This is a genomic window from Corynebacterium sp. MSK195 (assembly GCF_030228885.1).
Lineage (GTDB): Bacteria > Actinomycetota > Actinomycetes > Mycobacteriales > Mycobacteriaceae > Corynebacterium.
This window is the reverse complement of record NZ_JASPGT010000001.1, coordinates 173,015-230,685: the sequence shown is the minus strand read 5'-3', so window position 1 is coordinate 230,685 and position 57,671 is coordinate 173,015. Positions and strand designations below refer to the sequence as shown.

The 57,671-nt window shown below is 58.8% G+C and carries 53 protein-coding genes and 2 pseudogenes (1 of these 55 cut by a window edge); 12 read left to right on the top strand and 43 right to left on the bottom strand.

Annotated features, from left to right (window positions below):
* Nucleotides 1-78 precede the first annotated feature (78 nt).
* The 3 genes from QP909_RS01075 to rimM all read right to left on the bottom strand — a co-directional run bounded on the left by QP909_RS01075 (nt 79) and on the right by rimM (nt 2,552).
* A complete protein-coding gene (locus tag QP909_RS01075; RefSeq protein ID WP_284765824.1) occupies nt 79-690 on the bottom strand; it encodes a hypothetical protein in 612 nt (203 codons plus the stop codon).
* A 495-nt stretch (nt 691-1,185) separates the two neighbouring features.
* Nucleotides 1,186-2,058: a tRNA (guanosine(37)-N1)-methyltransferase TrmD gene (trmD, locus tag QP909_RS01070; RefSeq protein ID WP_284765823.1), complete on the bottom strand. Its 873-nt coding sequence runs from the start codon at nt 2,056-2,058 to the stop codon at nt 1,186-1,188.
* On the bottom strand, nt 2,055-2,552 hold the full coding sequence (gene rimM / locus QP909_RS01065) for a ribosome maturation factor RimM (RefSeq protein WP_284765822.1): 498 nt from the start codon (nt 2,550-2,552) through the stop codon (nt 2,055-2,057). The genes trmD and rimM overlap by 4 nt, the downstream gene beginning before the upstream one ends.
* 107 nt (nt 2,553-2,659) lie before the next feature.
* Here rimM and QP909_RS01060 point away from each other — a divergent pair, with 107 nt between their 5' ends.
* Together QP909_RS01060 and QP909_RS01055 are read left to right on the top strand one after the other, a co-directional pair.
* Entirely contained in the window at nt 2,660-3,064 is a 405-nt protein-coding gene (locus tag QP909_RS01060; protein WP_284765821.1) for a cupin domain-containing protein, read from the top strand.
* 38 nt (nt 3,065-3,102) lie between these two features.
* Entirely contained in the window at nt 3,103-3,789 is a 687-nt protein-coding gene (locus QP909_RS01055; protein ID WP_284765820.1) for a TetR/AcrR family transcriptional regulator, read from the top strand.
* 221 nt (nt 3,790-4,010) lie between these two features.
* Here the strand turns inward: QP909_RS01055 and rpsP are convergent, their stop codons facing one another.
* A complete protein-coding gene (gene rpsP, locus QP909_RS01050; RefSeq protein WP_005325261.1) occupies nt 4,011-4,526 on the bottom strand; it encodes a 30S ribosomal protein S16 in 516 nt (171 codons plus the stop codon).
* Nucleotides 4,527-4,879: 353 nt separating this feature from the next.
* On the opposite strand from rpsP, the gene QP909_RS01045 reads away from it, so the two are divergent.
* Entirely contained in the window at nt 4,880-7,147 is a 2,268-nt protein-coding gene (locus QP909_RS01045; protein ID WP_284765819.1) for an acyltransferase family protein, read from the top strand.
* A gap of 130 nt (nt 7,148-7,277) precedes the next feature.
* Here the strand turns inward: QP909_RS01045 and ffh are convergent, their stop codons facing one another.
* The 16 genes from ffh to QP909_RS00965 form a co-directional block, all read right to left on the bottom strand.
* Entirely contained in the window at nt 7,278-8,930 is a 1,653-nt protein-coding gene (gene ffh / locus QP909_RS01040; RefSeq protein WP_284765818.1) for a signal recognition particle protein, read from the bottom strand.
* Nucleotides 8,931-8,981: 51 nt separating this feature from the next.
* Nucleotides 8,982-11,105: a [protein-PII] uridylyltransferase gene (locus tag QP909_RS01035; protein WP_284765817.1), complete on the bottom strand. Its 2,124-nt coding sequence runs from the start codon at nt 11,103-11,105 to the stop codon at nt 8,982-8,984.
* A gap of 6 nt (nt 11,106-11,111) precedes the next feature.
* The gene (locus QP909_RS01030) at nt 11,112-11,450 is read right to left on the bottom strand and encodes a P-II family nitrogen regulator (protein WP_005325265.1); all 339 of its coding nucleotides are present in this window, start codon (nt 11,448-11,450) and stop codon (nt 11,112-11,114) included.
* Between the two features lie 228 nt (nt 11,451-11,678).
* Nucleotides 11,679-12,047 carry a Na+/H+ antiporter subunit G gene (locus tag QP909_RS01025; RefSeq protein ID WP_239277421.1) on the bottom strand — a complete coding sequence of 123 codons (369 nt, stop codon included), beginning with the start codon at nt 12,045-12,047 and terminating at the stop codon, nt 11,679-11,681.
* A 3-nt stretch (nt 12,048-12,050) separates the two neighbouring features.
* Entirely contained in the window at nt 12,051-12,341 is a 291-nt protein-coding gene (locus QP909_RS01020) for a cation:proton antiporter (RefSeq protein ID WP_239277420.1), read from the bottom strand.
* Nucleotides 12,338-12,871: a monovalent cation/H+ antiporter subunit E gene (locus QP909_RS01015; RefSeq protein WP_239277418.1), complete on the bottom strand. Its 534-nt coding sequence runs from the start codon at nt 12,869-12,871 to the stop codon at nt 12,338-12,340. The genes QP909_RS01020 and QP909_RS01015 overlap by 4 nt, the downstream gene beginning before the upstream one ends.
* Nucleotides 12,872-14,413 carry a monovalent cation/H+ antiporter subunit D family protein gene (locus tag QP909_RS01010; protein ID WP_284765816.1) on the bottom strand — a complete coding sequence of 514 codons (1,542 nt, stop codon included), beginning with the start codon at nt 14,411-14,413 and terminating at the stop codon, nt 12,872-12,874.
* Nucleotides 14,413-14,889, bottom strand: coding sequence for a sodium:proton antiporter (locus tag QP909_RS01005; RefSeq protein ID WP_005325274.1), 477 nt, complete (start codon nt 14,887-14,889; stop codon nt 14,413-14,415). The genes QP909_RS01010 and QP909_RS01005 overlap by 1 nt, the downstream gene beginning before the upstream one ends.
* Nucleotides 14,889-17,867, bottom strand: a complete 2,979-nt coding sequence (locus tag QP909_RS01000; RefSeq protein ID WP_284765815.1) for a DUF4040 family protein — start codon at nt 17,865-17,867, stop codon at nt 14,889-14,891. Before QP909_RS01000 ends, QP909_RS01005 begins: the two co-directional genes overlap by 1 nt.
* Before the next feature lie 371 nt (nt 17,868-18,238).
* Nucleotides 18,239-20,182, bottom strand: coding sequence for a signal recognition particle-docking protein FtsY (ftsY, locus tag QP909_RS00995; RefSeq protein ID WP_284765814.1), 1,944 nt, complete (start codon nt 20,180-20,182; stop codon nt 18,239-18,241).
* Nucleotides 20,183-20,271: 89 nt separating this feature from the next.
* The gene (smc, locus tag QP909_RS00990) at nt 20,272-23,793 is read right to left on the bottom strand and encodes a chromosome segregation protein SMC (protein WP_284765813.1); all 3,522 of its coding nucleotides are present in this window, start codon (nt 23,791-23,793) and stop codon (nt 20,272-20,274) included.
* A 78-nt stretch (nt 23,794-23,871) separates the two neighbouring features.
* Nucleotides 23,872-24,156 carry an acylphosphatase gene (locus QP909_RS00985; protein ID WP_284597138.1) on the bottom strand — a complete coding sequence of 95 codons (285 nt, stop codon included), beginning with the start codon at nt 24,154-24,156 and terminating at the stop codon, nt 23,872-23,874.
* 16 nt (nt 24,157-24,172) lie between these two features.
* A complete protein-coding gene (locus tag QP909_RS00980; protein ID WP_239234713.1) occupies nt 24,173-25,672 on the bottom strand; it encodes an alanine/glycine:cation symporter family protein in 1,500 nt (499 codons plus the stop codon).
* Between the two features lie 53 nt (nt 25,673-25,725).
* A complete protein-coding gene (gene mutM / locus QP909_RS00975) occupies nt 25,726-26,541 on the bottom strand; it encodes a bifunctional DNA-formamidopyrimidine glycosylase/DNA-(apurinic or apyrimidinic site) lyase (protein WP_284765812.1) in 816 nt (271 codons plus the stop codon).
* Between the two features lie 2 nt (nt 26,542-26,543).
* Nucleotides 26,544-27,314, bottom strand: coding sequence for a ribonuclease III (gene rnc / locus QP909_RS00970; RefSeq protein ID WP_239277409.1), 771 nt, complete (start codon nt 27,312-27,314; stop codon nt 26,544-26,546).
* Nucleotides 27,311-27,856, bottom strand: a complete 546-nt coding sequence (locus tag QP909_RS00965; RefSeq protein WP_284765811.1) for a YceD family protein — start codon at nt 27,854-27,856, stop codon at nt 27,311-27,313. Before QP909_RS00965 ends, rnc begins: the two co-directional genes overlap by 4 nt.
* A 150-nt stretch (nt 27,857-28,006) precedes the next feature.
* On the opposite strand from QP909_RS00965, the gene QP909_RS00960 reads away from it, so the two are divergent.
* Entirely contained in the window at nt 28,007-28,654 is a 648-nt protein-coding gene (locus QP909_RS00960) for a hypothetical protein (protein WP_239277405.1), read from the top strand.
* Between the two features lie 191 nt (nt 28,655-28,845).
* On the opposite strand, the gene QP909_RS00955 is transcribed toward QP909_RS00960, so the two are convergent.
* A complete protein-coding gene (locus QP909_RS00955) occupies nt 28,846-29,604 on the bottom strand; it encodes a DivIVA domain-containing protein (protein ID WP_284765810.1) in 759 nt (252 codons plus the stop codon).
* 201 nt (nt 29,605-29,805) lie between these two features.
* On the bottom strand, nt 29,806-31,152 hold the full coding sequence (gdhA, locus tag QP909_RS00950) for an NADP-specific glutamate dehydrogenase (protein WP_269953117.1): 1,347 nt from the start codon (nt 31,150-31,152) through the stop codon (nt 29,806-29,808).
* A 198-nt stretch (nt 31,153-31,350) separates the two neighbouring features.
* On the opposite strand from gdhA, the gene QP909_RS00945 reads away from it, so the two are divergent.
* Nucleotides 31,351-32,433 carry a glycerate kinase family protein gene (locus tag QP909_RS00945; protein WP_284765809.1) on the top strand — a complete coding sequence of 361 codons (1,083 nt, stop codon included), beginning with the start codon at nt 31,351-31,353 and terminating at the stop codon, nt 32,431-32,433.
* Here QP909_RS00945 and QP909_RS00940 read toward each other — a convergent pair.
* On the bottom strand, nt 32,430-32,828 hold the full coding sequence (locus tag QP909_RS00940) for a hypothetical protein (protein ID WP_284765808.1): 399 nt from the start codon (nt 32,826-32,828) through the stop codon (nt 32,430-32,432). The genes QP909_RS00945 and QP909_RS00940 overlap by 4 nt on opposite strands.
* Before the next feature lie 36 nt (nt 32,829-32,864).
* Here QP909_RS00940 and QP909_RS00935 point away from each other — a divergent pair, with 36 nt between their 5' ends.
* Together QP909_RS00935 and QP909_RS00930 are read left to right on the top strand one after the other, a co-directional pair.
* Nucleotides 32,865-34,070: an amidohydrolase gene (locus QP909_RS00935; protein WP_284765807.1), complete on the top strand. Its 1,206-nt coding sequence runs from the start codon at nt 32,865-32,867 to the stop codon at nt 34,068-34,070.
* A 99-nt stretch (nt 34,071-34,169) separates the two neighbouring features.
* The gene (locus QP909_RS00930) at nt 34,170-36,560 is read left to right on the top strand and encodes a glycogen/starch/alpha-glucan phosphorylase (protein WP_284765806.1); all 2,391 of its coding nucleotides are present in this window, start codon (nt 34,170-34,172) and stop codon (nt 36,558-36,560) included.
* A gap of 72 nt (nt 36,561-36,632) precedes the next feature.
* Here QP909_RS00930 and QP909_RS00925 read toward each other — a convergent pair whose 3' ends face one another.
* From QP909_RS00925 to QP909_RS00915, 3 genes are read right to left on the bottom strand one after another with little or no spacing between them, the layout of a single operon-like run.
* Complete coding sequence (locus QP909_RS00925) at nt 36,633-37,148, bottom strand: hypothetical protein (RefSeq protein WP_284765805.1); 516 nt, start codon at nt 37,146-37,148, stop codon at nt 36,633-36,635.
* 39 nt (nt 37,149-37,187) lie between these two features.
* Complete coding sequence (locus tag QP909_RS00920) at nt 37,188-37,424, bottom strand: alkaline phosphatase (protein WP_239234727.1); 237 nt, start codon at nt 37,422-37,424, stop codon at nt 37,188-37,190.
* A gap of 36 nt (nt 37,425-37,460) precedes the next feature.
* Entirely contained in the window at nt 37,461-37,661 is a 201-nt protein-coding gene (locus tag QP909_RS00915; protein WP_239234729.1) for a hypothetical protein, read from the bottom strand.
* Between the two features lie 132 nt (nt 37,662-37,793).
* Between QP909_RS00915 and QP909_RS00910 the strand changes: the two are divergent.
* Both QP909_RS00910 and QP909_RS00905 read left to right on the top strand, forming a co-directional pair.
* Nucleotides 37,794-39,138 (top strand): annotated as a pseudogene (locus QP909_RS00910) (IS256 family transposase).
* A 36-nt stretch (nt 39,139-39,174) separates the two neighbouring features.
* Nucleotides 39,175-39,902: pseudogene (locus QP909_RS00905) on the top strand (IS1634 family transposase); the annotation flags it as partial.
* 30 nt (nt 39,903-39,932) lie between these two features.
* Here QP909_RS00905 and QP909_RS00900 read toward each other — a convergent pair.
* The 15 genes from QP909_RS00900 to hisD form a co-directional block, all read right to left on the bottom strand.
* Nucleotides 39,933-40,823 carry a cation diffusion facilitator family transporter gene (locus QP909_RS00900; RefSeq protein WP_284765803.1) on the bottom strand — a complete coding sequence of 297 codons (891 nt, stop codon included), beginning with the start codon at nt 40,821-40,823 and terminating at the stop codon, nt 39,933-39,935.
* Between the two features lie 295 nt (nt 40,824-41,118).
* On the bottom strand, nt 41,119-42,534 hold the full coding sequence (gene pyk / locus QP909_RS00895) for a pyruvate kinase (RefSeq protein ID WP_269953210.1): 1,416 nt from the start codon (nt 42,532-42,534) through the stop codon (nt 41,119-41,121).
* Between the two features lie 158 nt (nt 42,535-42,692).
* Nucleotides 42,693-43,646 carry a prolipoprotein diacylglyceryl transferase gene (gene lgt, locus QP909_RS00890; protein WP_284765802.1) on the bottom strand — a complete coding sequence of 318 codons (954 nt, stop codon included), beginning with the start codon at nt 43,644-43,646 and terminating at the stop codon, nt 42,693-42,695.
* Between the two features lie 33 nt (nt 43,647-43,679).
* Nucleotides 43,680-44,522 carry an indole-3-glycerol phosphate synthase TrpC gene (locus QP909_RS00885; protein ID WP_284765801.1) on the bottom strand — a complete coding sequence of 281 codons (843 nt, stop codon included), beginning with the start codon at nt 44,520-44,522 and terminating at the stop codon, nt 43,680-43,682.
* Nucleotides 44,523-44,606: 84 nt separating this feature from the next.
* Complete coding sequence (locus tag QP909_RS00880) at nt 44,607-45,245, bottom strand: TIGR02234 family membrane protein (RefSeq protein ID WP_284765800.1); 639 nt, start codon at nt 45,243-45,245, stop codon at nt 44,607-44,609.
* Nucleotides 45,242-45,604, bottom strand: coding sequence for a phosphoribosyl-AMP cyclohydrolase (hisI, locus tag QP909_RS00875; protein WP_150851219.1), 363 nt, complete (start codon nt 45,602-45,604; stop codon nt 45,242-45,244). The genes QP909_RS00880 and hisI overlap by 4 nt, the downstream gene beginning before the upstream one ends.
* Nucleotides 45,601-46,371, bottom strand: coding sequence for an imidazole glycerol phosphate synthase subunit HisF (gene hisF, locus QP909_RS00870; protein ID WP_284765799.1), 771 nt, complete (start codon nt 46,369-46,371; stop codon nt 45,601-45,603). The genes hisI and hisF overlap by 4 nt, the downstream gene beginning before the upstream one ends.
* A 30-nt stretch (nt 46,372-46,401) precedes the next feature.
* Nucleotides 46,402-47,184, bottom strand: coding sequence for an inositol monophosphatase family protein (locus tag QP909_RS00865; RefSeq protein ID WP_284765798.1), 783 nt, complete (start codon nt 47,182-47,184; stop codon nt 46,402-46,404).
* A gap of 3 nt (nt 47,185-47,187) precedes the next feature.
* Nucleotides 47,188-47,976 carry a bifunctional 1-(5-phosphoribosyl)-5-((5-phosphoribosylamino)methylideneamino)imidazole-4-carboxamide isomerase/phosphoribosylanthranilate isomerase PriA gene (priA, locus tag QP909_RS00860; protein WP_284765797.1) on the bottom strand — a complete coding sequence of 263 codons (789 nt, stop codon included), beginning with the start codon at nt 47,974-47,976 and terminating at the stop codon, nt 47,188-47,190.
* Between the two features lie 14 nt (nt 47,977-47,990).
* Entirely contained in the window at nt 47,991-48,623 is a 633-nt protein-coding gene (gene hisH / locus QP909_RS00855) for an imidazole glycerol phosphate synthase subunit HisH (protein ID WP_284765796.1), read from the bottom strand.
* A 3-nt stretch (nt 48,624-48,626) separates the two neighbouring features.
* Nucleotides 48,627-49,877, bottom strand: coding sequence for an MFS transporter (locus QP909_RS00850; RefSeq protein ID WP_284765795.1), 1,251 nt, complete (start codon nt 49,875-49,877; stop codon nt 48,627-48,629).
* Complete coding sequence (locus QP909_RS00845) at nt 49,874-50,041, bottom strand: CG2302 family histidine operon protein (RefSeq protein ID WP_005324605.1); 168 nt, start codon at nt 50,039-50,041, stop codon at nt 49,874-49,876. The genes QP909_RS00850 and QP909_RS00845 overlap by 4 nt, the downstream gene beginning before the upstream one ends.
* Before the next feature lie 5 nt (nt 50,042-50,046).
* Nucleotides 50,047-50,649, bottom strand: coding sequence for an imidazoleglycerol-phosphate dehydratase HisB (gene hisB / locus QP909_RS00840; protein ID WP_284765794.1), 603 nt, complete (start codon nt 50,647-50,649; stop codon nt 50,047-50,049).
* Nucleotides 50,646-51,776 (bottom strand): histidinol-phosphate transaminase, encoded by a 1,131-nt coding sequence (locus QP909_RS00835; protein ID WP_284765793.1) that lies wholly within the window; start codon nt 51,774-51,776, stop codon nt 50,646-50,648. The genes hisB and QP909_RS00835 overlap by 4 nt, the downstream gene beginning before the upstream one ends.
* Nucleotides 51,777-53,087, bottom strand: a complete 1,311-nt coding sequence (gene hisD, locus QP909_RS00830; protein ID WP_284765792.1) for a histidinol dehydrogenase — start codon at nt 53,085-53,087, stop codon at nt 51,777-51,779.
* A 126-nt stretch (nt 53,088-53,213) separates the two neighbouring features.
* On the opposite strand from hisD, the gene QP909_RS00825 reads away from it, so the two are divergent.
* Nucleotides 53,214-54,110, top strand: a complete 897-nt coding sequence (locus QP909_RS00825; RefSeq protein WP_284765791.1) for a type III secretion system chaperone family protein — start codon at nt 53,214-53,216, stop codon at nt 54,108-54,110.
* A gap of 9 nt (nt 54,111-54,119) precedes the next feature.
* On the opposite strand, the gene QP909_RS00820 is transcribed toward QP909_RS00825, so the two are convergent.
* Together QP909_RS00820 and QP909_RS00815 are read right to left on the bottom strand one after the other, a co-directional pair.
* On the bottom strand, nt 54,120-54,524 hold the full coding sequence (locus QP909_RS00820; RefSeq protein WP_225746752.1) for a hypothetical protein: 405 nt from the start codon (nt 54,522-54,524) through the stop codon (nt 54,120-54,122).
* Between the two features lie 82 nt (nt 54,525-54,606).
* A complete protein-coding gene (locus tag QP909_RS00815) occupies nt 54,607-55,395 on the bottom strand; it encodes a hypothetical protein (RefSeq protein ID WP_284765790.1) in 789 nt (262 codons plus the stop codon).
* A gap of 164 nt (nt 55,396-55,559) precedes the next feature.
* Between QP909_RS00815 and QP909_RS00810 the strand changes: the two genes are divergently transcribed.
* Both QP909_RS00810 and glgX read left to right on the top strand, forming a co-directional pair.
* Nucleotides 55,560-56,099: a TetR family transcriptional regulator gene (locus tag QP909_RS00810; protein WP_284765789.1), complete on the top strand. Its 540-nt coding sequence runs from the start codon at nt 55,560-55,562 to the stop codon at nt 56,097-56,099.
* A gap of 21 nt (nt 56,100-56,120) precedes the next feature.
* Nucleotides 56,121-57,671: the 5' portion of a glycogen debranching protein GlgX gene (gene glgX, locus QP909_RS00805; RefSeq protein ID WP_284765788.1), read on the top strand. Its footprint extends 648 nt past the window's final position; 1,551 of the gene's 2,199 nt are visible here — the first part of the coding sequence; it begins with the start codon at nt 56,121-56,123; the stop codon falls past the right edge of the window.

Here is a 57,671-nt window from a genome sequence, read left to right as displayed (position 1 = left end):
GCCTTCGCTTGCCGACGCCCCCAATACGCACAAAACCTCCTTTCCCCAGTAAGGAAAGGAGGTTGCCGTAGTGCGTTCTTAGTAGATAACCACGCGGGCGTTATCGCCGCCGGAGCAGGAAACGCGCGAAGAGCTACCGGAGCAGTACATGGTGTAGGTACCACCTGTTGCCGGCGAGTAGACACTCAAGGTAGCGCCGGTTCCGCCGCCAGCGACCCAGTTATTCATAAACGCGGTATAGACGTTGTTGGCAAACCCACTGGAGGTTTTGCTGGTAGCCGCATAGTAGCTAGTGAAGTCACTCCAAGAGTGCCCATTGCTGCTGCCAGAAGACGCTGCCTGTGCCGGCGCTGGAGCTGGAGCATCCTTGGTCTTGGTGACCGTGACCGGGCTGGAATCTTCATCCTCATCGTCTGCATCGTTCTTGGAGGAGCCGGAGCCACTATTCGCATCCGCCTGTTGGAATTGACTATCGGCAGCCGCGCTAGTCGATGCATCATCCTTGTTAGTGGTCACGAACATGATGACCATGGCAGCCACCGCGATAACCGCCACAATGGCTGCGATAATCGCGGCGATCGTGGCGCCACCTACGCCACCGCTTCGCTGCGGCTGGGAATAATACTGCTGATTGTACTGGGGCGGTTGTTGGCTATATCCACCGTAGTTATTGCCATTGGGAGCCGTCATGGTTAAGGGACCACCTTGGGAATAGGAATCTGAAGGGAATGTCCCCTTTACTATAACCCTAGAAGGCATATGCGCTGCAGTTTAGGCAGGAAAAAGCGCTAAAGAGTTTTCCAGATTGCGCTTATAACCCAGATTCGGCCCGCCACACCGCTGGGGCGCCAAGCCCCATCTCTGTAAAACCGATTTCCGCACTGCCCACCCACGAGGCTGCCGGCGGCAAGCAGTCTGCCACCAGGGCGGCCACTGTGGCCAGGGGCTGTGTGGTCTCTCCGTTTACGATGAGCCGCCACACCGGAATTCTCTGCGGCCACTGGCCGAATCTGAAGCGATATTCCTGCGCTAGCGGGCTGCTTTCAGTGCACTCCTCCGCTACCTGGAGGGCAAAAATGCTTATTGGCTTAAAACCCCGGACACGTATCGCCTCCGGTAATGCTTCGAGGCTTTTCTCCCACTCCTGGGTTACTAGGAGTACCGAGAGGTCAGCGCTTACCTCCATTAGCTTTCACCCTGGGTGTTGGCTTCTTGTTCCAACTGCGCGATGAAGGCCTTGTCGTCCTTATCGAGCTCAGCCGCCTCCAAAAGTTCGGGACGGCGTTGCCACGTGCGCAGCAATGCCTGTTCCCTCCGCCATTTGTCTACCAAACCGTGGTTTCCCGAGGTGAGGACGTCCGGCACGGCTAGGCCACGCCACTCTCGCGGCTTAGTATAGCTCGGGCCTTCTAAGAGACCATCAGAAAAAGAATCTTCCTCATGAGAGCGCTTATTTCCCAGCACACCGGGGATGAGGCGCACCACAGCCTCAGCAATCACCAACGTTGCCACTTCCCCACCGATCAACACATAATCGCCGATAGAAACCTCGCGCACGCGGTAACGCCGAGCGGCGTCATCCACCACGCGCTGATCGATGCCCTCATAACGCCCGCAGGCAAAAACAATATGCTCCTCATTGGACCACGCCCGCGCATCTGCTTGGCTAAACGGTTTTCCCGTTGGCGTCGGCACGATAAGCAATGGGAGGTCGCTATCCTCATCGGCCGTGGCATCAACCGCATAGGCTTGTGCCTCTACCCCTTCTAATTCATCGTGGCGCGGACGGTTCAAATGTGGCAGCGCAGACTCTAGATTGGGCGCACTTTCCCGCGCAGCAACGCTATCGAGCGCCGGCCCCCAAACTTCTGGCTTCATAACCATGCCGGGACCACCACCGAACGGCGAGTCATCGACAGACTTATGCGCATCCGTAGCCCACTGCCGCAGATCGTGCACACCTACTTCAAGGCGACCTTGTTCAATGGCCTTTCCCAGAAGCGCATGCCGCAACGGGTCCAGGTACTCCGGAAAGATGGTGATGACGTCAAGCCTCATAGGTCAAGCAGTCCTTCCGGCGGATCGATAGTGCACGTTCCGGCCTCTAGGTTCACCTCAGGAACAATGGCATGCACGAAGGGAATGAGCGCCTCCTTGCTGTTATCGAGTTCTACCTCCAACAAATCCTGGCTTCCGCCGTGGATGACCGATGTGACCTTACCGATTTCCTTGCCCGCTAAAAGAACGCGAAGCCCTTCCAGCTCATGGTCATAAAAGCCACCATCATCACTGTCGAGCGGCGCGGCAAAGAACTTGGTACCGCGGAGGCTATCCGCCACTGTTCGGTCTTTGATCTCTTCGAAGGTGACGAGCAGCCTTCCCTTATGGCTCCGGACCGCCTTGATAGTTAGTGTGTGCCCCTTCTTGCCCTGCGTGCCATGAAGAACTTCCCCTACCGCAAAGCGCACCTTCGGCTCATCCGTAGTGGCCTCGACTACGACTTCGCCTTTCACGCCGTGCGATTTAATCACGCGACCAATCATCAATTCCATAGCGGAAATTCTACAACACAGACCTCTTTGCCCTTGTCAGTCATAAACTTCCGCCACTTTAGAAAGCTAACCCAGAATTTGAGTGTCATTGTCGTTAAAGTGGGTCCATGAGCAACCTACCTACCAACTTCCCGGAAACCTTTGGCGCGGCTTCTCATTCCAGTGGCACCTCTGCCATGACCGCGCTCAACCTGCTCGACATCGCACCAGATACCGATCCGCAACGCCCGCGCCCAGGCGTCCAGCGCATCTTAAGCGCCGATGGTGCCAACCTCATTCTCTTTAGCTTTGCACCAGGACAGTCCCTGCCCGATCACAAGGCCGCACATCCGATCACCGTGCAGGCGCTGCGCGGTGAGCTTGACTTCAGCTACGGCAGTGAAACCATCACGCTCACCCCCGGCTCTATCGTGCACCTTCCTGCATATGAGGTACATAAAGTCGAGGCTACAAGCGAGAGCGGCGACCCTTCTACCCCCGCAATTTTGCTGCTCACCATGCTGACTAAATAGTTTATACGTACATAGGTTTTGTTGATAAAATGAGTTTTATGGAAACCCACAATAAGCCCTACCATCATGGAAACCTCCACGATGAGCTGCTCCGTATCGCTGTTCAACTAGGCAAAAGAAGCGGCCCCGACGCAATTACCGTTCGTGCGGTAACTCGCGAAGCAGGAGTGTCCCCTACCTCTGCATACCGCCATTTCAAGGACCAAGAAGAACTGCACGATAAGGTCGCTGAGCTTGCCACCGATGAGTTGGTCCGGCGTTTACACGAGACTACCGAGACTGCAGAGGGCCTAGATTTTCCAGAGCACCTGATGCAGATTGGTTATGCTTACCTCGAGTTTGCCTTGGATGAGACTAATTTCTTCCGCTGCATGCTGGAGTGGAAGGCGCTGCGTTTCATGCTTGGCGTAGATCCCGATACGGAAGATGACCCAAAGATGGATCATCTACAGCAGATTCGCGATTTCTTCGCCCTGTTGTCCCGCCACGCGGAAGCGCTGGACAATACCACTGACGCTACGTATTTCATGCAGAATGCCCTGCTGGCTTGGTCGGCCATTCATGGATTTACCGTACTTGCCATCGACGGCCCTTTGTCCCGGCTTCCACGCGAGCAGATCCTCGAGCTTTTCGCTCCGGTTGTTGCTGGCGCCCTGCGCGGCATGGACTTTAAGGATCCATCCAACGTCCACAGCCGCTACCCCAATTACAAGCCACAGAGCTAAAGGCGAACCGGCACATCCCCGAGAGGGACGCCGAAAGTTTTCTTGCGCGCCAATTTCACTAGCGACCGCGCACGCAGCCCCGCCACGGGCTAGCGTGCACGGTCGTTTTCGTGTGCCGGCATTATAGGCACCAAAAACTACAAAGGCCCCGCCACTACGACCAGTGATCGTAGCGACGGGCCCAAAGCTAGAAGCGCTATGCGCTTAGCAAGGGAGGCAGATTACTCTGCGGACTCCTCGGAAGCTTCCTCAGCCTTCTCCTCGGCCTCAGCGTCAGCTTCGCCGGCGGCAGCAGCGGCAGCCTCTGCAGCAGCAGCTTCCTCAGCAGCCTTCTTCTCAGCCTCTTCCTTTGCCTTCTTCTTCTTTTCGGTGATGGCCTCGATGGTCGGGCCGTTGTTGGCCTCAGCCAGTGCCTCGTTGAAGATCTCCAGCTTGGACTTCTTCTCCTCAGCAACCTTCAGGGTGCCCTCTGCGCCCGGCAGACCCTTGTGCTTCTGCCAGTCACCGGTGACCTTCAGCAGAGCGAGAACCGGCTCGGTTGGCTGTGCGCCAACGGACAGCCAGTGCTGTGCACGCTCGGAGTCGATCTGGATGAGGGAAGGCTCTTCCTTCGGGTGGTAGATACCGATGTTCTCGATGACCTTGCCGTTACGACGGGTGCGGGCATCAGCAATAACAACGCGGTACTCAGCAGCGCGGACCTTGCCCAGGCGCTGCAGCTTGATCTTGACAGCCATGTTGGCTCCTTTACTAGTCACTGGGCAGTACAGACGCGCACTAGGTTGTGCGCCGGTTCAACCCTTGGATTTTATCTGCGCGTGACATACCGGCCGACCGTAGACGGGAACGGTGCTACGCAGAATATTACGTTCTTCAGTTTCTCTAGCTCAGAATATCCGAGTAGATAACCTGGGATATTTTAGCGCGAGTAGCTGCATTTTCAAAAATCACTACGCTACGCACGCAGGTTCGTTATGCCTGCGATACTGAAGCAGAGTACCCTTAGGGGCCGAATATAGACATTTCGTTTCATATGTATGGCGCGCCTTCCGCCTTACCATCCAGGCATAGGCGCACGAAAAGACAGTTTATGACTAAAGAATCACCGCGAAATTTCCGGTACCGCTATGACCTTGATGGTCTGCGCGGTATTGCCATCGGCCTAGTAGTTATCTACCACGTATTCGTCGGACGCGTTTCCGGCGGCGTCGACGTATTCTTGCTGCTATCCGGCTACTTCTTCTTGGGCTCCCAACTGCGCTACGCGAGCAAGCCCAACGCCTCGCTGAACCCATGGTGGCCCATCTGGCGTACCTTGCGGCGCCTGGTACCAAGCTTGGTTTTGGTCATCGGTGTGACCTACATTCTAGTGCGCATTTTCACCCCGCAGCTCATGCGCACCGAGCTCACTCAACAGATCACAGCCACCATGCTGTACTACCAGAACTGGGAGCTAGCGGAACAAAACGCCGACTACACGGCGGCCGCGGCTGATACCTCACCGCTACAGCACATGTGGTCCATGGCCGTGCAGGGCCAGTTCTACATCATGGGCATTGCCTTCGCGCTCATCTTGGCGGCCATCATGAAGTTCCGGCCAAAGCAGCAACCTTTGGGCAAGCGCAGCTTCCCCACGGTCAACCAGATTGCTGGCCCGATCCTCATCGTGGTCACGATTGCTTCCTTTGCCTATGCTTCGCGCCACGGCCTCTACGGAACTCCGGAGAACTACTACTCCACCTGGTCGCGCGCTTGGGAGTTGACCTTGGGCGCGGTCCTGGCCATCTACGGTTCCTCCTGGAAGATTCCAGCCCGCCTCTATGATCTCTTTACTGGTTTGGGCCTTCTGATGCTCATCTTTACTGGTGCCATCATCGCGGATACCACTGCGTACCCTGGCCCGCTTTCCCTCTTGCCACTAGGCGGCGCCGTACTCATTATCTTGGGCGGCGGTGGCAAGATTTCCAAGGCCATGGCCTCCAAGCAGGCGCGCTGGCTGGGCGACGTAGCCTATCCGCTCTACCTGTGGCACTGGCCGTTGCTCATTTTGTCCACCTCCTACCTGGGTCAAGAAACCCCATCGTGGTGGTTGGGCGTCATCATTATCGTCATTTCGCTGGTGTTGGCGGACCTCACGCACCGCTTTTTGGAAAAGCCCCTACGCCAGCATCGCAAGCGCCCCACGTCGGAGGATCTACCGGTGCGCAAGGGCCTGTCGACCTTGCAGAAACCCGCCGGTGCCGCCCGCGGTATGGGTGGCGTTGTTGTCGCCGCGGCTGTTATCGGCCTCTTGGCGGTCCAACCGCTATGGATGCGCACACTGAATGATGCTGATGCAGAGCTTTTGGATCCTGCCCTTTACCCCGGCGCAACGACGTTCATCAACGACATCACCCCGCCGGATAATGTGGAAATTAAACCTGATCCGATCCTGGCCGGCGGCATCCAGCCACCGGTAGCGACAAATTGGTGCTTCGTACCAGATAGCCAGCCTGCTGACTTCTTCTTCGAAACCCGCAAGGACGGAAAGACCCCCTGCATTTTCGGTGACCCCAACGCAGAGAAGGAAGTCTATTTGGTTGGCGGTTCCCACGCGGAGCAGTATTCTGCCCCGCTGGACCGCTTAGGCAAGGAAATGGGCTTTAAGTTGGTACCGCTGCTGCGCCAGGGCTGCCCGATTGAATTGGGTGACGATGTCACCGTGACCCCAGAATGTGCCGAGTGGGGCAAGCTGGTCATGGATCGCATCGAAGAGGCGAACCCGGCCTTGGTCATCTCGAATACCACTCGCCCGCAAAATGAATATGGCACCGGCCCTGATGCCGTGCCCGCCGGCTACCAGGCGTTCTGGGATGAATTGGCCGACCGCGATATTCCTTTCTTGGGCTTCCGCGATAACCCGTGGGGATTCGATGAAGAAGGCCGCCCACGCGAGTTTGATGAATGTTACGTCGCTTCCGAAGATGCTTATGGCTGCGGCATGCGCTTTGAGCAGGTCTACCAGCCTTTTGACCCCGGTGCGGTCGTGCTGTCGAAGTACCAGAATATGCTCTCGATTGATACCGCTCCGTGGTTCTGCGATGCCAATGGTGACTGCCCGGTCATCATCGGCAATACGATGGTCTACCGCGACATGCACCACATCACCAATGCTTTTGCGGAATCTGCAATGCCAATGATCCGCGAGGCCCTAAAGCCCTTCCTTAACGGGGAAAAAGTCCAGCAGGAGGCCCCGGATATTCCACCGGAGCAGGCTGCAGGAGCCGTGGAGCAAGCGCCCGCAGCGCCTACCAACGCCGGCAAGCAACATGCCAACCCAGTCCCCTACCCCAACGCTGGCCAAGATGAGGCAGTCTAGCCCCTAAGATCCAAGACCGGCTGCGCTTTCGCGAAGCCGGTTTAGGGGGGCGTCGACAAACGCAAGCACAAAAAAGGGGCTTCCGCGCGAATGCGGAAGCCCCTTTTGCTCTGGCCACGGGCCAGAAAGACTACTTTGTGCCCTTGCCAAAGTCTAGGTTGTCGAGGTCGATATTTTCCATTCCCTTCGGCATCTTTGGCATACCGGGCATACCTGGCATGCCACCGCCGCCGCCCATTTGCTGCTGGAGCTTTTGCAGCTCCTCCATGGACGGCATGCCGCCACCACCGGGCATTCCTGGCATTCCGCCCATGCCCGGCATACCGCCTGGCATCTTCGGGCCGCGGTTGCCACCGCCGCCTTTGCCCTTCTTGCGCTTGCCGTTTTTGCCCTTGCGACCCTTGGGCTTCTTCTTGGTAGCGGAGCGACCGCCCATGCCGCCCATGCCGAATTGGCCGGCCATCTTGGACATCATCTTCTTAGCCTGGTTGAAGCGCTCAATGAGCTGGTTGACCTCGGAAACGCTTACACCAGAACCATTAGCAATGCGCTTGCGGCGCGATGCATTGAGAATCTTCGGATCCTCACGCTCCTGCGGCGTCATACCGCGAATGATCGCCTGGATGCGGTCCAGCTGCTTTTCATCCACCATGGCGGCCATTTCATTCATCTGCTTGCCGCCGGGCATCATCTTCAGCAAGTTGCCGATGGGGCCCATCTTGCGGATCATCAGCATCTGCTCAAGGAAGTCATTGAGCGTCAGCTCGCCAGAGCCCAGCTTAGAGGCTGCCTCTTCGGCCTTCTGGTGGTCTAGGGTTGCTTCAGCCTGCTCGATAAGGGAGAGCAAATCACCCATGCCCAGAATACGGCTGGACATGCGCTCTGGGTGGAAGACATCGAAATCATCGAGCTTCTCACCGGTAGAGGCGTACATGATGGGCTTGCCGGTGACCTCACGGATAGACAAGGCCGCACCACCACGGGCGTCACCATCCAGCTTGGTGAGAACGACGCCGGTAAAGTCCACGCCATCGCGGAAGGCCTCGGCCGTCTGCACGGCGTCCTGGCCGATCATGGAGTCGATGACAAAAAGGACTTCGTCCGGGTTGACGGCATCGCGGATATTGCGCGCCTGCGTCATCAGGGTCTCATCGATGCCCAAGCGGCCAGCGGTATCGATGATGACCACATCGTGCTGCTTCTGCTTGGCCTCAGCAATGCCCTGCTTGGCGACGTCCACTGGGTCCCCATGCGAGGTACCCATTTCATGCTCGTTGGAGTCCAGGGAGGTTCCCGGATCCGGAGCAAAGGTCGGCACCTCAGCGCGCTCGCCGACGATTTGCAGCTGCTGCACCGCGCCTGGGCGCTGCAAGTCACAGGCCACCAGCATCGGGGTATGGCCCTGCTTCGCCAGGTGCTTGGCCAACTTACCGGCCAAGGTAGTTTTACCAGCACCCTGCAGGCCGGCGAGCATGATCACAGTCGGCGGGTTCTTAGCCAAGTTCAGGCGGCGAGTTTCGCCACCCAGGATCTCAATGAGCTCCTCATTGACGATCTTGACTACCTGCTGGGCTGGGTTGAGCGCCTCAGAAACTTCCGCGCCGCGGGCGCGTTCCTTGATGCGCTTGATAAAGCCACGGACGACGGTCAAAGACACGTCGGCTTCCAGCAGCGCGAGGCGGATCTCGCGGGCAGTGGCATTGATATCAGCCTCGGTCAGTTTGCCCTTACCGCGCAGGCCCGCCAGGGCTGACTGTAGGCGGTCTGATAGTGAGTCAAACACTACGGATGCGCTCCCTTTATTTAGATCGATCTAAAGTTCAACTATTCAATCTTAGTCCCTAGCCAGGGCCCTGGTCACATTCCCCACCACGGTAGCGCGAGAAACCTGCCCGGCGAGGTACACATTGACAATCATCGTCGCGCCCAAAATCTCATGGCGCAGCCACACAAAGTCCGGCAATGCCTCAACCAAGTGCCCTAAAGCGCCGATGCGCTCGACTGTCCGGATGACCAAAATGCCGCCCACATCGAATGCCGCAGTGGTCACCTCTCCAGTAATGGCCGGCAGCTCCGTATAAGTTCGTGAGTTATAGGACTGGATAAACCTTATCTCCTGCGCTGCTTCCTTTAGGGTCTGTTGCACCGTGCGGATGAAAAACTCCGCCTTATAGGCACCGTCCTCCTCGCGAACGATTTTCGCCCGCACGATGGTCCACCCCAGAGCCGATAACAAGGCAAAGATGCGCTTTAACTCTTCTTGCGAGGAACCGCACCACGACACACTAACTTCTTGGTCTTCCCAATCCACTTTGAGCGCAACGCCTTCGCTAGATAGCGGTACATGCACAGCAGGGCGGTCGAGAACACGTGGTTTGAGCGCCTCAAGTGCCCGCGCGACGATCAGCTTCTGTGCTTGCTCCACCCGCGGTGTCCACACGCCCGGCCCAGTCGATTGGGCATCCGCCTCAGCCAACACCGCTAACAGGGATATAGTCAGCTGATCATAATGCGCGGCAGCCAAGAGGGCGTCGCGAGCGGCATCGGAAGCTGGGTCCATCGTCGCTGCTAACCGCGCCAAGGTGGTATGTTCTGCCACCAGGGTTTGGGCGCGCGACCTATCGGCGACGCTCAGCCGCATACGGGCTGCCTGGCGGGTAATCATCTCCGCACCGACTTGGGCGTGGGGGCGCCCGTAGCCCTTGCCTATGTCATGGTAAAGCGCGGCCAACAGCAATAAGTCCGGACGAGCCACTGACGTACGCATCTGCGCGCACCGCGTTACCGTTGCGATGAGATGATGGTCCACTGCATTGACGTGGCTGCGCTCGCGGGGCAACAAGCCGCGCACATGCCCCCATTCTGGGACTAAACGTTCCCACAGGCCATAGCGGTCCAAGTCCTGTATGACGCGCGGCGTGCATCGCGGGGAGGACAAAATAGCGAAGAAGTCATCCACCGCTGCCCGCGGCCAGCGTGGCGGCAGCTCAGGCAAGTCTTGGAGCTGGTGCCAGGTGGTCTCGGCGATGATATATCCCGTGCGCGCCGCGGCAGCTGCCACGCGGGTGAGCAGCCACGGGTCTTCCACATTTGGATTGCGCGAAAGGAAAATGTTGCCGCCCTCGGACACCACGTCCACATCGAGCGGACGGCGCCGGCCCCGGCCGGTCACTGAAGCATTACGGCCTAGCACCCCACGGGCGGTAGCAAGGCCGCGCTCCACCGCCTTATTGACCGTGGCCGCAGCGCTGACCAAAGCTGCTGTCAGGGCATAACGGCTTTCAAACCCCAGATCCGCAGCGACATCCGCGGCGAACTCGGGATCCAAGATATCCCGGTGGCGCCGAGCTGTGACGTGCAGGAGCGTGCGGGCGTCGAGAAGCAGCCGCTGCTCAATGTCTAAATCTGGAAAGTCGCACAGGTTGCCCAAAGCCATCGCGCGCAAGAGCTGAATATCGCGCAGTCCCCCGCGCCCGTTCTTCAGGTCTGGGTTCGTCATCGCTGCCACCGCGCCCGAGCGCTTCCACCGAGTAATCGCGGTATCCAAGAAATCATCAAAGCCGCGTTGCAGCTGGCGCCGCCACGCCGCGAGCAATTGCGCCCGCGCCTCATCCACCAGAACCTTGCGCCCTGCTACAAAGGCCAAATCCAACTGGGCAAAGCCGGCCGAGGCATCTTCGGCAGCAATCGCCCCGCACTCTTGTGGGGTGCGCAGGGCATAATCCAGGCGGTACTTGGCATCCCACACGGGGTACCACAGCTGCTCCACCAGCGCCGGATCTGGCTCGTGACCTTCCGGATAGATGAGGATGACATCAATATCCGAGTGCGGGGTCATCTCATTGCGCGCAAAGGATCCGGTGGCAGCGAGCGCGGTTCCAGGAGGAAGCTCGAGACTGCGCAATACACGAAGCGCCGAGGCATGGGCCTCGGCGCGAATCTGTGCGGCGGTATGCATGCGGGCTTAGAGTGCCGCCTCGCCGCGCTCGCCAGTGCGCACGCGAATAGCATCTTCAACTGGTGTTACCCACAGCTTGCCGTCGCCGATCTTGCCCGTGTAGGCAGCATCCACAATGGCGTTAATGATGTCTTCGACGTGGTCATCCGCCGCAACAACTTCCAGCTTGACCTTAGGTACAAAGTCAGTGGCGTATTCTGCCCCTCGGTATACCTCGCTGTGCCCACGTTGCTGCCCGAAGCCCTGGCTTTCTGTAACAGTGAGGCCGCGAACTTCCTGCTGCTCCAAAGCCTGGCGGATTTCCGGCAGGGTGAAGGGCTTAACGATGGCCGTGATGAGTTTCATTGTTACTCCTTGCTATCTCTTCGGGGCGGGTCTAGAGGCACCGAATAATGTGCACCCATTCTAGCCCGAGCACGGCAATTGCTGTGCAACTTTATCCACATTGCGAATCTAGGGCGCTGGTGGGTTCAGAAGACCCACTGTGCAACCGAAAAGCGACGAGCTCCTCTCCTCCCCCGCAGCTACGCGCAGGAGCAGAAAAGGCTCGCCGCCAGAAGGAGCTGGAAAAGACTAGATATCGTCTTCCTCTGCTTGTACGGTCTGAACTTCTTTATTGTTGTGCTTGGCGTGCTTGACGTCGGTGACGGTTACGCCATAGATGGAACGGCCCAGATAAAAGGAACCTACTGAGCCGATGATCCATACACCGAAGCAGGCGATCAGTGCCTGGATGAGCAGCCACAGCGAAAAGCCATCACGGCCAAAGTCCACTACTAGCTTAGCCACGATGATCAGCGGTACCGCAAGTCCCACGGTAGGGCCCAGCAGGTTGGCACGGGTCAAGGCATCGGGCGCTCGCCACAAAGACACCACCGTTGCGACCACCAAGAGGGTAGCGATGATAAGCAGGACCGAAGCGATAATTTCAGAAATGGCCATGGTTTATCGCCTGCCCTTCGAAATAATGCGGGCCATCGATAGCGTCGGTAGCACACCTGCCGCAATGGCTGCGAGGAGTGCAATGTAATACGCCATCGGGGCATTATTGGTCATCGACCAGGCTAAATACATGCAGATCATGCCGTAAAAAACGATGTCCGACGTAATGGCGCGGGTGAGCTCATCGCGCGTACGAAGCCCCAGCAGCACGCCGCACCACGTGGCGATGCCCATGATGAATACGCATACAAATACGACCCAGCCGAACGGGGACAATGTGGCAAAGTCAATCATCGCTCGGTCTCCTTTCTGCGTTGTACGTTGCGGGCGCGGCGCTTTGGCTTTTCGACGTCCGCTTCGCTTTCTGAAAGCGGAGTGTCCTCCGCCCGTGCCAAGTCAGGCGAGCGCATATAGCGTCCCACGGACTCGAGCGGGTACTCGTAGAACGCCTCATCCAATTCTGTAGTCTCCCCTTGACCCGGGACGCCGTAGTCGATGTCCTTAACCCGCGGGGCGAGGCGCTGTTCCATATCAGCCAGATCAGCGACGATTCCCGCTGGATCGGATCCTTGGACGGCCTGTACCAGCACGATGCGCGGCAGCCCCTTGCGGGGCGGTTCGCGCAAACCGAGCGAGAGCGTGCCCGGGGTTGCGGTAATGGAAGACGTAAACCAGAAGATCTCCCAGGCGCTAGTCACGCGCAGTGGGTAGCGAATGATAACCGGGTTGTATTCGGTATCGGGTTTGAAAGCCGCCAATGCCAAGCTAATGCCGGCGACGAAAATCTCCTTGATGAGCCACAATGCATACACAATTGCGTTCATTTAACGGCCCTCCTGGATGTCATCGATATTGGGAACGGCAATCGGCTCATCTCCCAAGACGGTTTCAGTATATGCGTTAGTGTCCAGCAGCTGCTCCGCTGCGGCATCCACAACATCGAGGACGATGCCGGAGAAGATGAACATGCACAGCGAACCAAGGATGAGAGCCGCGGATGGGGCCATGAGCTTTTTGCGGATGACCAATTCATCCGGGACCTTGTCCTCCGGCAGACCCTTGCCCCAGAAGACCTTGCGCCATACGCGCAGCATAGCCAAGAAGGCAGCGAAGGAAGCGATGATGATGGCCGCGATGGCAATCCAGGCCCAAGCACCGCCCACGCGGGCAATCTCGAAGACAATCATCAGCTTGCCCCACATGCCCGAGAACGGTGGGAAGCCCACGACGGAGAATGCACCGGCAGCGAAAATCCACGCGATGATGGGGTCGCGGCGAGCAAGGCCGGAAAGCTTGCTGAGCAAGCCTGTGCCGTAGGTCTCCTCAATGGCACCAGAGGCCAAAATCAGCGAACCAACGGTCACCATGTGGTGAATCGTGTACATGATGCCAGCTGCCAGGGCGCGACGTGGGTCATCAGAGGTAAACGCAAGCATGACCAAAATGAAAGGCATGCCGTTGAGCATCTGGTAGCCGAGGACGCGGCGGATGGAATTTTCCGCTAGGCCACCAAAGGCGCCGATCATCATGGAGATAATCATGATGACGATGATCAACACATTCCAGCGCTGTTCCAGATCGAATAGCTGCACGTAGAGCCGGTAGAGCATGTAGACGGCCACTTTGGTGTGTAAGCCGGAAAACAGGCCCATCACCGCGGCGGAGGTCCCTGGGTAGGTGCGTGGCAGCCACGACTGCACGGGGAACACGCCGGCCTTGGCGGTGATTGCAATGAGGATCAAGCCTGCTGCCACAGTCACCGGCCCATTGCCTGCCGCTGCACCTTTCAGCGCGCCCAGGTTGACCGCACCGGTAACCGAATACATATAACCTACGCCAACAACCAACAAGGTGGAGGCGAAAAGGTTAACCAAGACGAAGGCACGGCCGGCTGCCAAGCGCGACCACGTACCAGACATGGTGATAAGGCCATAGGACGGCAGAAGCATGACCTCAATAAAGACGAAGAAGTTAAAGAGGTCGGCGGTGAGCAATGCACCGCACACACCGGTGATCAAAATCAGGGTGAGCGAAGGATAGTAGCGAGACTTTGTCTCCCCGCCCACAATGGCAAACCAGTTGGCACCAAACGCGACGATCATCGTAGTAATGATCATCAACGCGGAGAAGGAATCCGCCGCAAACGGAATACCCACATTGCCTTGGTAGAGGCCAACGGTGTGGGCTACTACCCCATTGTTCATGGTGTAGATGAGCAGGCCCAGGCCGGCGAAAATTCCAACACCCGGGATGATAAGCATGATGGAATCGCGTACCGCACGCCACGGTGCCAGCAGTGCGAAGGCCGCTGCAATCAGCGGGACCGCTGGAAATAGCGGAAGGAGTTGAGCTACAGCATCAGCCATTATTTGTCATCCTCCTTCTGTTGAGTTGCCCCGCGTTCTGCAACGGGAGTGTTGTGGTCCACCTGACCGATTCGGTCCAGCTGATTGGTGGACTCTTCCAAAATTTGGCGATTTTGGGCGTCTCGACCCAAGGTCGAAAAGGCATGGTCGATGGTGTTGTCATCAACCGGCTCCACCACGTCGGTGTCGTCGTTCTTGCCCATGGCCGCCATCGTCAACAAGATGGTCGAGGTTGCCATGGAAATAACAACGGCGGTCAGCACGAAGGCCTGCGGCAGCGGGTCGGCCATCTGATCGTGCGGAACCTGGGATGGAAAGGACTCTCCGCGGTAGGAATACACGCCCGTAGCCAGCAGCATCAGGTTGGCACCGTGGCCAAAGGCCATCATGCCCAACACGATGCGTACCAGGCCGCGCTGCTGGATGAGATAGACAGCACTGCCGATGAGTAAAGCAATAGTCAGTGCAAGGATCATTACTTCTCCCCTCCCCGGTTAGCCGCGGAGCGCTTATTCTTCCTCTTCGTCTTTGCTTCCGAAGGCGTCAGCAAGGCCAACGGATCGGTCGAAGGGTTGATCGGGTCTGGGTACGGATCGTCGACATCCTCAAGCGAAATTCGTGGAGTCGTCGGCAGCGCGGAATCATCATCATGAACCCATGGCAAGAATTCACGCTCCGTTCCTGGGCGCAGGTAGCCGCCCAATGCGTTAATCGCCATAGTCAACATACCCAGCACCGCTAAGTAGATGCCCAAGTCGAAGATGAGAGAGGTGGTCCAGTGTTGGCCAAAGGCTTCGGCATGGATTGCAGCCAGGAAGCCACCATTGCCAATGCCGTGGTGCAAGTAGCCTACAAAGCCGGCGATCAAGGCGGTGATGATGCCGATACCGGTCAGGCGAATCGGAGTCATGCGGCCGAAAACAATTTCATCAGAGCCACGGGACAGATAGATAAGCCCGATTGCTGCACCCATGATCAGCGCCGCGGGGAAGCCGCCGCCGGAGGCATTGTGCCCGCGGAAGAAAACGATGACGGACATAATGACCAACAGCGGGATGACAACGTGCACGCCCTTGCGCAATGGCACGGAGTTCAGCTGGGACTGGCCAAACGGTGCTGGGCGTGTACCCGACTTGAACGGGAATCGCGGCAACGTCGTAGTGATGGCTGCAATAACCACCGCAGCCATACCCAGAACGGAAAGCTCGCCCAAGGTATCGAGTGCACGGAATTCCACGATAATCGTAGCGACAACATTGTCGCCGCCGGTGATATCCGGAGCATTGTCCAGGTACCACATGGCCAAATCGGAGCGCTCGTGACGGCCCATGAGACCCCACACGCCCAGGAACGCAGCCACACCAGCAAAGACCGCAATGACGATAGAGCCGGTCTTGCGGGATTTGTTCTTCACCGGCTGGAAGGTTTCTGGCAGGTAGCGCAGCACCATCATCATGACGATGACGGACAGGGCCTCCACCATAAACTGCGTCAGCGCTACGTCAGGTGCGCCAAGCAGGAACATCTGCAAGGTCACGCCCGAGCCGGCAATGCCAATCATGATGGCACCGGTCAAGCGGTTCTGGGTGCGCACCAGACCAAACATCGCTAGGGCGATAATGCCCAGTGGCAGCAGGTCCCATGGGTTATCCAGACCATCCACCCGTGGCTGCAGTGCTACCCCGTCAACGCCATCGCGGATGAGAGTGGTAGCAGCCAGCACGATGATCAAAATGACAATCGGCAGCATGTGGCGGGATGGATTATGCGAGTCGGACATCTTGCCCAGGACGCGCCCCAACTGGGAGCAGCCCTTCATCAAGGAATACAGCAAATCATTGCCGCTGCGCGGCATGAACTCGTGAGCTTCAAAGCTTGCCCACATCTTCTTGCGGGCAAAGATACCGGCAATACCGAGGATGAGGACTACTAGCGAGATAAGGAAAGGAACGTTGAGCCCGTGCCAGAGGGCAAGGTGCGAATGATGCTCCAATCCCACGGCAGCCACTGCATCATCAATCGGGGCATCAAAGAGCCCGAGCACAAACACCAGTGGCAGGGACATAAAGCCCGGCAAAGCTGCGGGCAGCCACAGCGACACTGGGGCTTCATGGACATCTCCCATGTCGCGAGGTCCATCGAAGAAGGCGCCGAAGACAATCTTTGCGGAGTAAGTAAAGGTAAAGAAGGCACCGATACCAGCAACGATGAGTAGGATTACCTGGCCCGCGCCGCCAATCGGGGCGTCCTCAAACGCGGTGAGCATTCCTTCCTTGGACACAAAGCCCAGAAGCGGTGGCACCGCAGCCATCGAGGCTGCACCAATTACTACGGAACCAAAAGTCCACGGCATCTTATTCCACAGTGGTCCAAGGCGGCGAATATCGCGCGACCCAGCCTCGTGGTCGATAACGCCAATGAGCATAAACAGCGAGGACTTAAACAGCGCGTGGGCCAGAGTATGGACCAACGCGGCGGCGATAGCGAACGGGGTGCCCACACCGATGGTGGCAACGATCCAGCCCAGATGGGAGACGGTGGAATAGGCCGTAAGCTTCTTCAAATCCGTCTTCTGCACTGCAAATACCGCGGACATCACCGCGGTGCCCATGCCTACGACGATGAGCAACCAATTCCACACCGCCACATCGTGGAAGATGGTGGAAAAACGAATAAGCAGGTACACACCGGCCTTGACCACTGCTGCTGCGTGAAGGAAGGCCGATACCGGGGTGGCGGCGGCCATAGCCTCTGGCAACCAGAAATGGAATGGGAACTGTGCCGCCTTAGTAAAGGCGGACACCGCAATCAACACTGCTACGGCTGCCGTTATCCCTGGGCGTTCCGTCCATACAGGGGACGCCAAGATATCAGAAACGGTAGTCGATCCGGTCACCGTCGCGGCAATACCCAAGCCGGTCAGCAGGGTCAATCCGCCAATGAAGGTCAGGATCAGTGTCCGCTGCGAACCAGCCTCGCCGCCGGAACCGGAGCGAGCAATCAACATAAACGAAGCCAAGGAGACTAGCTCCCAGGCAAGGAACAAAACCACCACGTCGTTGGCCAGAACCAGCAACAAGATGGACAGCGTGAACGCTGTCATCAAGGTATAAAAGCTGGTGTTGCCCTCATTCTTGGGCAGATAGGCCGCCGAATACGTGAAAACGACGGCGCCAATGACCAGCGCCAACATAGCGAAGAAGATGCTCAACGCGTCCCCGCGGAGAGCAAAACTTACGTCGACGCCTGGTGCGATGAAATCACGCACCCAAGTGGCGTGGAAACTTAATTCCTCCCCGGCTGCAATGGCAGGAAATTCCTTGGCGATAAGGACCGCTGCAATAAGAAAAAGGCCAGCTAGTGGATAGCCTGCCTTTCGGTCAATAACCTTTACGGTTACCGGTGCCAAGATCACTGCCAGCGCCGCGAGGAGGACTGCATAAAGTAGCGTCACGAAATACTTGCCTCACGAACCTTGATCTAGGTTTAATGCGAATTTCGCATTAAATACAGCCCTTTCAGGCTACCATTCTCGCCAAGGTCAAACCACATTGCAGCACCCCCCTACGCTTCATAAAAGGCAAGCACAACCGCCACAATTACGCTCACAAGCAGAGAATTCACAGGCGCTCAGCAGGACTTATTCCCGCGCCAATTACATAGGCCTTTTTGCATAGTCTGTGAAAAGACGGAGAGATGAAAGCGAAAAGAATTCCCGAGACTGCTGCACGCTGCACCGGGACTATGAAAACGACAAGCTCCCCCAGCACACCGTGGCGCACGTACGTGGCACCCGATATGCAGGGGGAGTTTCAAGGTTAGCTGCTACTTCTCACCCAACAGGGCATCGACGAAGCCTTCAACCTCGAATGGCGCGAGATCATCGGCGCCTTCGCCCAAGCCCACAAGCTTGACTGGAACACCCAATTCTTCTTGTACCTGGAAGACGATTCCGCCCTTGGCGGTGCCGTCCAGCTTGGTGAGAACCACACCGGTGATATCTACTACCTCGCGGAAGATTCGTGCCTGCGTAAGGCCATTTTGCCCCACCGTGGCATCCAATACCAGCAGGACCTCGTCCACATCGGTCTTCTTTTCTACCACGCGCTTGACCTTGCCCAGCTGGTCCATCAAGTCCGTGGAGGTGTGGAGGCGGCCTGCGGTGTCGACCAAGACCACATCTACTTGCTGTTCCACGCCGGTTGCTACCGCATCGAAGGCTACCGATGCTGGGTCAGCGCCTTCCTTGCCGCGCACGGTATCGGCGCCAACGCGGCGGCCCCACGTCTCAAGCTGATCTGCGGCCGCAGCTCGGAAAGTATCGGCCGCACCCAAAAGGACCTTATGGCCCATGGCTACCAGCACGCGAGCAAGCTTGCCGGTGGTTGTGGTCTTGCCAGTGCCATTGACGCCGACGACCATGACGATGGCTGGCTTGCCCTCATTCGGCATGGCCTTAATGGAGCGATCCATCTCTGGGTGGCCTGCTTCAATCAGGCATTCGCGCAGCATGGCACGGGCTTCATCCTCGCTGGAAACGCCGCGCTCTGCAATCTTCTCGCGCAGGGAATCGGTCACCTTCATCGTGGACTTGGTGCCCAAATCCGCCATGATGAGCGTGTCTTCGACTTCCTCCCAGGCGTCTTCATCCAAATCGCCTGCGGACAAAATTCCCATAATCCCTTGGCCGATGGCATTTTGCGAGCGCGAAAGGCGCCCACGCAAACGGCCAAGACGTCCACCAGCGGGTGCGATATCATCCTGCGGAGCTGGCGCTGGAGCAGGTTCTCCCTCTGGAGCCTCGGTCTGTTCCTTGGCAGCTTCAGCTGCACCGGTTTGCGCCTCGGCAGCGGCTGCGGCTTCTTCGGCCTCCTCGCGGTCGTCCACCCGCTCCTCGATGTCTTCGGCATCATTGTCTTCAACAACCTCGTCGAAGACTGGGGACTCCTCTTCTACCTCAGCATTCTCCACGGAGACGACGTCTTCTGGATTTTCTGCCTTTTCAGCAGCTGCCGGCTCTTCTGTCTTGGGCGCAGCTTCTGGCTGCTCAGCTGCTTCTGGGGCACGGTCCACGTGCGATTCTTCGCTTTCCGACGCCGCAGCTGCCGCACCCGCTACGCCTGCCGCGCCGGCAGTCGCCGCCGCGGCCGCAGCGCCAGTTCCCTTGGACTGTGGTTTGTCTTCCTTATCAGCGAAAGATTCTGCCGCTTGCTTCTTCTCCTCCGCTGGCGCTTGGGCCTGGGCCTGCTTAGAAGGTTCTGCCGGTTTGTCGGTCTTCGCCGGCTTCTCCTGCTGAGGTGCCGGCTTGGTTTCTGATTCCTCTGCCACAGGCTTGTCGGCCACGGGCTTGTTTGCCGCGGCATCGGCCGTGGGCCGAGCAGACTGTGGCTTATCAGCCTGCGGCTGCGGCTTGGCCTGTGCCTGCGGCTTTTCCTTCGACTGTGAGGTCTTGCCGCTGAGCTGCTCGTTCGCGATGTCGGTAGCATTCGGCTCTGCCTTAGCGGCCTGCTGCGGCTGAGCTGGCTTGTCCGCCTGAACCGGGGCTTTCTGCGCTTCCTTAGAGCCGCCAGCAGGAGCGAAGTTAAAGCCGGACTTGGCTTGATAGTTGCCGGACTTTTGCTCCTGAGTCAGCTGCTTCGGTTCTTCCTCAGCGGGCTTATCAAAGGACACCTTCTTGGCGTCGCCGCGCTTTTTGCCGATTACCACGAGAAGAATAATCAGCACGATGACGACGATCGCAATGCCGATCCATAACCATAAAGAATTCATGCCTCTATAGTGCCAGTCTTCTCAACTTGCGGCACGCCAAACCCCCTCCTATAGCGGAAGGGGTCCTGCGGGAAGTCGGCGGACCCAGGCTACTTCCCCGCCTCGTCACCGCGAGGAGCATCTACGCCCAAACGAGTGGCATCCTCGCTGGCTTGCTCCGTTCCAGGAGCGCTGCCTGCGGGATTCATGCGCTGCGAAATCACGCGAGTAACACCATCGCCGCGCATGGTTACGCCATAGAGGACGTTGGCGACATCCATCGTCGGCTTTTGGTGCGTAATGACGATTAGCTGCGAGTCTTTACGCAGCTCCTCAAAGAGGGCAATGAGGCGGCGCAGGTTGACGTCATCAAGCGCTGCCTCAACCTCGTCCATAACATAGAACGGGCTGGGGCGGGCGCGGAAGATAGCTACCAGCATCGCAAGCGCAGTAAGCGACTTCTCGCCACCAGATAGCAAGGAGAGTCGCTTGACCTTCTTGCCCGGTGGTCGCGCTTCCACCTCGATGCCGGTGGTGAGCATGTCGTCCGGCTCAGTGAGGATGAGGCGCCCCTCGCCTCCGGGGAATAGGGTCTGGAAAACCTTGGGAAATTCTGCTTCGACGTCGTGCCACGCATCGGTAAACAGCTGCAAGATCTGCGCGTCCACATCCTCGATAACGCCCGCAAGATCCTTGCGGGCTTGAATGACATCCTCCAACTGGGTGGAAAGGAAGGAATAGCGTTCCTCCAAAGCCTTGTATTCCTCCAGTGCGAGCGGATTGACCTTGCCTAGTGAATTGAGGTCCTTTTCTGCTTGCTTCAAGCGCGCGCTTTCCGCCCCGCGGTCGAAATCTTCGCCTGGAGTGTAGTCCTGCAAGAGATCCGAAATCGCAATGCCCAGCTGTTCCACAATCTTGGCTTCTGCTTCGTCCACACGCACCTGCGCCTGGGAGCGAGCAATTTCCGAGTCATGGGCGCGATTGGTCAGCCGGTCCAGCTGCTGCCGCGCGGCCGAGACGTGTTGCTTGACCTGCTGCAGCTGCGAGTTGAGGGAGGTGCGCTGCGCAAAGTAGTCATCGCGCTCAGAGGTAGCGCGCTCAAGCAGCTGCGTGGCGCGCGCGGCCAGATCGCGTGAATGCTTGGCTACCGCACCGGCCAACTCTCCCTGGGCCTTGCGGCGCGCCATGGCTTGCTCATGGCGGGCTTTGGCTTGGCGTTCATGCTGCGCTTGGCGACGCAACGCCTCCCCCTTCCCTGCTACCTGACCCACGTGGTCTTGGGCCGAGCGGGCTGCCACCTGCGCCTCCATTTCCATGGACTTGACCTGCTCTAATGCTGCGGAGGCCTCGTCGCGCTCTACCGAAGAGGGCTCGTCGGGCTGCTCGTCCGCATCGACGCGGGCGAGCCTATCGCGGGCGTCGGCAAGCTGCGTGCGGGCCTCGGTGAGCTTGACCTCGATCTCGGTAGCCCGCGCCGCGGCCTTCTCGTGCTCATTCTTATTGGCCTCGTACTGCTTGAGCAGGCGCTGGTGATCGCGTTTCCACGCATCAACTTCAGTATCATGCTCGCGCAAGGCAGCCTTCGCCGAGGCTGCAGTCACCCGGGCATCCTCCGCCGCGATCTTCGCGCCCTCAAGCGTGCCGGAGAGTTCTTCCAGCTCCTGCGTGGCAGATTCCAACTGCTCCTCTGCCTCCGCGATGCGGGCGGAAACCTCGACGGTGGATGAGGCACCGGTGCCTACTTCTACCCAACCTTCACCCAACACCACGCCGGATTCGGTGACGGCACGCAGGCGGGGGTCCTCGGCCACCAACTTTTTCGCCTCCGCGACATCGGAGACGAGCACTACATCCGCAAGGAGGCGGTGCAGCGCTGCGGAAACTTCCGGGACCACCACAATGTGGTCGAGCAACCACGAGGTTCCTGCGGGCAAAGTCGCATCCACGCGCCAGGAAGTGGCGGGGGCGGCCGCGGAGACGTCGATAAGCGCGGAGCGCGTGCCCTTTTCTAAGTCCGCAATCAGCTGGGCAGAAATCTCGCCGGCCTGGGCCTCTGCAAAAGCACCCAACGCGGCTGCTACCGCGGTCTCGTACTTGGTGGTAATGAAATCGGCCAACGGTTGGAAATGCTCGCCTACCTCAATCTTTTCCGGCGCAGTCTGAGCCAAGGTATCGATGCGCGAACGCAAGGTATAGACAGCGCGCTCACGCTCGCGCTGCTCATCGCGGAGCTGCTCCAAACGCTTATCGGCCGCACCCGATTCACTGGCCGCCCGCACATGGGCTTCCTCCAGCGGCTCACGCTCGCCGGCCAAAGACTGCAACTTATCCGCTACCTCATCGGCCTCCGCCTGGGCAGCTTGGGTGCGCTGCTTGGTAGAAGTCAGGGTTTCCTCTTGGCGCGCCAGCTCCTCTTCTGCCGAAGTAACCTGGCCTGCCGCCTTTTCCTCTGCGGCGATGAGGCGGACGACACCCTCGCGCCTATCCGCAATGGCACGCAGCTGAGCCATGTGCTCGCGCTCAGCGGCCTCGAATGCTTCGCGGCGCTCTGCTACCTCTTCACGAATCGCTTCCAAGCGCTCCGCAGCTTCCTCCGCTGCGGCGAGAAGCTCTGCATGTTCTTCGTCGGCGCGGGCAGCCCTTGCCTCTAGGTCATCCGGATCCTGGCCGGAATAGGCCACTTGCGCGCCGGCATTGGCCGCTCGTTCCTCTGCGATGCGCTGGGTGGCGGAAATGCGCTCGGACAGCGTGGACAGGTCGAACCACAGCTTTTGGGCAGCATCCGCCTTGGGGTTTACCTCTTCCAGCTGGGCTTCCACTTCTAACTGAGAAGCCGTTGCTTCTTCCAGCTGCGCGGTAACTTCTTCAACCTGCTCGGCCAAAACCTCGGCCGCGCGCTCGGCCTCCTGAAACTTGCTGCGCAGGCGCACCACCCTATCACCAGCCAGCCGCAGGCGGGCATCACGCAAATCAGCCTGCACAGTGGCGGCGCGCTGCGCGGCCTCCGCTTGGCGGGCCAAAGGCTTGAGCTGCTTGCCCAACTCATCAGTAAGGTCCTGCAGACGATCCAAATTGGCCTGCATGCCGGTGAGCTTGCGCTGCGCTTTTTCCTTGCGGCGGCGGTGCTTAAGCACACCCGCGGCCTCTTCGATATACGAGCGCCGATCCTCGGGCCGCGATTCTAGGATCTCAGAAAGCTTGCCCTGGCCGACGATAATGTGCATCTCGCGGCCAATACCCGAATCAGATAGCAACTCCTGAATATCCATCAGGCGCGCTTTGGAGCCATTAATTTCGTATTCGCTGGCGCCATCGCGGAACATGCGGCGGGTGACCGACACTTCCGAGTATTCGATCGGCAGCGCGCCGTCCGCATTATCGATGGTGAGGGTGACTTCGGCGCGCCCCAGCGCTTTGCGATCACCAGCGCCGGCGAAGATGACGTCCTGCATCTTTCCGCCGCGCAGCGTCTTGGCGCTTCCCTCACCCATAACCCAGGCCAGAGCGTCCACCACATTGGACTTGCCGGAGCCATTTGGCCCGACGACGGCGCAAATTCCTGGCTCGAATTTCAGAGAGGTCGCCGACGCGAATGATTTGAAGCCTTTCAGCGTCAGCGATTTCAGGTGCATTTGGGTAAGTTTAGCAAGCCTTGAACGCAGCTGCCCAGCCGAGCCTCGGGGCTCGCTCCAGCGGGCTTGTGCTGCGAGTTAACGTTCGATGAAACCAGATTCGCCCTTAGGGGCAGCCCACTGTTCGACAACCAGATCCACCGTTCCCGGGCGGCGGGTAGTACTCGGCTGCTCATTGAGGAGTCCCAGTAATTCCTCGCATTTCTCCCGCGGACCTTCTGCTACCACCTGCACCCGGCCATCGCTCAGGTTGGTGGCATGCCCACTCAAGCCGAGCTCAAGGGCACGGGAGCGCGTCCACCAACGAAAGCCCACGCCTTGGACGTTCCCGTGGACAAAAGCGGTCATTCTTTCCAGTGCCATGCTGCCTTTCTAATTTCTAATAGCGGTCGTGGTGTCCCTTATCGCGCAACACGCGGCGATCCTCTTCGCTGCGGCGAGTGACAGGATCCGATCCATCCCAGCACTCTACGCCCTTCAGCTCCGGCATCATATCGCGGTGGAATACCGGATCGATGCCGTGGCTGCGCTGCTCGTTGTAATTCTTGAGCAGCTTAATCGCCACACCGGATAGTGGCACGATGGCGATGATATTGAGGATCACCATGGTTGCCGCACCGGTATCGGCCAAAGCAAAGACCAGCGGCAGGGAACCCACTGCGCCGAACCAGACAAAGAAAAGCACGACGAGGCGGAAAATTACCAGCGCAGGCTTGCTTTGGGTGAGGTACTCCAGGTTAGATTCCGCCAAGTAATAATTGCCCAGGATAGAGGAGAAAGCCAGGAAAAAGAGGATGAAGCTGACGAAGTGGATTCCCCACTCGCCCACCTCAGAAGACAAAGCCGCCTGGGTCAAGGAGACGCCTTCTGCTTCAGCACCGTAGGCAATCTCCGGCCCCAGCAAGATGATAAAGGCGGTGATGGTACACACCACCAAGGTGTCGAAGTACACGCCAAGGGTTTGCACCAGGCCCTGCTTGACCGGGTGCGAGACTGCCGCGGTAGCGGCTGCGTTCGGAGCAGAGCCCTCACCAGCTTCGTTGGAGAACAGTCCGCGCTGAATACCCTTCATCATGGCCGCGCCGAGACCGGCGCCTGCGATTTCCTTAATGCCCAGTGCGTGGCCGACAATATCGCCAATCATTCCCGGCACCTTGTCAAAGTTGGTGATGACTACAAAGCCGCCGATAAGCAGGTAGGCCACTGCCATAAAAGGCACGATGATCTGGGTGATATTGGCAATGCGGTTCACGCCGCCAAAGATGATGAGGCCCGCAACCACGGCAATAACAACACCGATAATGGAGCGGAACATGGTGTCATCGCGGTCAAAGGAGAAGGACACCGCATCTGCAATGGCGTTGGTCTGAAAGGCGTTGTAGACCAAACCAAAGGTAAAGGCGATAGCGATGGAGAAAAGCGCGCCAAGCGGGCCCCAGCCCAAGCCGCGTTTCATGTAGTACGCCGGGCCGCCGCGGTACCCGTCGCCATCGCGCACCTTCCACAGCTGCGCCAGGGTGGACTCGATAAATGCAGTTGCACCACCAAGGATGGCGATGAGCCACATCCAAAAGACAGCACCTGGGCCGCCCACGGAAATAGCCACGGCCACGCCGGCCACGTTACCGGTGCCAACGCGGGAAGCGGCCGAGATAGTGAAGGCCTTGAAAGCAGAGATGCCGCCATAGTCCTCGTCCTCATCGCGGCCCTCCCCCTTGGGTCGCTCGACGACGGCGCGGAACATGTCCGGCACCATGCGCACCTGCACCAACGCGGTACGGATGCCGAAGAATAGGCCCGCAGCGATGAGCAGCCAGGGCAGAATCCACGACCAGACGCCGTCATTAAATGTCGTTACGACATTTTCAAGAAAATCCATGCAGAATAATTTACTGCCTTGAGGTTCACAACGTGAACCCCATGCGCCATAACTTATTGACAATGGGGGCAGAAATGGGTGGAACGCCCTGAAATTACGCAGCGTTCTAAGGGCGTTCCGCAGCGCTGACAGGGCTGGCCAGCGCGCCCATACGCGGCCAAGGACCGCGAGAAGTATCCCGATTCACCATTCACGTTGACGTACAAGGAATCAAAGCTCGTGCCACCCACTTTTAGGGCGGCGGCCATGACCTCCTGGGCCGCTTCGAGCAGGGCCACGGCATCCTTTTGCCGCAACGTCGATGCCCTTTTGCGGGGCGGAATCTGTGCCGCCCACAGGGATTCATCGGCATAGATATTGCCGATTCCAGAAGCCAAGGTTTGATCCAAGAGTGCGGTCTTTACTGCAGTCTTCTTTGCCCGCAGGCGCCGGGCGGTTGCCACAATGTCGAAATCTGGTTCCAACGGGTCAATGCCTATGTGCGAGATCTTCGCCCACGGTGCATAGAGCCAATAGCCAAAGGTGCGCTGGTCCACAAAGCTAAGCTCTACCCCACCGCTTAGCTGAGCGCTAATGCGCAGATGCGGCGAATCGGTCGCACCGATTCGAACCTGACCCGACATGCCTAAGTGGATGAAGAGGACGTCGCGGTGGGGATCCATGGAATCTTCGCCCACAAATTCCAGCCACATGAACTTTCCCCGCCGAGCCACAGCAGCGATCTCTTTACCGACAAGAAGACCGGGAAGTGGCTCATCTTGGCCACGGTTGGCACGCGGGTGTAGGACGTGCACAGACTCAAAAGTCCGCCCCACCACGTGGGGCTCAAGACCCCGGCGGACGGACTCGACTTCCGGCAGTTCCGGCATACTTAGCCTTCTTTATGCGCGGTGCCCTGCACCAAAAGCGGGGTTTCGCGGAGGGTCTGGCACGCCTCTTGAGCTGCTTGCTGCTCGGCCAGCTTCTTATTGTGTCCCACTCCATTGCCCACGGTCAGACCAGCAACGGTGGCTACCGCGTTAAAGGTCTGGTCATGTTCTGGGCCGGTGGAGGTAGCCGAGTAGACCGGCATTGGTGCCTTAAGCTCGGCGCACAGCTCCTGCAAAGTGGTCTTCCAATCTAGGTGGCGACCGCTCACAGTGGCGTTGTCGATCTTTTCTGCGAATAGGCGCAGGATGACATCTCGCGCAGTTTCGAATCCATGCTCGCGGTAGATAGCGCCAAAGATTGCCTCGGTGGTATCGGCAAGGATGGAATCCTTATCGCGGCCACCGGTCGACTGCTCGCCCTTGCCCAGCAAAATGTGCGGGCCGAGGTTTATCTCACGGGCGATATCCGATAGTCCGTAACGCGAGACGATCGAGGCACGCATCTTGGAAATATCCGATTCCGGACGAGAAGGATAAGTGATGTAGAGCTGAGAGGCCACCGACAGGCCCAGCACCGCATCGCCCAGAAACTCCAAGCGCTCGTTATTAGGCAAATGCCCATTCTCATTGGCAAAAGAGCGGTGAGTAAGCGCCAAACGCAGGTGCTCCGGCTTCAACTCCACGCCGAGCGATTCCAACAGTGGGGTGTGGTCTACTGCAGCAAATTCGGCTGCCAGTGCCTCTTCCCCGGTTAGCTTCTTTTTGCGGCTCATAGGAACTTCTCCAAACCAGCCCAGCGGGGATCGACCTTATCTTCCTCTTCTTCACCAGAAATACCGGTGGTCACGCCTTCAGGCGTGTCAATCTCACAGCCATCTTCACACACCGGCGCGAAGGGAAGGTTGAGGCCTGCCTCATCGATCACGGCCTGCAAAAGGTCCAGCTCATCATCCTCGATCTCCGGAATCTCATCTCCGGAACCTTCATCATCGGTTGCAGGATCATCGCCAGAGACGAAGGATTCATCGGCAGCAAAGACCTGCGTGACATGCAAGTCCAGCTCTGGGTGCAGTTCCTTCAAGCACCGAGAGCATTCCCCTGTCAGCCGTCCAGATACGTTGGCATCCACCAAGACACCTGCACCTAGAGGGGTCAAGGTGGCGTCTACGGTGAGCTCCTCGCCCTTCGGAATGGCGATCATCTCGACGCCGATCCTCTCAGGTGCGGGGCCGGTCTGGGTGCGTTGCTCCGGCAGTGCGTCAGCGCCTTGGGCGTTCAACAATTCGCCCACATCGAACTTCAATGGTGATGTCATAACACTAGGTAGTCTACCTTGCCCCGCAAACTCCGCCTAGCGGCCAGCACAGGCAAACTTTCTGTCAAGAGTCTGTCGTTTAAAGTAAAAGGGCCTATGCCTTTCCGGAGTAGCCTTTTCCCAAGCCAAAGCCGTCTTTAGTGTGGAGACATGACTTACCACTTGGCGCTAGCCTCCCCGGATCCACGCAGCATCGCACTCGGATTCGTCATGTTCAGCTGCCTTCCTGCCGCGGTATTAACCATTTCCGGCACGCTCGTACACGCCACTCCACAGCCGGACCGTTCAGGCATCTATGGCGCTAGTGGGATTCGCCTATTTACTGCACTCATCTGCAGCATCGTAGCTGGTTTAATTGCTGGCACCATCCTGGTATTGCCCACTGGCATGGATCTTTCGGTGCTTACCGGCGCACTCATCTTTTCCCTAAGCGCAGGCGCCATTACCTGGTTCTCACGGGAGACCATTCCTACCGCGCTTATTTCTGTAGGCACCATGCTAGTTGCCACAGGTGCGCTAGTGAGTATGTGCGCGGTGTGCTTTCCGCAAAACTTTAGTGATAGTTCTTTGACGTCACTGTCTTCCTATTTCTTTACCGCACTCGTTGCATTCCTTTTCCCTGGCTTAGTGACCGCAGTCATTGCAGCATGTATGGCCGTCCAATCCGCCGCGCCTGCGCAACTCACCTCGGGGAAGGAAGGCGGCGCCATGTCCGCACACACGCCGTTAACAGCTGCTTCCTATGCAACGAATACGGCAGTGCCCACCGCACAGCCTCGCTCCCGCGCAACTTCCTGAACTGCCCGCACTGGTAGGAAAACATAAAGACCCTGGTGGGTGGGCAGACGGTGTACGACAAACCGTCTGCCCACCCACCAGGGTCTTTGGCCGTGCCTGATGTAAAGGACTAAACCATCCCTCACCCCTTAAGCTCCCCAGCCCGGGTGCCTCCGGGAAATGAAACTTGGGGGCAGAAAGAATTTAAAGGTTTAGCGCTCGTTATAGCGACGCTCGTAGGCCTCGCCTTCTGCGTAACGGGAGCCGCCCGCAACGCCACCGGCACGACCCGTGGGCTGGTAGTCGCCGCCGCGGGAACGAACGCCGGCGCCGCCGCGCAGTGCAGAGCGGTCGGAGCTTACGGTGCGCAGTAGTCCATTGAGAGTGGTTTCAAATTCGCTTAGCTTGCCGTCTACAAACTCGTCGCATTCACTACGCAGACGGTTGGATTCGGTGTGGGCGGACTCCACGATGCGGTGTGCTTCCTCATCAGCGCGGCGCACAACTTCAGATTCCGAAACCATACGCTCTTGCTCGGCACGGCCTTCTGCCACGGAACGCTCATATTCATCATTGGCCTGAGCGATGGTGCGGTCTGCTTCCGCGCGGGCCTGTTCCACCATGGACTGAGCGCGAGCTTCAGCATCAGCCACTAGCTTGGCGGCATGCTGTTCTGCGTGGGACACCGTGGCATCCGCCTCCTCGCGAGCATGGCCCACGATGTCGTCGGCCTGCGCATTAGCATCATTGATGGTCTGGTCCGCGCGCTCTTCGGCGCCGTGGAGGATTTCATCCTGCTTATCCAAGACATCCTGCGCGTCATCAATTTCAACGGGCAGGGCGTTTCGGAGGTCGTCGAGAAGCGCGAGCATTTCATGGCGCGGAACCATGCAATTAGAGGTCATGGGGAGGCTATGGGCCTCTTCCAAGTGCTGGACTAGTTCATCTAGGGACTCAAAGACACGGTACATGCTGCGAATTTTACATGCCCTCACGCGCCAGACGTGGAGGCCACGCACCGAGTGTGTACTGCGGATTTACCCTCCAGTGCCGACAATCGCCTTACAACCGCCCACTCACGCAATCTATGGCGCGTATTTACAGCACAAGCTCCCCTTCTCCACTACACAAAGGCAGCACAGAAAGGGGGGCTTGAAAGAAGAAGTGAGCAGCTAGATAACGCCCTGTGCCAGCATGGCGTCCGCTACCTTCTTGAAGCCAGCAATATTTGCACCGGCAACGTAATCGCCTTCACGGTCATATTCCTTAGCCGTGCTATCGATGTTTTTAAAGATATTGGACATGATCGCATGGAGGCGATCATCGGTGTACTCAAAGGACCAGGAGTCACGGGATGCGTTTTGCTGCATTTCTAGCGCGGAGGTAGCAACGCCACCAGCGTTGGCGGCCTTGCCCGGCGCGAAATTGATCTTAGATTCTTGGAAGATGTGGACCGCCTCTGGGGTAGACGGCATATTGGCACCTTCGGCTACGTAGCGCACGCCGCCGTCAACGAGCTTCTTTGCGGAATCGCCATCGAGCTCATTTTGGGTGGCACACGGCAGAGCCACGTCTGCCTGTACTTCCCAGATATTTCCGCCTTTGTGGAATTCCACTCCGTTTCCAGCCTCTTCGGCGTAGGTGGAAATACGTTCACGGCGGGTTTCCTTTACATCCTTGAGCAGTTCAATGTCCACGCCATTCGGGGTGGTGATGTAGCCGGAGGAATCAGACATCGCAACGACGGTGGCGCCAAGTTCTTGGGCCTTGGCTGCGGCGTAGATGGCCACATTGCCAGAACCGGAGACGATAACCTTGGCGCCGTCGAAAGACTCGCCGTGCGTCTTCATCATCTCATTGGTGAGGTAGACCGTGCCAAAGCCCGTGGCCTCAGTACGAACCAGGGAGCCACCCCAGGTCAACCCCTTGCCGGTGAGGATGCCGGATTCGTGCTGGGTGGTCAGGCGGCGGTACTGACCAAAGAGAAAGCCGATCTCACGGCCGCCGACGCCAATGTCACCGGCCGGCACGTCGCGGTATTCACCGATGTGGCGGTGCAGCTCCGTCATAAAGGACTGGCAAAAGCGCATGACCTCTACCTCGGACTTGCCCTTGGGATCAAAGTCAGAACCGCCCTTGCCGCCGCCAATGGGCAGGCCGGTCAGGGAGTTTTTGAAGATCTGCTCGAAGCCAAGGAACTTGATGATGCCCAGGTTGACCGAGGGGTGGAATCGCAGGCCACCCTTGTAGGGGCCGAGCGCGGAGTTGAACTGGACGCGGAAGCCGCGGTTGACCTGGATTTCGCCATTATCGTCGATCCATGGCACCCGGAAGATGAGCTGGCGTTCAGGCTCGCACAGGCGCTCCACCAGGCCGTAGTCCGCGTACTGCGGGTCTTTTTCTAGGACAATTTTCAGCGAATCCAGGACCTCAGAAACCGCTTGGTGGAATTCTGGTTCTCCCGCATTGCGCTTGAGCAATTTGTCGTAGTACTCAGAGATTTGGCTATCTACTGACATGGTGTGCATTCCATTCTGTGGACTTGTAAGAACAGATACCAGCTTCCTATCAAACTACCGATAATGCAAGCAGGTTCGAGGGTTCAGGTAGATACATACCCCCTTTACCAGCCACGTTAAAGATGGATATTTTCTGTAGTCCGTTCGAATCCTAAGCCGCGCCGTGCCCCAGCGCGGGCGGGCTTTATAATCACGGGCATGCATTTTGTTGTCGCCCCAGACTCGTTTAAAGGCACCGCCTCCGCGCCCGAGGCCGCAGCCAGCATTGCTATGGGAGTGCGCCAGGCGCTTCCCGACGCCACGGTGACCACCCTGCCCATGGCTGATGGCGGCGAGGGCACCGCCGCTGTCCTTGCACAGGCGGCAGCGGCCGGTGGACAATCCGCCGAGACCATCACCCTGCCCACTACCGACGCCAATGGCCGCTTGACTCAGGCGAGCTATGTTCTCGCCGGAACCACGGCATTCATTGACGCCGCCTCTGCCACCGGGTTGCCCGCTGTGCAGGACAGCCTTGATCCGCTCCACGCCGATTCCTATGGCACCGGGGTGCTGATCGCGGACGCAGAAACACGTGGCGCTACCTCGATCGTGCTGGGATTAGGCGGCACCGCCAGCATTGACGCCGGGATGGGCATCCTCACCGCACTCGGCGCCGCCGCACACGACGCCCGCGGCTATGCCCTCCCTAAGGGCGGCGCTCCCCTAGTTCAGCTGGACTACATCGACACCGCGCAGCTCAATATCAAGGCGGGCATGCTCGACTTCACACTGCTGGCAGATACCCGCGCTACCCCAGTGCAGGCGGCAACCATGTACGGCCCCCAAAAGGGAGCTAAAGGCGAACAAGTAGCGCTGCTGGCCGGCGCCATGCTCCAGGCATGCGAGGTTACCGGCACCGATGCAGATTCTGCCTACTATGGCGCCGCGGGTGGCCTTCCCATTGGCCTGTCCTGGCTCTCGCGCACACTCTGGGGCTCAGACGAACACGTGCGCGTCCTGTCCGGCGGCACCCATGTGGCCGCAGCATTGGGGCTTCCGGAAAAGATCGCCGCTGCCGATCTCGTCATTACCGGCGAGGGCCGCTTTGATGAACAGTCTCTGACCGGCAAGGCAGTCGGAACCATCACGGATCTCGCCCGGCAAGCTGGAACACCGGTGGGCATTGTCGCCGGCTCCTTCGAGCATGACACCGACGCCTACTGCGCTCCCCTTAGCCAAGAAGGCTCGTTGGCCCAGCAGCTAGCGGCGGCCGCCGGGGACATCGTCAAGCAGCTCTAAGGCCGAATGGACAGCGACCACGGGAAGATGGCGGGCCGCTCATGTGCCAGCTCATCTTCTAGCAATACGTGGTCCTTGGGCAGCACTGCATGCGGGGTTAGAAGGCGCGAGAGCACCATGCCCAGCTGGTTGACCGAGCCGCTCACGCCCGCCACCGCAATGTCATAGCGGTGCACGCTCGCGTCCTCAAGGTCACGGTCCTCATGCTCGTCGCGATAATTTTTCCGCAGCTGCTCCTCCAGCCCCTCTGGAAACTGCGGTGCCTTGGGGTGAGTAACGTCAGCGGAAGAAAGCGAACCGCTCTCCACCAGCTTGTCGGTGGCGGTGGTAAAGATTTCCGCGACGCGCTCTGCTTGCCCGTTGGGAACCAAAACATCAAATTGAATAACCGGCATAGCGCCAACCCTACCCAATCCCTAAGGTGTGAAACCATGTCTGATTCTGCCCGCATCGCCCAGCTCGTCACGTCCCAGGAAGCCGACCTGGGGTGGCAGCAGGACTTTTACGAAGACCTGCACCGCCACCCCGAGCTTTCGCATGAAGAAGAGCGCACCGCCGGTCGTATCCGCGCCAAGCTCGCCGATTTTGACTGCGAGGTAGTAGAAAACATTGGCGGCTTTGGTATGGTCGCTATCTTCCGCAACGGCGATGGGCCTACCGCCCTGCTGCGCGCAGACTTCGATGGGTTGCCTGTCGAGGAAGCCACTGGCGTGTCCTATGCCGCCACTAATGGAAAGATGCACGCCTGCGGGCACGATATGCACGCCACGGCGCTGCTGGGCGCTTGCGCGCTTCTCGACGCCTCCCGGAGCTCTTGGTCCGGCACTTTCCTCGCCCTTTTCCAACCGGCTGAAGAATCCTCCATGGGAGCAAAGGACATGTTGGCCGATAAACTCATCGAGCGCGTGCCGCGTCCCGATATTTGCCTTGGCCAACACATCATGCCCGGCCGAGCTGGCACTGTGCGCCACACCGCAGGCCCCATCATGGCCGGCTGCGATTCCCTGCGCATTCGCGTCTTTGGAAAATCGGCCCACGCCTCCATGCCCCATAACTCCATCGACCCCACCTATATCGCGGCCATGATCGTCACCCGCCTCCAAGCTATCGTGGGCCGCGAAGTTGCCCCACACGAGTTCTTTGTCATCTCTGTAGGCGAGCTACACTCCGGCGATAAAAACAACATCATTCCCGAATCCGCCGAGCTAGTGCTCAATACCCGCTATTACGATCCCACACTCGCGGGAAAGGTCTATGCCTCCCTCGAGCGCATGGTCAAGGCCGAATGTGTGGCGTCCGGAAGCGAGCAAGACCCGACCTTTGAGTACTACGCTCACGGCGAGGTCACCGATAACGACGCCACGGCCCACGCCCCAGTGGCCGAGGTTTTCGATGCCGCCTTCGGCTCCGATTCGGTCATCGCCGCCCCTTCTCCCGCCTCTGAGGACTTTTGCTACCTGCCACAAGCATGGGGCGTGCCTTATGTCTTTTGGCACATCGGCTGCACCCCGGAAGACGAGTTGCAAGACCCACCGGTCAACCACCAGGCGACCTTCCTGCCGGACTATGCCCCGACCGTCTATGCCTCCACCCGGGCGGCATATGGTGCGGCATTGACTTACTTGGCAAAGCCCTAGGTACCCGGAGCGCCTTTACCTATTCCCTCCCTGCAAGGCTGCGCCAATCCTATTAAGCTGGCAGGCGTTTCGTGACTTTCCACTAACTTAAGGTTTCACATGAGCCAGCCACGGCACTCTGTTTTCGAATCCACCGTTCCCTCCCATGTTCGTGCGGCCTCCGGTGTGAGCCCGCACAGCGCTTCCTACCGCAAGTTCTGGTCGGGCCTATCCGGCGCCGTCATGGAGCAGATTGCCGATAACTGGGAGCGCACCCGTTCCGCCTATGCCGCGACCCGCCAGCAGCATTACTTCTCTGCGGAGTTCCTGCAGGGCCGCGCGCTGCTCAATAACCTCACCAACCTGGGCTTGGTCGACGATGCCAAGGCAGCGGCCACCGCTGCCGACCACGAGCTGAGCGATGTCCTCGAAGCTGAGCACGATGCCGCGCTCGGCAACGGTGGCCTCGGCCGCCTTGCCGCCTGCTTCCTCGATTCCGCTGTCACCCAGGACTACCCCGTCACCGGTTATGGCCTGCTCTACCGTTACGGCCTTTTCCGCCAGTCCTTTGAGAATGGGTTCCAGAAGGAACAGCCTGATGAATGGATGGAAAACGGCTATGACTTCATCATCCGCCGCGCCTCCGAACAGCGCCGCGTCCACTTTGATGACATGGACGTGCGCGCCATTCCCTATGACATGCCTATCACCGGCTACGGAACCGATAACGTAGGCACGCTACGCCTGTGGAAGTCCGAGCCCATCGATGAATTCGATTACGACGCCTTCAACTCCCAGCGTTTTACGGAGGCCATTGTCGATCGCGAGCGCGTCATGGATATCTGCCGCGTGCTCTACCCCAACGACACCACCTACGAAGGCAAGGTGCTGCGTGTGCGCCAGCAATACTTCTTTGTCTCCGCATCCCTGCAGACCATGGTGGATAACTACATTGCCCAGCACGGCGAGGACCTCACCGGTTTTGCACAGTACAACTCCATCCAGCTCAATGACACCCACCCAGTGCTCGCCATCCCAGAGCTCCTGCGCATTTTGCTTGATGACCATGGACTGAGCTGGGATGCGGCGTGGAAGATCGTCACCGAGACCTTCGCCTACACCAACCACACCGTGCTCGCAGAGGCCCTGGAGAGCTGGGAAGTGTCCATCTTCCAAAAACTGTTCTGGCGCATCTGGCAGTTGGTGGAAGAAATCGACCGCCGCTTCCGCGAAGATATGGCCCACCGCGGCCTGGATCAGGGCCGCATTGACTACATGGCGCCGGTATCCAACGGACAGGTTCACATGGCCTGGATCGCCTGCTACGCCGCCTACTCCATTAACGGTGTCGCCGCCCTGCATACCGAGATCATCAAGGCCGATACGCTGTCCGAATGGCACGAGCTCTGGCCAGAAAAATTCAACAATAAGACCAATGGCGTCACCCCGCGCCGCTGGCTGAAGATGTGCAACCCCCGCCTGGCAGAACTGCTCACCCAGCAGGCTGGTTCCGATGCGTGGGTTACTGACCTCACCCAGCTGGCCAGACTCGCCGATAAGGCCGACGATACTGACCTGCTACGAGAACTGATCGCCATTAAGCAGGCCAATAAGCGCGACTTTGCGCAGTGGGTAAACGACCACCAAGGCGCCGAAATCGACCCTCATTCCATCTTTGACGTGCAGATCAAACGCCTGCACGAGTACAAGCGCCAGCTGATGAATGCCCTCTACGTCCTCGACCTCTACTTCCGTATCAAGGACGAGGGTGAAACCGTGCCGAAGCGCACTTTCATCTTTGGTGCCAAGGCCGCGCCGGGCTACGACCGCGCCAAGGCGATTATCAAGCTCATCAACACCATCGCAGACCTGGTCAATAACGACCCGGCCACCAAAGACATCATTCGCGTCGTCTTCGTAGAAAATTACAACGTCTCCCCCGCCGAGCACATCATCCCGGCTGCTGATGTCTCCGAGCAGATTTCTGTGGCTGGCAAAGAAGCCTCCGGCACGTCCAATATGAAGTTCATGATGAATGGCGCGCTGACCTTGGGCACCATGGATGGAGCAAACGTAGAAATCGTCGAGGCGGTTGGCGAGGACAACGCTTATATCTTCGGCGCCCGCAATGAGGAGTTGCCACAGCTGCGCGCCGAATACAACCCGGGCGAGCTTTACCAAAGCGTGCCAGGCTTGGCCCGCGTGCTGGATGCGCTTGTCGACGGCACCCTGGGCGCAGACAATGCCGGTATCTTCGGCGATCTGCGCGCCTCGCTTCTCGACGGCTTCGGGGAGCACGCCCAAGACCAGTACTACGTCCTAGGTGACTTCGCCGACTACCGCGAAACCCGTGACCGCATGGCTGCCGAATACGAGGCAGACCAACTTGCCTGGGCCAAGAAGGCGTGGCTCAATATTTGCTACTCTGGCCGCTTTTCTTCCGACCGGACCATCGCGGACTATGCCAACGAGGTCTGGAAGATCCAACCAACTCCGATTTCCCAGAGCTAAGAAAAGTCCTGCCCTCCGCTTCTGCAGCTGAGGGCAGGACTTTAACGTGGCGTTAGGCCTACTTCCGTTTGTTTAGCGCAGGCCGATGCGCTTTAGCTGCTCATAGATGGGCTTTAGGTCAATATTGAGCACACCCATCTGCGTGGCTAGGAAACCGAGTCCGCCAACGACAGCGCCCAAGATTCCTAGGCCTGTAGCTAGACCTGCGGCAAAGCCCTTGCTGCTGCCCTTCTTTCCTGCATCATCCGCCGGATTAGTAGTACTTCCCGGCTGCTCTGGCTCGTCGGCAGAGCCGGCGTCACCATTCCACCACTCATCAAAGACCAAGTTGGCCACCAAGGTGTTATCGATGAAATCGCCGCGCACCGAATCCGTACCGGAGGTATTAGCCATGATGTCCTCAGAGCCTGCGCCCTTGAAGAAGAATGGCACCAATTGGTTGGTGTGCTGCCCAGAGTACCAACCGTGCCGAGCGACCTTGCCCTTTTCGCCTTCCATGGCGTTAAAGCGGTCTTCCGCATCAGGGTTGTCGTCCGTCGCTGCCTCATTCGCACCGGATAGATAACCGGTTTCGTGATCCGCGGTCACGACGAGCAAAGTGTCCTCCCACGAGGAGTTCTCCTCTACCTACTTGATGGCAGCATCAACCGACTTATTAAAGTCCTGAGTCTCCTCGATATCGCGCACTGGGTTATTTCCGTGGCCGGCCCAGTCGATGGCACCGCCCTCAATCATGATGGAAAAGCCATCCTCGTCCTGTCCCAGCGCATTGAGGGCGCCAGTCGTCATGGTGGGGAGATCGACGACGTCGTTAAGCTCGTCCGAGTATGGAGCCTTTGCCTCGCCCGAGCGGGAGTTCTGCAACGTGGAACCTACCTGCGCGATACCCCAATACTTCTGCTACGGCTTGACGTCACCTTGCGCCATCTTCTTGAAGTCATCGTTGGACTCGAAGTAATTCCAGTCGGTCTCGCCTCCGGAAAGCTTGGCGTAGTCGTCCTCGTACATGAAGCTATAGTCGGGAGTATCGACCTTCTGGTGGTCATTATCGTAGAACGGGTGGCCAGCGGCCATGACCAAGTCGAGGGCGCTGCCGAGCATCTCACGGCTAATGTCCTGCAGCTTATCGCGGTCCTTGTTGTGCGCGGCCCACGCCGCCGGAGTGGCTTCGGAATAGAGAGTGTCTGATGGTTTGTGTGTGGGTACCTAACCTGCATGAGGAGATGGACCAGAATGACTACTGTGGCGAGACGAGATCCGGCTGATAAGGCCAAGATTGATGCGATTGAAAAGAAGCTTCTTGCTAACCCTGACATCGCGCAACTGATTGATGACCTAGGCACGTCTACAACGGATGCCAATGACCTGGTTCGCGGCATGTTGCAAGCCTCGATTACCAGGGGGACTCAACGCTGAAATGGATGCCCACCTGGGCTACGAGTCTGGCGACAGGAGCGCTAAAGCTGCAGCTAGAACAGACAATCACCGCAACGGGTCGTATCCAAAGACTGTGGATTCTAACTACGGGCCAGTTACCGTTGATGTGCCGAGGGATAGGGCTGGCACATTCTTGCTGACTATGGTCCCTAAAGGCTCGAGGAGATTGACCGATGTCGATGACATGACCGTTAGCTTGTGCGCCGGTGGGATGACAATTAGGGACATCCAGCATCATATGGCAACGGCGATGCGTGTTGATATTTCCCATGAGACGATTTCTGCGGTTACTGATGCCGTCTCGGATGAGGTCATGGTCTGGCAAAACCGCCAGCTAGACGAGTTCTACCCGGTCATTTTCCTGGACGCGCTGCGCATTAAAGTCCGCGACGGTGGCCGAGTAGTCAACAAGTCCGCGTACATGGCAATCGGCGTGGATCTCGACGGTATCAAGCACATTTTAGGATTGTGGATCGCCAAAGAAGAAGGCGCTTCATTTTGGGCGCAAGTATGCGCGAATCTTTCTAACCGTGGTGTCAAGGACGTCTTTATCGTCTGCTGTGACGGGCTGAAAGGCCTACCAGAAGCAGTTGAGGCAACCTGGCCGAACTCTATGGTGCAAACCTGTATCGTGCACCTGATTCGCGCCGCTAACCGATGGGTAGCCTACAGGGATCGCCGGGGCGTATCGGCCGCGTTGAAAAAGATTTACACCGCCACGGACGAGTCCACAGCTAAGGCTGCCTTAGACGAATTTGAAGCCTCTGAATTGGCAGAAAAGTATCCACGCTCAGTCAAAGTCTGGCGAGATGCATGGGCGCGTTTCGTACTGTTTCTCCAGTTCCCACCAGCAGCCAGCAAGGTCATTTACACGAAGAATTCGATTGAATCATTCAACAATGAACTGCGGAAAGCTACCCGCAACAGGGTGCAGTTCACTAACAATGAATCAGCGCTCAAGACGCTATGGTTGATGATCTGCAATATCGAAGACAGACGAGCTGCCAAGAGAGCGAAGCAGGGCAAACGAGTCTCAGCGACAACCGGCAGACTCATGGAAGGGACCCGAGTTTCCGGCTGGAAACAAGCCATTAACCAAATGGCCGTGGCCTACCCCGACAGCTTCGACAAATACCTATAAACCTAGCCCCACACACAAACAACTTGACACCCTCCGAACAAGCAAGCATTGATAGATGCAGGTCTGCACTACATTTTGTCGGTGAAACCCCACCGTGCCTGAGGTGATTGAAACCTGGCGGCGGGAAATCCCTGGTGAAGCCTACGCCCACGGCCGGATCTGGACACAAGCCTCGGCAAGCGATGCGCGCAAACACACAACCCCGAATACGGTGACCCACTTCCAGTACTCCTATGATCGGGCCAGACACGGCCTGCGCGGAATCAAAGCGCAAGTCACAAAAGCCAAACGCGCTGTTGACGGCGAAATCGCCATTAAGCGCAACCGCTATTTCGATCTTTCCACCCCGAACAAGAAGGTCAACTACGCTCTTGCTGCCAAACACCGAGTCCTAGCCGGAATTAAAGGCTATGAAACCGACCTGACCGCTCTTCCCGCCCAGGAGGTTATCGGGCATTACCGCAGGCTATTCCACATTGAAAATGTCGTATCAGATGTCGAAATCAGACCTGAAAGCACGCCCAATCTATGCGAGGAAACAAAACTCGATCACAGCACATCTCAATATTGTGATGGCAGCACTAGCCGTGACCCACCTGATGGAGACCCGCAGTGGTCACTTCATCAAACGCCTCGTGAGAACACTCAAGAAATACCGCAGCTTTCAACTCGTCGTTGGCGGCGAAACCATTCACGCCGCGGTACCATTCCCGCCCGACCTCACTGCCACCATCCAAGTAATCACCGGCCGCGAACTTCCGCACAAAATTGGCCTAAGTCAGGTTAGAAGGGAATCAGCACACCGTCTCGTGGGATTCGTGCTCTGGGTGCTCAATCTGGATGGTGGAGTGCTCGATACCGTGTTCGCGCAGGGCCTGCTGAGCGGCATCCAACAGCGGGCCGGTGCCGACGGTGCCGTCGCGCACGATATGCACGGTCGTGAGCACGTTCACGCCGTCCAGGCTCCACAGGTGCAGGTCGTGGATGTCAGCAACGCCCTCGACCTGCCGCAGCGCGGGCTCGATCGCACTGGCGTCGAAGTCCGCCGGGACTTGCTCGAGCAGCACGCTCGCCGAAAGCCGCATGAGCTGCCAGGCGCGCGGCAGCACCATCGCCGCGATCGCTAGGGAGGCGATCACGTCCGCCGCCACAAACCCCGTGGTCAGTACCACGATGCCGGCCACGATTACTGCGACCGAGCCGAGCATATCCACTAACACGTGCAAGAACGCGCCCTCCACGTTGATCGAGGATTTGCGGTGCCGGTGCAGAACCCACGCCGATAGCGCATTCGCCACCAGGCCGATCACCGCGATGATCAGCATCGTTTTTCCCTGCACTTCGGCCGGGCTCTGCAGGCGGCGCACCGCCTCGACGACAATCCACACCGAGATCGCCAGCACCATCACTGCGTTCGTCAGTGCAGCAAGCACCTCCACTCGTCGGTAGCCGTACGTGGCCTGAACCGATGCTTGTCGGCGCCCAACCAACACCGCTAACACCGCGATGATCAACCCCGCAGCGTCGGAAAGCATGTGCATCGCATCCGCCATCAGCGCCATCGAACCCGCCAACCAGCCGCCGATCAACTCCGCGAAGAAGACGGTGCCGGTAATTCCTAGCGCAATCAAGAGTGCGCGCAGCGGCATGCTGGAGTGATCGTGGTCGTGGTGCTCGTGTGCCATGCACTCAGCCTACCCCCGTCGACGCTTATTGACAATTAAATGAAAATGAATGACGGTAAGCGCAGCCACTGAGACCAAATCGGCCTGACTTAGGTCATTGTGCAGTTGTCCTTCGAATCTGTAGAGAAGCTGAAACAAGCACAACCAAAAAGTACTGCAGCCGCATGTCAGGAAAGCTACCGCTGCGTGTACGCAAGGTAAATATAAATCTACATTTGTATAAATGCATATAGAAAAGCGCCGCGACCCGTGGAACGTGTTAAAGGATGGGTCGCGGCGCTTGCGCCAAAAGAAATTACTTCTTGGTCTCACCCAACAGGTGGCACTGGATCATGTTGGTATTACCAGCAATTCCTGGAGGGGTACCAGCAATGACGACAATCATGTCGCCTTCCTCGTACCTGTCCATCTCCAGCAATGCGTCATCGATGGCTTCCATCATGTCATCGGTGGACTTAACGTGCGGGCTCAAGAAGGTCTCAGCACCCCACGTGAGAGCCAGCTGGGAACGAACCGCTGGGTCCGGAGTAAATGCCAACAGTGGCAGGTGGGAGTGCAGGCGTGCCACTCGCTTAGCGGTATCACCGGAGGTAGTAAAGGCTACGATGGCCTTTGCATTGAGGCGCTCGGCAATATCGCGGGCGGAATAGGACACCACACCACGCTTGGTGCGCGGAACGTGGGACAGCGGTGGAACCTTGCCACCATCTTCAGCATTAGCCACGATCTTGGACATGGTGCGCACCACATTCTGCGGGTCAATGCCCACTGAAGTCTCACCAGAGAGCATGACGGCGTCGGCGCCATCGAGAACGGCGTTGGCCACGTCGGAAGCCTCTGCACGGGTCGGGCGCAGGTTGGAAATCATGGAATCCAGCATCTGGGTAGCCACGATGACCGGCTTAGCGTTCTCGCGAGCAATCTGGATAGCGCGCTTCTGGAACAGCGGCACGCGCTCCAGCGGCACCTCAACACCGAGGTCCCCACGGGCAATCATGATGGCATCGAATGCCAGCACAATAGACTCGAGCGCGTCTACTGCCTCAGGCTTTTCCAGCTTGGCGATGACCGGAACGCGGCGGCCCTCTTCGTCCATAATCTCGTGGACTTTATCTACATCTGCTGGAGAGCGGACGAAGGACAATGCCACGAGGTCAACGCCGAGCTTCAAAGCGAAGCGCAGATCAGCGATATCCTTTTCCGACAAAGCCGGCACGGAGATATCCATACCAGGGAGGGAAACGCCCTTGTTATTGGAAACCGGGCCACCTTCGGTGACCTCACAGACGACGTCGTTGCCGTCGACTTCCTTGCAGACAACGGCAACCTTGCCGTCGTCGATCAGCAGGCGGTCACCTGGCTTGGCGTCCTTGGCCAGGCCCTTGTAGGTGGTGGAGACGCGGTCATGGGTGCCTTCGATATCGTCCACGGTAATGCGGACGATCTGGCCGTTATCCCATTGCTCCTCGCCGTTGATAAAGCGGCCAAGGCGAATCTTGGGGCCCTGGAGGTCCGCCAAGATACCTACGGCGCGGCCGGTCTTATCGGTAGCCTGGCGCACCCAGTTGTAATTCGCCTCATGGTCTGCATGCTCGCCGTGAGACATATTCAGGCGGGCAACGTCCATGCCATCCTGTACGAGGCGCAAGATGCCATCCTCGCTAGCAACGGCAGGGCCGAGAGTACAAACAATCTTCGTTCTTCTATCCAGCATTATTGGCCTATTCCGTCGGGGAAACTGAACACTCCCCAACCTACTCCTTCGAAAGGATTGGGGCCACAATTTCTCGGTTTCATTTTCCGAACGGGCACCCCAAAATGCACCGTTTCCCACACAAGCAAAACCAACCGGACATATTTGGGCGGTGTTTACGTCGATAAAGAACCCGGTTGCTGTCCATCAGATACCGGGTGCTCATCACTATGCTCATCAGCATCCCGGCGCTCCGCCCAATATTTAGGATCCACCTCTTCGGGGGACTCTGGACCCTGCCGGTGCCTATCAAGCACAAAGAAGACAATCGCGGCGATGATAAAAATCACAAGGGAGACGATGATATTTACGCGCACCCCAAAGATATGGGTTGCTTCATCGGAACGCATCCCTTCAATAAAGAAGCGCCCCAATGTATAGCCCATGACATAGAGGGCAAAGACGCGCCCGTGCCCCAGCTTCCAGGCCTTATGAGCCCACAAGAGGAAAAGGCAAACCAGGACATTCCACACGAGTTCATACAGGAAAGTCGGGTGTACCGAGGTCATAACCTCACCCGTGGAGTGTCCGGAAACGGGAGCATAGCCACCATTTTCATTGACGCGGTAGTAAATATCTAAGGCCCACGGAACGTCGGTCGGGCGCCCATAGAGCTCTTGGTTAAACCAGTTACCTAGGCGTCCAATCGCCTGTGCGAGGACGAGGCCGGGTGCCACCGCGTCAGCAAAGGGGCCGAGCGGCACCTTCTTCACTTTGAAAAGCACCCACAAAGCTAGTGCGCCCAAGGCTACGGCCCCCCAAATGCCCAGGCCGCCATTGGTAATCTTCAGCGCGTCAGCGGGATTACAGCTATCGCAGAAGTACTTCTGGTTATCGGTAATGACGTGGTAGAGCCGCCCGCCAATGATGCCGGCTGGGATGACCACGATGGCGGCATCCCATACGGTGTCTGGGTTACCGCCGCGTGCGGTGTAGCGGCGTAACGTCATTCGCAGGGCGACGATAATTCCTACGATGATGCACAGGGCATAGGCACGAATGGGAATGGGTCCCAACTGCCACACGCCCTGCGGCGGAGACGGAATATTTGCAAGAATTTCTGTGTGCACGTAGCCAGTGTGCCTTATCCCCCACCCCACCAGCTAGTTGGGGCCTTGATCTATCTTGCGCGCGGGGCACGCTGGATGCTGCCCGGCAGCCACCAAAGAGCGCGCCAGCGCCGTTGGATCCTGGGCAGCCATGACTGATTCGCCCACCAACACTGCATCGGCGCCGCGTGAAGCATAGTGAAACAGGTTGCGCGCGTTGTTTACCCCGCCTACTGCGATGCGCAGGATGGATTCTGGCAGGCCTGGGGCGATATCGTTAAACGCCTCGCGGTTAATGGCATCCGAAGCCAACGACCACGCATTGATGGCGATGACGCTACTTCCTGCTTTGATTGCGCGGTCGACCTCGGCGCAGTTGCGTACCTCGACAATGGCGGTCATACCGAGCGATTCCACGCGGTCTAAAAGCGCCTCCAGGCGAGCTTGCTCTAAGAGCTCTACCTGCAGCGGAATAGCATCGGCCCCAAAGCACCTGGCTTCATGAATTTGATAGGGGTCCACGATGAGATCGCGCGACATCATGGGAATATCAATCGCAGCACGGGCAGCTGCCATGTCTTCTAAAGAACCGTGGAAGCGGCGGAAATCAGTCTGGCATGCCATGAGATGTACGCCGCAGTGTTCAAAGGTGCGGGCCCATTCCGCCATCTGTTCCGCAGAGCCAACATGAGCGATTTCACCGCCGTAGGGTACGGCGCGCTTGAGCTCCGTGATGACCGAGCAGCCTGTGCGTAGCAACGCGGCGCGGGCATCCCGGGGAGGTTCCATGTCCCGCGAGCGCGCCTTTACCTCTTTAAAGGACACACGGGCTTCCCGCGCAGCAACGTCCTCCAAGACTCCTGCAACAAGGTGGTCAACGGCAATGGGCGTAGGCATCAGCACCTCCCTCCACGGGCGATTAAAATCACACTTAGGTTAACCCGCTAGCATGCCGTTCCGGAAATTACACAGGAAACGGGGCTATTTTTTGTCCATATCGGTGGGATCGATATCACTATCAAGTGCGTCCCACATCACGCGTCCAGAGTCGGAAGAGGTTTCCAAATCCTCCTCCAACTTTGCCTGCCGTGCCGCTGGGGTTTCGTATTTGCTAGATGCCTTCGCCTTATCTACGCCCGGACTGCGTGCAAGCATGACTGCACCGAAGAGGGCTGTTGCCGCACCTATTAGGGCCAGAATTGGCCCCAGGGAATGCACCTCGGTGGACACGACTGTGGCCCAGTCAGAGATCTGGGCAGAGTCAACGGCGTTTTCATTGGCCGAGGCCCCCTGCAGGATTTTCTGCGCGCGCTCGGCGTCCGCGCCCGCAGTCAGCAGGCTCACCGGGGTCCATGCAACGACCGCGGCCGCGAGGGCGCACACTACGCCCACCACTCGCCTACCGACGCGCCGCAGCGCCATCCCCGCGACGGCACCGGCTACGAGAACTAGGGTCAGGGCCATGATCTCCAGCGACCAGGCCGAGCCGATGATGTCATTGGCTGCGGAGCCGGCCTTGTCGTCCTCGCTGGCGGCTACCACCCACGTAGCACGGGAGGACAGCCACACTACGATGGCTCCTACAGCGATAAGTAGTGGTCCAAGGCGTCTAGCCTTCACGGTTGCCCTCCTAGGAGATCGGTGGCGTCAAAGCACGTGCGGTCACCGGTATGGCAGGCGCCGCCGCGCTGCCGCACGGTCAGCAGAATAGTATCTCCATCGCAGTCAAGGCGAACGCCCAGCACCTCTTGGGTATTTCCAGAAGTTTCTCCCTTGACCCAATATTCATTGCGCGAGCGCGAAAAATACGTTGCCTTGCGGGTAGCGAGAGTATGGGCCAAAGCGTGGTCATCCATCCAAGCCATCATCAGCACCTCACCAGACTCAGCTTGGGCAATGGCCGGCACCAAGCCTTGGTCATTGCGCTTGAGCTGCTTGGCGATGTCCCCGTTAAGTTCATAGTTGCCCGGGGTACTCATCGGCGCACCTCGTAGCCCGCAGCATCAAGGGCGTATTTCACGTCGCTGATTTCTACCTCACCGAAGTGAAAAATGCTTGCTGCCAAGACGGCATCGGCGCCGGCAGCGACGGCCGGTGGAAAATCTGCGGCGTTTCCCGCGCCGCCAGAGGCGATAACGGGAATGGTCACCGCTGCGCGCACGGCGCGCAGCAATTCAAGGTCAAATCCTTCCTTTGTGCCATCGCCATCCATCGAGTTGAGGAGGATCTCCCCTACGCCCAGTTCTTCGCCGCGGCGTGCCCATTCGATGGCGTCGATCCCAGCCGATTCCGTACCACCGTGCGTCGTGACCTCAAAGCCGGATGGCGCATATTCTTCGCGGCACCGGCGGGCATCAACAGACAGCACGATGCATTGGGCTCCGAAAATCTCAGCCATGTCGCGCAGCAGTTCCGGATTCTTAATGGCCGCGGTGTTTACTGAGACCTTATCCGCCCCGGCGCGCAATAATTCTCGGACGTCATCAACGCTGCGAACTCCGCCGCCCACCGTCAATGGAATAAATACCTGGTCTGCAGTGCGGCGCACGACCTCGAGCATGGTGGAGCGCCCTTGTGTAGAAGCAGAGACATCCAAGAAGGTAAGTTCATCGGCTCCTAGGGCGTCATAACGCGCGGCCAGCTCCACTGGATCGCCGGCATCACGCAGGTTGTCAAAGTTGATCCCCTTGACCACGCGGCCTTGGTCCACGTCTAGGCAGGGGATCACGCGTACGGCTACAGCCATGGCGGCCGCCTCCTTTTCGGGTATTTAGTCTTAGCGGTGAAAAGTACCGGTATGACGAGACAGGATATCCACGATGGTGGCATGGACCTGCGGGGTGCCTGCCACCATGCCGCGCGACTGCGCAGTCCACGGATTGCCTTCCGGATCGGTAACAACGCCTCCAGCGGCCTGAATCTGCAGTGCTCCCGCGGCGTTATCCCATGGGTGCGGAGAGAAGTTAATCGCACCATCGAACACACCCTGCGCGACGAAGGCATTATCAAGCCCCACAGAACCGGTCATCCGCGGGCGCAGTCCGGTCTCGCGCAGCTCGTGGAAAATGTCGGTGGGCAGGTGGGAAGAGCAGCCCACGTGACCGCGTGCTTCATCAAACCCCATTGCTTCGTCCCCTCCACCAAAACCAGTGGCAGGCCCACCTACTGAGCGCAGCGGGGAGCCATCGCAGGTGACCAGACGGCGCCCCAGAAGCGGGAAGTCAGATACCGCGGCAACGGGCCTGCCCTCATGAATGAGCGCCACCAGGATGCCGGCCATGGGGTTTCCGGCAGAGTAGTTTGCGGTGCCATCGATCGGATCTACCACCCACACGGTATCGAGCACGCTGCCGCCTGATTCTTCTCCATAGACCGGTATGCCGGTCATCTGGGTCAAGATATCGCGCAGCTGTTGCTCGATGACGAGATCTACCTCGGTGGCGAAATCTCCCTGCCCCTTAAAACGGGCGGGCGCAGCTCCGAGGCCGGAGCGAAAAATAGGTTCTACTTGGTCTACGGCCGCCTCCGCGAAGGCCACCAACTCGCGGGGTTCCATCATGACTTAGTTGTCCTCAGGGTCGAAAGGGTCAATGGTTTCTTCCGCCGGCAGCGGCTCTACCTCGGCCACCGCAGCGAGAGCTTCGTCGAGGGTGAAATTCCCCTCGTACAGGGCCTTGCCAATAATGGCGGAATCGATGCCCTCATTTGCATAAAGCGCCAGCTCGCGCAGGTCTTCCACACTAGAAATGCCACCAGAGGCGGTGATCTTTGCTTCCGTCGCCATCGCTACCTCGCGCAGGAGCTCAATATTAGGTCCGGTGAGCGTGCCGTCTTTAGATACGTCTGTCACCACAAAGCGCTGGCATCCGGCGGCATCGAGGCGCTCGAGTACCTCCCACAGATCGCCGCCATCGGAGACCCAGCCATTGCCGGCGGTACGCCATTCGCCGCCATCTTCGCGCACGGCAAGGTCCACGGCGACCTTATCCCCGTAGCGCGCGAGGATGTCCTCGATCCATTCCGGCTGCTCTAGAGCAGCCGTGCCGATACTAATGCGCTGCGCACCGGTAGCCAGCGCGCGCTCTACCGCGGCATCATCCCGGATGCCTCCGCTAAGCTCCACATTTACACCCAGCTCGCGGGTAATCATGGCCATTTCTTCGTGGTTGGAGCCCCGACCAAATGCCGCATCCAAATCCACAAAGTGCAGCCAGTTCGCGCCTTGGGACTGCCACTTTTGCGCGGCATCGCGCGGGGAACCATACGAGGTTTCGGTGCCTGCTTCGCCTTTATCCAAGCGCACGGCTTGGCCTTGAGATACATCGACTGCGGGCAAAAGCGTAAAAGTCATATCCTTCATCCTACCTAGAGCGTGCGCATCCAGTTTTCCAAAAGCTGTGCACCGGCGTCCCCGGATTTTTCAGGGTGGAATTGGGTCGCCCACAGCGCACCGTTTTCTACCGCCGCGACAAACCTATCTCCTGCGTGCTCGGCCCAGCTCACCAGCGGCGGGCGGGTAATTTCCGTTTCCAATTCCCAACGGCGAACGCCATAGGAATGCACAAAATAAAAGCGCTCGTCTTCGGCCACTCCAGCAAACATATCGCTGCCGACGGGTACCTCTACGGTATTCCACCCCATATGCGGCAGCACCGTAGAGTGCAGCTTTTCGACGGTACCGGGCCACTCGCCGCAACCGGTGGAGTTGATGTTGTGTTCCACTCCGGCGTCGAAAAGCACCTGCATGCCTACGCAAATACCCAACACCGGACGCTCCCCCGCCAAGCGCTGACCGATGACCCGTGGTCCTTGCACCGCCCGCAGCCCGCGCATGCAGGCAGCAAAGGCACCCACGCCGGGGACAAGCAGACCGTCCGCTTCCACCGCTTCCTTGGGGTCCGCGGTAACGGTGACGTCCGCGCCCACTCGTTCTAGTGCGCGCTGTGCCGAGCGCACGTTGCCCGCTCCATAATCCAATAATGCGACCGTCTTTGCCATGGGCTACACCTTACGCATGCGGCGCAGACGCGTCCGGATATCGTTGGTTTCGCTCACTCGGGTGCGCCCGAGTACAAAGTCTGCCACCGTCATAAGCAAGCCAACAACGAGGATGGCCACGCCGGCCCCAAACGCCCCCGCGTAGCCATAGCCGGCGACCAAGGCGCCCAAAAGGGTCGAGCCCAAACCGGTGCCGCCGTCATAGAAGATATTCCAGATGGCCGAAGCCTCCGAAACTCGTTCACGCGGCAGGCGATCAAACATCGACAGCAAGGCCTCATTTTGCGCAATACCAAAGGCACCGCCGAAGAGGAAGGCGCCCAACACGAGCCACCATACAGAGCCGTCGAGATAAAGAGGAACGGCAATGGCAAGCACACCCACGATGGCCATGATCTGGCTGGGGATGTAGAGCCGGCCAGGAGTGCCCACGCGGTCTGCCACCATGCCGGCAAAGTAGCGGAAAATCATGGCAGCGCCGCCCACGATGGATAACATGATGCCGGCCAAGCTGGCGCCGCGCTCGGCATCAAGTTCTTGCACCGCCGGCGGCAGGAAGGATGATACGGCGCCATAGCTCATAGAAAACGTCGTCAGCGCCAACGCAGGGACGAGCACCAGCTTCCACGTAGGAACGCGGATAAGGTTCGGCTCCTCTTCGGTATCGGAGGCGAGCGTGACCTTGATCTTGGGAATGCGCAAACACATGCCAAAACCCACGAAACCAATGATGCCGGCGGTGATATACGTCGAGGCATACCCCAGCTTTTCCGCCATGATCAATCCCAAGGGCAAAAAGACCATCTGGCCCAGGCCAGTAAAGACACCAATCATGCCGGTAGCCTTGCCCAGCAGGCGTACGGGCGCTAGTTCCGCAATGAGCGCGGACTCAGAAACGGTCAACGCACCAAAGCCCACGCCGCGCAGAGCGGAAAAGAGCAGGACAACCCAAGCATCGGTGCCCAAGAGGTGGCCGAAGGCAGGTACGCCCAAGGTAAAGGCAGAAAGCGCCATCACGCGGCGGTAGCCCCACCGGCGCAAGAGCCACGGGGAAATGATCTGGGTCAGCACGGTAAAGGCCATGAAGATGCCCGTGGATGATCCCGCCAAGGTAGCTGAACCGCCGGAGTCAATGACAGCTAGCGGCACTACGGGAAGGAGGATGGACCAAGCACCGAACGCCGCGGCAATGGCCACCATGGTGGCGGTGTAGCCTGGGATCTTCCAGATATTGGTTTCTTGGGTTGTACTCATTTACCAAACGCTCCTACCATCCACGAGATAGCTGCTACCACAGTGATTGCGGCCAAAAGTGAGGCTACGACTGTCATCGCCTTCGACCCCTGTTGGTAGGCAGACCATGCGCCTCCTACCAACATGCCGGCTACGAGGAAGAGGACCAAGATCATAAAGTGCATGCGTTCTAGAGTGCTCCCTTCGTCGATGGAATGCCAGTTTGGCGTGGGTCTAATTCCACCGCACCGCGCAGCGCACGCGCTACGGCTTTATACTCCGCCTCCGTAATGTGGTGCGGATCGCGCCCATAGCGCACGTTGAGGTGGAGCGTTACCGCAGCGTGGGTGGCGAGCGTTTCAAAGAAGTGGCGGTTGATCACGGTGGCGTAATGCCCACCGATGATCTGCCACTGCAGGTGCTCTGGTTCGCCGTTCATCACGAAATAGGCACGCCCAGAAAAATCCACCACCGCTTCCACCAAGGCCTCGTCCATGGGCAAAAGCTGGGAGCCAAAGCGGCGAATGCCGGCCTTATCCCCCACCGCCTCACGCAGCGCGGTGCCGAGCACGATGGCGGTATCTTCCACAGTGTGGTGGGCATCTACCTCCACATCGCCCTCAGCCTGCACGGTGAGATCCAAGCTGCCATGAGTAGCAAAGGCCGTGAGCATGTGATCGAAAAAAGGCAGTCCGGTGGAAATATCGCTGCGTCCCGTGCCATCGAGGTCAATGTCCACAGAAATCTGCGATTCCGACGTTGCCCGGTGGGCGCGTCCTACGCGGTTGCTCATGCGTCGCTCCTTTCTCCTGCGAGCGGGGAATCCGCCACTACTGTATCCGCAAGGTCCTCAGCTACGGCCAAAAAGGCAGAATTTTCTTCTGGCAGCCCCACCGTCATGCGCAGGTGGCCTGCGATGCCAACATCGCGAATAAGCACTTCCTTATCTAAGAACTGTTGCCACACGCGGTGTTGGTCAGCAAAGCGGCCGAAGAAAAGGAAATTGGATTCGCTAGGCAGGACGGTATAGCCTAGTTCGCGCAAGCGAGCGGCCACCCGCTCGCGCTCGGCGGCGATCTTTTCCACGGTGGCGAGCGTATCCGCACTATGGCGCAGCGCCACCGTCGCCGCTGCTTGGGAAAGCATGGACAGGTGATACGGCAAGCGCACCAGCATTACGGCCTCCACAAAGGCCGGGTCCGCCACAAAGTATCCGAGACGGCCGCCGGCAAAGTCGAAGGCCTTAGACATGGTGCGCGAGACCACCAGCTTCGTGGGGTATTTATCCAGCAGCGTCACCGCAGAAGGCGAGGAAGAAAATTCGCCATAAGCTTCATCGACGATGAGGATGCCTGGGGCGGCGTCGGCAAGCGCGGCAATATCGTCCACGCTGGTCACCCCGCCAGTGGGGTTATTCGGCGTAGTCACAAAGATGATATCCGGCTGGTGCTGCGCCACGGCTGCCAGCGCCCGGTCCATATCGATGCGGAAATTCTCATCGCGCGGGCACTCCACAAACTGCGTATGGGTCCCATCCGCGAGGATAGGGTGCATGGAATAAGACGGGGTGAAACCGAGCACGCTGCGGCCTGGACCGCCAAATGCCTGCAACAGCTGCTGCAAAATCTCATTCGAGCCATTCGCCGCCCACACCTGCGCATAGCCCACGCGCACCCCGGTTTGTTCAGAAACGTAGTCCGCCAAGGCCTGGCGCAGCTCCACCGCATCGCGCTCCGGATAGCGATTGAGCGTGGTGGCAAGGCGCCGGGTCTCCGCCACCAAGTCATCCACCAGCGCCTGCGAGGGAGGATAAGGATTTTCGTTGGTATTGAGCTGGTAGGTCACGTGGAGTTGCGGCGCCCCATAGGCAGACTTGCCGCGCAGCTCCTCGCGCAGAGGAAGATCATTCAAGTGCGTCATTTAATTCTCCTCGAATCGGGCACGGATAGCCTCACCGTGGGCAGGCAGCCCCTCGGCCTCCGCAAAAGCGATTACGTGCGGGGCAATCTCTTCCAGCGCAGCTCGGTCATATTCAATGAGGTTGACCGGCCGCATAAAGGTATGGGTAGAAAGGCCGGCAGAAAAGCGCGCCGTACCGGAGGTGGGCAATACGTGATTGGAGCCGGCCGAGTAATCTCCAAGCGGCACTGGAGCAAAGTCCCCTACAAAGATGGCACCGGCGTGCTTAATCCGCTCGGCCACCGCGCCGGGCTCTGCGGTGTGGATCTCCAGGTGCTCAGCAGCGTAGGCATTGGCCACCGCCACCGCCGCATCCAGGGAATCGACCAACACAATTCCGGATTGCTCGCCGCCTAGAGCTTCGGCCGCTCGCTCCGCATTAGCGGTGGCGCCGTAGCGCGCCTCTACTTCTGCTTTCACACGCTGAGCCAGGCTTGGCGATGCCGTAATGAGCACGCTCGCGGCCATCGGATCATGCTCGGCCTGGGAGATAAGGTCATAGGCCACATACACCGGATTCGCGGTGTCATCAGCGATAATGGCGATTTCGGTCGGCCCAGCCTCGGCATCCGTGCCCACCACGCCGCGCACCAGCCGTTTGGCCGCGGTGACGAAGAGATTTCCAGGGCCGGTAATCATGTCCACAGGGGCTAGTTCGGCGTCATCATCGCCGTAGGCCATCAGCGCGATGGCCTGGCCGCCTCCTACCGCCCAGACCTCATCCACGCCCAGCATCTGGCACACGGCCAACACCGTGGGGTGAGGCAGGCCACCGCACTCTTTTTGTGGCGGCGAGGCTACCACCAGGCTTTCCGCGCCGGCCGCCTGCGCTGGCACGGCATTCATAATCACCGAGGACGGATAGACCGCCTTGCCTCCCGGCACGTATAGTCCAACGCGCTCGACGGGGCGAAAGACCTCGGTCACCGTGGCACCTGGTGCCAGCTCGGTGGCGCGCGCGGCCGGTTTCTGCTCGGCGTGAACCTTGCGGACCCGCTCAATGGAGGCCGCAATCGCTTGGCGCACCTGCGGGTCTAGTCCGGAGGCGGCCTTCTCCAGCTCCGCTTGGGGCACCCGCAGGTGGGTTGGGCGCACGCCATCGAATTGCTCGCCATAGTCCAAGGCGGCCGCAGCGCCTTCTTGACGTACTCGATGAACCAGCGGCGCCACCTTGTCCACCACGGCGGCGACGTCGGTGCCACCGCGCGGCAAAACTCGCCGCAGCTGTGCGGGGCGCAGCTCTTGGCCGCGCAGATCGATGGTGCGAAGCATTCCCGGTTCCTCTTCTCCCTATCGGATTTCTGTTATTAAACCAATATCCTAATGGTCAAACGCCAGCGAGGGGGCCGGTTTGGGCTATAGACTCGGTGTCAACACAGCTTTAAGGTGGTGGCAGCGATGAGCGAGATTGAGCCCTCTCTTCTGCTCGCGCATGCCCACACCATTGCCCGCGATAATGACGTGCCCTGCTGGGCCCTGCCAACTGGCGAGCTTCTCGTTCCGCATGCAGCAGGCGGCTCCACCTTCATTTTTGTAGACCAGCTGGAAGAACCGGTGCTCCACCTGCACACCAGCCCCCGCGGCGGAGTCGATCTCAGCGAGATTTCTGAGCTTGCACACCTGGCCAACGAGTGGAATCACGATTGTCTCTCCCCGTCCGTCGTGGTTGATTATGACCAGCCCGACTGCGTGAGCGTTTCCGGCCATAGCTATCTGCCGGCCGATACCTCCCCCAGCCGCGAACAGCTCGCGGCATTCCTCCTACCGGCGCTGCGCAACGCGGAGGTCCTCATGGATCTGCTCGCCCAATCCCATCCCGGCCTCGTGCGCGAAGCCTCACCGGAGCTTGCCCCGCTTGCCGACGCCCCCTTGGAACCCTTCACCCTCGATAGCCTGTCCGAGATCCTGCCGCTTATTGGCATCCAGCGCTTCCAAAGCGACGGCGCCACGGCGATCTACGCGTGGGTCAATGACGTTCTTTTCGCCTTCGCACTGGACAATGGCCCCAGCCTCATTATCAAAGGGCATTGGGACCCCAGCCTGGACGAGGCGGAATTTACCCGACTCTTCCTCATTTGCAATGACTGGAATCGCGCCCACCACGGCGCCGTAGCATTTTGCCACCACACCGCCGAGGGCCTGCAAGTGCGGATGGATGCCGCCACCATTACCGCCGCGGGCCTTACCCGCCCGCAACTTTTTAGCGCCATCGGCCGCGGACTCAAGCACATCCTGCACGGCATCGATGACATCGCACACGAAGTAACCGGCGCCTCCCCCGTCGAATGGCCCTAGGCGCGCACATCACCAATCTTCATCGGCGCTGACAAAGGCCGTGGACCAATAAGCAAACATCGCCATAAAGGGCGCCACCGCCCACGAGATGGCTGGGGAAAAATTCGGGGCGAACTCTACGACTTCCCCTGGGTTTTCTGGCGGATGCGTGGCGGTAACCCCGCCAAAGACATAAAAGGACGCTGCCCCAGCCAGGGCACACACGCCGACCCACAGGAGCATCGACAAGCCCCGCCCTTGCCGGCGCAGGTACGCGCCCAACCCCAAGAACAAACCAAGCAGGCCGGTAATGAGGGCAAAGGTAATAAAGGCGATGAACTGAACGCTTCCCATCGCATCGATGGCATAGCCACCATCGTCTACCTCATGGCCGGTAAGCGTCGGGCGGAAAAGCCCCCACAGCGCACCGGCCACGCCATAAACCAGAAGCGCACACGTGAGTAACCCCGCACCAAAACCTAGGGTGCGGGGTAACCGGCGCTTTAACAGAGACAACTTAGTTACAGAAGGTCCAGTTACCATTCTCGCGGCGGAAGCGGACCGTGGAGGTCTCGGTGCCCTCAGAGTTGGACACGCTCACGGTTGCAGAAGCATCGTCGCCGTTGACCACAACGTCATTGACGGACTGCAGCTTGGTCGACTGCGGGATGGACTCCAACTGGCTAGCGAACTTCTCTACCTCGGCATTGCCACCGCCCTGCTGGCGCATGGTGTTGGCGTACTCGGCGAAGGACTGGTTCGGCAAGCTATCGACGTACTGCTGGTACTGGCTGAACTCCTGGGACTGCTCATCGCGGACTGCCTGGCAGGCGTGCTTCGGCATGTAGTTGAAGTATTCCTTCACATTATCGATCTCGTGCTGGCCGCGAACCAGCTGCTCGATGGCCTGCTTATCGCCATCATTAGCGTTCTGGCCGCCTTCAATCGGCTTGATGTCCTTCGCGCCAGCGAAAGGATCCTCACCATTGTTCAGCGGGTTAGCCAGCTGATCTGGCCCCTCGCCAGCGCCGTCCTCGCCCTTCTGGCCTTCTGCACCCGCAGCAGCGGCCTTCTTTTCGCCGTCCTTATTCTGATCCTTTTCTTTATCCTTGTCCTTGTCCTTGGACTTATCGGCGTCTTTGTCCTCGGACTTATCTGCAGACTTATCCTCAGAAGACTTGGATGCCGTGGTGGCGGAAGCCTTCTTGGAGTCGTCATTGTCATCCGAACCACACGCAGCCAAAGCCAGCGGGGTGACCAGCGCAACTGCGATGAGGGACTTCTTTGCAGGGGTCAAAAAGGACAAGGGAAAGCTCCTGTATCAATCTTGCGAATGTGAAGCCACCCCAAGGGCGGCCTCTTATTTGTCTTCGCAATACTAACAACCCGACGATGGAAATGACATTGAGACTCCGTTAAAAGAACCTGTGAACTACCGTCCCGCCCGGCCAAGTCCGTACAATTGCCAAGGTGCACATAAATCGCGAGAGTATTATCGACGCCGCTCTTTCCCTGCTTGATGCCTATGGGCTTGGGGACGTCACCATGCGCCGCGTTGCTTCCTCCCTCGGCGTTGCCCCCGGCGCACTCTACTGGCACATTGCCAATAAGCAAGCGCTCATTGCAGCCCTAGCAGAGGAGATTATCTCCCCCGTTTCTGGGGAGTCTCTCGAAGACATCAGCCTCAACCTCCGTGATTTGCTGCTCGCCCGCCGCGACGGCGCCGAGGTAGTCATTGCCGGCCTCTCCCTCCCGCAGGCCCCTGCCTGGGACCGCCTCTTGACGGCCTTCACCGCTGCCGCCACGCGCAGCACCCTTGCTGCCGACAGCGCCCACCGCGCCGCCGCGCTCTCCGCCATTCACCTCGTGCTCGGCGCCACCTTAATGGAACAGTCCCAACGCCAGCTTGCAGAAACCACCGGTGAGTCTCCGGTCACAGATTATCGCGCAGACCTTATACGCGGCGTACGCATTATTAACGCTGGACTTACGCACGGCGCCGGCGCCTAGAAAGTGGTTATGCTCGTGGGCATGAACACTCCCGCCATGGACGCAATCCCCACGCCCACCGAGCGCTACGGCCGCCAAATCTGGCCCGGCAAACCCACCCCACTGGGATCCACCTTTGATGGATCCGGCACCAACTTCGCCCTTTTTTCGGAAGTAGCGGAAAAGGTCGAGCTCTGCCTCATTGATAAGGAAGGCAACGAAGACCGCATCGAAATGTCGGAGGTCACCGCCCATGTGTGGCATATTTACCTCCCCAATGTCACCCCTGGCCAGCGCTACGGCTACCGCGTCTATGGCCCCTATGAACCAGAAAACGGCCTGCGCTGCGACCCTTCCAAGCTCCTTGTCGATCCTTATGCCCGCGCCTTTGACGGCGAATTCGACGGCGATGCCTCCCTCTACTCCTATGACATCCACGCCGAGGAACCCGGCACCGGCCGCAACGAAGAAGACTCGCTGGGCCACACCATGTTGTCTGTGGTGATTAACCCCTTCTTTGACTGGCGCAGCGACCACCGCCCCCATATTCCCGATAACGAAAAGGTCATCTACGAAACCCACGTTAAGGGCATGACCATGACCCACCCCGACGTGCCGGAAGAGCTCCGCGGTACCTACGCGGGCATGGCACACCCGGCCGTCATTAACTACTTCAAAGAGCTTGGCGTTACCACCGTTGAGCTCATGCCCGTCCACCAATTCCTGCAGGACGATCGCCTGCGCAACCTAGGCCTGCGTAACTACTGGGGCTATAACACCTTCGGCTTTTTCGCCCCACACCATGACTATGCCTTTGCTAAGAAGCCAGGCGAGGTGGTCTCCGAGTTCAAGACCATGGTCCGCGCCTTCCACGAGGCCGGCATCGAGGTCATCCTCGATGTGGTTTATAACCACACCGCCGAGGGCAACCACATGGGCCCGACCATTGCCTTTCGCGGCATCGACAATGGCGCCTACTATCGCCTCGTCGAGGGCGATGAGGCCCATTACATGGATTACACCGGAACCGGCAATTCCCTCAATGTCCGCCACCCGCACTCGCTGCAGCTGATTATGGACTCACTGCGCTACTGGGTTACGGAGATGCGCGTCGATGGCTTCCGCTTCGACCTGGCGGCGACCTTGGCGCGGGAGCTTGACGACGTCGACAAGCTCGCCACCTTCTTCGACCTAGTACAGCAAGACCCCATTGTCAGCCAGGTCAAGCTCATCGCCGAACCCTGGGACATCGGCCACGATGGCTACCAAGTGGGCAACTTCCCGCCCATTTGGAGCGAATGGAATGGCAAGTACCGCGATACCGTGCGCGACTTCTGGCGCGGCGAGCCCGCCACCCTGGGTGAATTCGCCTCCCGCCTGACCGGCTCTTCGGATCTCTATGCCGATAATGACCGCCGCCCCACCGCCTCCATCAACTTCATCACCGCCCACGATGGCTTTACCCTGCGCGACCTTGTTTCCTATAACGACAAGCACAACGAGGCCAATGGCGAGGACAACCGCGACGGCGAATCCTTCAACCGCTCCTGGAACTGTGGCGAGGAAGGCCCCACCGATAACGACGATATCCGC

Bases quoted from the DNA above. Each gene is read 5' to 3' on its own strand.
- QP909_RS00960 (WP_239277405.1), top strand. From the start codon at position 28,007: ATGACTTACCACTTGGCGCTAGCCTCCCCGGATCCACGCAGCATCGCA.
- rpsP (WP_005325261.1), bottom strand. From the start codon at position 4,526: ATGGCTGTCAAGATCAAGCTGCAGCGCCTGGGCAAGGTCCGCGCTGCT.
- QP909_RS01020 (WP_239277420.1), bottom strand. From the start codon at position 12,341: ATGATTGACTTTGCCACATTGTCCCCGTTCGGCTGGGTCGTATTTGTA.
- smc (WP_284765813.1), bottom strand. From the start codon at position 23,793: ATGCACCTGAAATCGCTGACGCTGAAAGGCTTCAAATCATTCGCGTCG.
- hisH (WP_284765796.1), bottom strand. From the start codon at position 48,623: ATGGCAAAGACGGTCGCATTATTGGATTATGGAGCGGGCAACGTGCGC.
- rnc (WP_239277409.1), bottom strand. From the start codon at position 27,314: ATGAGCCGCAAAAAGAAGCTAACCGGGGAAGAGGCACTGGCAGCCGAA.
- ftsY (WP_284765814.1), bottom strand. From the start codon at position 20,182: ATGAATTCTTTATGGTTATGGATCGGCATTGCGATCGTCGTCATCGTG.
- QP909_RS00915 (WP_239234729.1), bottom strand. From the start codon at position 37,661: ATGCTCGGCAGCGCCCTCGACTTGGTCATGGCCGCTGGCCACCCGTTC.
- QP909_RS00835 (WP_284765793.1), bottom strand. From the start codon at position 51,776: ATGACGCACTTGAATGATCTTCCTCTGCGCGAGGAGCTGCGCGGCAAG.
- QP909_RS00940 (WP_284765808.1), bottom strand. From the start codon at position 32,828: ATGCCGGTTATTCAATTTGATGTTTTGGTTCCCAACGGGCAAGCAGAG.
- QP909_RS01075 (WP_284765824.1), bottom strand. From the start codon at position 690: ATGACGGCTCCCAATGGCAATAACTACGGTGGATATAGCCAACAACCG.
- QP909_RS00985 (WP_284597138.1), bottom strand. From the start codon at position 24,156: ATGGCACTGGAAAGAATGACCGCTTTTGTCCACGGGAACGTCCAAGGC.
- QP909_RS01060 (WP_284765821.1), top strand. From the start codon at position 2,660: ATGAGCAACCTACCTACCAACTTCCCGGAAACCTTTGGCGCGGCTTCT.
- QP909_RS01015 (WP_239277418.1), bottom strand. From the start codon at position 12,871: ATGAACGCAATTGTGTATGCATTGTGGCTCATCAAGGAGATTTTCGTC.
- hisF (WP_284765799.1), bottom strand. From the start codon at position 46,371: ATGGCTGTAGCCGTACGCGTGATCCCCTGCCTAGACGTGGACCAAGGC.
- gdhA (WP_269953117.1), bottom strand. From the start codon at position 31,152: ATGTCAGTAGATAGCCAAATCTCTGAGTACTACGACAAATTGCTCAAG.
- rimM (WP_284765822.1), bottom strand. From the start codon at position 2,552: ATGGAATTGATGATTGGTCGCGTGATTAAATCGCACGGCGTGAAAGGC.
- QP909_RS01005 (WP_005325274.1), bottom strand. From the start codon at position 14,889: ATGATCCTTGCACTGACTATTGCTTTACTCATCGGCAGTGCTGTCTAT.
- QP909_RS01045 (WP_284765819.1), top strand. From the start codon at position 4,880: ATGACTAAAGAATCACCGCGAAATTTCCGGTACCGCTATGACCTTGAT.
- hisB (WP_284765794.1), bottom strand. From the start codon at position 50,649: ATGAGCAACCGCGTAGGACGCGCCCACCGGGCAACGTCGGAATCGCAG.
- QP909_RS00930 (WP_284765806.1), top strand. From the start codon at position 34,170: ATGAGCCAGCCACGGCACTCTGTTTTCGAATCCACCGTTCCCTCCCAT.
- QP909_RS00945 (WP_284765809.1), top strand. From the start codon at position 31,351: ATGCATTTTGTTGTCGCCCCAGACTCGTTTAAAGGCACCGCCTCCGCG.
- QP909_RS00825 (WP_284765791.1), top strand. From the start codon at position 53,214: ATGAGCGAGATTGAGCCCTCTCTTCTGCTCGCGCATGCCCACACCATT.
- priA (WP_284765797.1), bottom strand. From the start codon at position 47,976: ATGACTTTTACGCTTTTGCCCGCAGTCGATGTATCTCAAGGCCAAGCC.
- QP909_RS01055 (WP_284765820.1), top strand. From the start codon at position 3,103: ATGGAAACCCACAATAAGCCCTACCATCATGGAAACCTCCACGATGAG.
- QP909_RS00865 (WP_284765798.1), bottom strand. From the start codon at position 47,184: ATGATGGAACCCCGCGAGTTGGTGGCCTTCGCGGAGGCGGCCGTAGAC.
- trmD (WP_284765823.1), bottom strand. From the start codon at position 2,058: ATGAGGCTTGACGTCATCACCATCTTTCCGGAGTACCTGGACCCGTTG.
- QP909_RS00935 (WP_284765807.1), top strand. From the start codon at position 32,865: ATGTCTGATTCTGCCCGCATCGCCCAGCTCGTCACGTCCCAGGAAGCC.
- mutM (WP_284765812.1), bottom strand. From the start codon at position 26,541: ATGCCGGAACTGCCGGAAGTCGAGTCCGTCCGCCGGGGTCTTGAGCCC.
- hisD (WP_284765792.1), bottom strand. From the start codon at position 53,087: ATGCTTCGCACCATCGATCTGCGCGGCCAAGAGCTGCGCCCCGCACAG.
- QP909_RS00885 (WP_284765801.1), bottom strand. From the start codon at position 44,522: ATGCCTACGCCCATTGCCGTTGACCACCTTGTTGCAGGAGTCTTGGAG.
- QP909_RS01030 (WP_005325265.1), bottom strand. From the start codon at position 11,450: ATGAAACTCATCACGGCCATCGTTAAGCCCTTCACCCTGCCGGAAATC.
- QP909_RS00965 (WP_284765811.1), bottom strand. From the start codon at position 27,856: ATGACATCACCATTGAAGTTCGATGTGGGCGAATTGTTGAACGCCCAA.
- QP909_RS00845 (WP_005324605.1), bottom strand. From the start codon at position 50,041: ATGCACTTTATGATCTTGGTCCTCTTCCTCGTAGCCGGCATGTTGGTA.
- QP909_RS00850 (WP_284765795.1), bottom strand. From the start codon at position 49,877: ATGAGTACAACCCAAGAAACCAATATCTGGAAGATCCCAGGCTACACC.
- QP909_RS01010 (WP_284765816.1), bottom strand. From the start codon at position 14,413: ATGGCTGATGCTGTAGCTCAACTCCTTCCGCTATTTCCAGCGGTCCCG.
- QP909_RS00955 (WP_284765810.1), bottom strand. From the start codon at position 29,604: ATGTACCGTGTCTTTGAGTCCCTAGATGAACTAGTCCAGCACTTGGAA.
- QP909_RS01025 (WP_239277421.1), bottom strand. From the start codon at position 12,047: ATGGCCATTTCTGAAATTATCGCTTCGGTCCTGCTTATCATCGCTACC.
- QP909_RS01035 (WP_284765817.1), bottom strand. From the start codon at position 11,105: ATGCATACCGCCGCACAGATTCGCGCCGAGGCCCATGCCTCGGCGCTT.
- QP909_RS00980 (WP_239234713.1), bottom strand. From the start codon at position 25,672: ATGGATTTTCTTGAAAATGTCGTAACGACATTTAATGACGGCGTCTGG.
- hisI (WP_150851219.1), bottom strand. From the start codon at position 45,604: ATGAGTACCCCGGGCAACTATGAACTTAACGGGGACATCGCCAAGCAG.
- QP909_RS00900 (WP_284765803.1), bottom strand. From the start codon at position 40,823: ATGGCACACGAGCACCACGACCACGATCACTCCAGCATGCCGCTGCGC.